The 56,302-nt window shown below is 64.6% G+C and carries 59 protein-coding genes (1 of these 59 cut by a window edge); 32 read left to right on the forward strand and 27 right to left on the reverse strand.

The genetic code is table 11. The annotated features are described in order from the left end of the window. The 6 genes from AC51GR_RS08100 to AC51GR_RS08125 all read right to left on the reverse strand — a co-directional run. On the reverse strand, positions 1–1,416 hold a 1,416-nt coding region (locus AC51GR_RS08100), incomplete at its 3' end, for an NAD(P)(+) transhydrogenase (Re/Si-specific) subunit beta (protein ID WP_496324120.1). Then, on the reverse strand, positions 1,413–1,736 hold the full coding sequence (locus AC51GR_RS08105; RefSeq protein ID WP_496324121.1) for an NAD(P) transhydrogenase subunit alpha part 2: 324 nt from the start codon (positions 1,734–1,736) through the stop codon (positions 1,413–1,415). The genes AC51GR_RS08100 and AC51GR_RS08105, both read right to left, overlap by 4 nt. Position 1,737: 1 nt before the next feature. Further along, positions 1,738–2,850: a Re/Si-specific NAD(P)(+) transhydrogenase subunit alpha gene (locus AC51GR_RS08110; protein ID WP_496324122.1), complete on the reverse strand. Its 1,113-nt coding sequence runs from the start codon at positions 2,848–2,850 to the stop codon at positions 1,738–1,740. A gap of 255 nt (positions 2,851–3,105) precedes the next feature. After that, on the reverse strand, positions 3,106–3,888 hold the full coding sequence (locus tag AC51GR_RS08115; protein WP_496324123.1) for an anti-sigma factor: 783 nt from the start codon (positions 3,886–3,888) through the stop codon (positions 3,106–3,108). Next, complete coding sequence (gene sigK / locus AC51GR_RS08120) at positions 3,881–4,462, reverse strand: ECF RNA polymerase sigma factor SigK (protein ID WP_496324612.1); 582 nt, start codon at positions 4,460–4,462, stop codon at positions 3,881–3,883. The genes AC51GR_RS08115 and sigK overlap by 8 nt, the downstream gene beginning before the upstream one ends. Positions 4,463–4,488: 26 nt before the next feature. After that, positions 4,489–6,021 (reverse strand): molybdopterin-dependent oxidoreductase, encoded by a 1,533-nt coding sequence (locus tag AC51GR_RS08125; protein WP_496324124.1) that lies wholly within the window; start codon positions 6,019–6,021, stop codon positions 4,489–4,491. 228 nt (positions 6,022–6,249) lie between these two features. Here AC51GR_RS08125 and AC51GR_RS08130 point away from each other — a divergent pair, with 228 nt between their 5' ends. Next, the gene (locus AC51GR_RS08130) at positions 6,250–6,933 is read left to right on the forward strand and encodes a fasciclin domain-containing protein (protein ID WP_496324125.1); all 684 of its coding nucleotides are present in this window, start codon (positions 6,250–6,252) and stop codon (positions 6,931–6,933) included. 282 nt (positions 6,934–7,215) lie between these two features. Continuing rightward, positions 7,216–7,620, forward strand: a complete 405-nt coding sequence (locus AC51GR_RS08135; RefSeq protein ID WP_496324126.1) for a GtrA family protein — start codon at positions 7,216–7,218, stop codon at positions 7,618–7,620. A gap of 9 nt (positions 7,621–7,629) precedes the next feature. Here AC51GR_RS08135 and AC51GR_RS08140 read toward each other — a convergent pair whose 3' ends face one another. Further along, positions 7,630–9,081 (reverse strand): FAD-binding protein, encoded by a 1,452-nt coding sequence (locus AC51GR_RS08140; protein ID WP_496324127.1) that lies wholly within the window; start codon positions 9,079–9,081, stop codon positions 7,630–7,632. A gap of 143 nt (positions 9,082–9,224) precedes the next feature. Then, positions 9,225–9,776: a helix-turn-helix domain-containing protein gene (locus tag AC51GR_RS08145; protein ID WP_496324128.1), complete on the reverse strand. Its 552-nt coding sequence runs from the start codon at positions 9,774–9,776 to the stop codon at positions 9,225–9,227. A 118-nt stretch (positions 9,777–9,894) separates the two neighbouring features. On the opposite strand from AC51GR_RS08145, the gene AC51GR_RS08150 reads away from it, so the two are divergent. After that, positions 9,895–10,587, forward strand: coding sequence for an AzlC family ABC transporter permease (locus AC51GR_RS08150; protein ID WP_496324129.1), 693 nt, complete (start codon positions 9,895–9,897; stop codon positions 10,585–10,587). Next, complete coding sequence (locus AC51GR_RS08155) at positions 10,584–10,910, forward strand: AzlD domain-containing protein (RefSeq protein ID WP_496324130.1); 327 nt, start codon at positions 10,584–10,586, stop codon at positions 10,908–10,910. The genes AC51GR_RS08150 and AC51GR_RS08155 overlap by 4 nt, the downstream gene beginning before the upstream one ends. A gap of 7 nt (positions 10,911–10,917) precedes the next feature. Here the strand turns inward: AC51GR_RS08155 and AC51GR_RS08160 are convergent, their stop codons facing one another. Together AC51GR_RS08160 and AC51GR_RS08165 are read right to left on the reverse strand one after the other, a co-directional pair. Then, the gene (locus AC51GR_RS08160) at positions 10,918–11,286 is read right to left on the reverse strand and encodes a GNAT family N-acetyltransferase (RefSeq protein WP_496324131.1); all 369 of its coding nucleotides are present in this window, start codon (positions 11,284–11,286) and stop codon (positions 10,918–10,920) included. Positions 11,287–11,323: 37 nt separating this feature from the next. Further along, positions 11,324–12,298 (reverse strand): pirin family protein, encoded by a 975-nt coding sequence (locus tag AC51GR_RS08165; protein WP_496324132.1) that lies wholly within the window; start codon positions 12,296–12,298, stop codon positions 11,324–11,326. A gap of 221 nt (positions 12,299–12,519) precedes the next feature. On the opposite strand from AC51GR_RS08165, the gene aqpZ reads away from it, so the two are divergent. Further along, positions 12,520–13,302: an aquaporin Z gene (gene aqpZ, locus AC51GR_RS08170; protein WP_496324133.1), complete on the forward strand. Its 783-nt coding sequence runs from the start codon at positions 12,520–12,522 to the stop codon at positions 13,300–13,302. 35 nt (positions 13,303–13,337) lie between these two features. On the opposite strand, the gene AC51GR_RS08175 is transcribed toward aqpZ, so the two are convergent. The 4 genes from AC51GR_RS08175 to AC51GR_RS08190 form a co-directional block, all read right to left on the reverse strand. Continuing rightward, entirely contained in the window at positions 13,338–15,563 is a 2,226-nt protein-coding gene (locus AC51GR_RS08175; RefSeq protein ID WP_496324134.1) for a heavy metal translocating P-type ATPase, read from the reverse strand. A 4-nt stretch (positions 15,564–15,567) separates the two neighbouring features. After that, positions 15,568–15,771, reverse strand: a complete 204-nt coding sequence (locus AC51GR_RS08180) for a heavy-metal-associated domain-containing protein (protein WP_496324135.1) — start codon at positions 15,769–15,771, stop codon at positions 15,568–15,570. 14 nt (positions 15,772–15,785) lie between these two features. Continuing rightward, positions 15,786–15,908, reverse strand: a complete 123-nt coding sequence (locus AC51GR_RS08185) for a hypothetical protein (protein WP_496324136.1) — start codon at positions 15,906–15,908, stop codon at positions 15,786–15,788. Positions 15,909–16,004: 96 nt separating this feature from the next. Then, positions 16,005–16,709, reverse strand: coding sequence for a hypothetical protein (locus AC51GR_RS08190; protein ID WP_496324137.1), 705 nt, complete (start codon positions 16,707–16,709; stop codon positions 16,005–16,007). A gap of 46 nt (positions 16,710–16,755) precedes the next feature. Here AC51GR_RS08190 and AC51GR_RS08195 point away from each other — a divergent pair, with 46 nt between their 5' ends. The 3 genes from AC51GR_RS08195 to nadB all read left to right on the forward strand — a co-directional run bounded on the left by AC51GR_RS08195 (position 16,756) and on the right by nadB (position 19,257). After that, positions 16,756–17,148 (forward strand): VOC family protein, encoded by a 393-nt coding sequence (locus AC51GR_RS08195; RefSeq protein WP_496324138.1) that lies wholly within the window; start codon positions 16,756–16,758, stop codon positions 17,146–17,148. 64 nt (positions 17,149–17,212) lie between these two features. Then, entirely contained in the window at positions 17,213–17,689 is a 477-nt protein-coding gene (locus tag AC51GR_RS08200; RefSeq protein WP_496324139.1) for a winged helix-turn-helix transcriptional regulator, read from the forward strand. Positions 17,690–17,727: 38 nt separating this feature from the next. Beyond that, entirely contained in the window at positions 17,728–19,257 is a 1,530-nt protein-coding gene (gene nadB / locus AC51GR_RS08205) for an L-aspartate oxidase (RefSeq protein WP_496324140.1), read from the forward strand. On the opposite strand, the gene AC51GR_RS08210 is transcribed toward nadB, so the two are convergent. Then, positions 19,166–20,293: a TDT family transporter gene (locus AC51GR_RS08210; RefSeq protein WP_496324141.1), complete on the reverse strand. Its 1,128-nt coding sequence runs from the start codon at positions 20,291–20,293 to the stop codon at positions 19,166–19,168. The genes nadB and AC51GR_RS08210 overlap by 92 nt on opposite strands. Positions 20,294–20,376: 83 nt before the next feature. On the opposite strand from AC51GR_RS08210, the gene AC51GR_RS08215 reads away from it, so the two are divergent. The 9 genes from AC51GR_RS08215 (at position 20,377) to AC51GR_RS08255 (ending at position 30,278) form a co-directional block, all read left to right on the forward strand. Then, positions 20,377–21,306, forward strand: a complete 930-nt coding sequence (locus AC51GR_RS08215) for a LysR family transcriptional regulator (RefSeq protein ID WP_496324142.1) — start codon at positions 20,377–20,379, stop codon at positions 21,304–21,306. Further along, the gene (locus tag AC51GR_RS08220; protein WP_496324143.1) at positions 21,303–22,100 is read left to right on the forward strand and encodes an alpha/beta fold hydrolase; all 798 of its coding nucleotides are present in this window, start codon (positions 21,303–21,305) and stop codon (positions 22,098–22,100) included. The genes AC51GR_RS08215 and AC51GR_RS08220 overlap by 4 nt, the downstream gene beginning before the upstream one ends. A gap of 92 nt (positions 22,101–22,192) precedes the next feature. After that, a complete protein-coding gene (locus AC51GR_RS08225; protein ID WP_496324144.1) occupies positions 22,193–23,122 on the forward strand; it encodes a metal ABC transporter substrate-binding protein in 930 nt (309 codons plus the stop codon). Then, positions 23,119–23,919, forward strand: coding sequence for a metal ABC transporter ATP-binding protein (locus AC51GR_RS08230; RefSeq protein ID WP_496324145.1), 801 nt, complete (start codon positions 23,119–23,121; stop codon positions 23,917–23,919). The genes AC51GR_RS08225 and AC51GR_RS08230 overlap by 4 nt, the downstream gene beginning before the upstream one ends. Next, positions 23,916–24,794: a metal ABC transporter permease gene (locus AC51GR_RS08235; RefSeq protein ID WP_496324146.1), complete on the forward strand. Its 879-nt coding sequence runs from the start codon at positions 23,916–23,918 to the stop codon at positions 24,792–24,794. The genes AC51GR_RS08230 and AC51GR_RS08235 overlap by 4 nt, the downstream gene beginning before the upstream one ends. 21 nt (positions 24,795–24,815) lie before the next feature. Next, positions 24,816–26,693, forward strand: coding sequence for a propionyl-CoA synthetase (locus AC51GR_RS08240; protein ID WP_496324147.1), 1,878 nt, complete (start codon positions 24,816–24,818; stop codon positions 26,691–26,693). A gap of 152 nt (positions 26,694–26,845) precedes the next feature. Further along, on the forward strand, positions 26,846–27,484 hold the full coding sequence (locus AC51GR_RS08245; RefSeq protein WP_496324148.1) for a TetR/AcrR family transcriptional regulator: 639 nt from the start codon (positions 26,846–26,848) through the stop codon (positions 27,482–27,484). Then, the gene (locus AC51GR_RS08250; RefSeq protein WP_496324149.1) at positions 27,485–29,083 is read left to right on the forward strand and encodes an MDR family MFS transporter; all 1,599 of its coding nucleotides are present in this window, start codon (positions 27,485–27,487) and stop codon (positions 29,081–29,083) included. Between the two features lie 235 nt (positions 29,084–29,318). Continuing rightward, positions 29,319–30,278 carry an alpha/beta hydrolase gene (locus AC51GR_RS08255; protein WP_496324150.1) on the forward strand — a complete coding sequence of 320 codons (960 nt, stop codon included), beginning with the start codon at positions 29,319–29,321 and terminating at the stop codon, positions 30,276–30,278. Positions 30,279–30,374: 96 nt separating this feature from the next. Here AC51GR_RS08255 and AC51GR_RS08260 read toward each other — a convergent pair whose 3' ends face one another. Further along, complete coding sequence (locus AC51GR_RS08260; RefSeq protein WP_496324151.1) at positions 30,375–30,743, reverse strand: DUF427 domain-containing protein; 369 nt, start codon at positions 30,741–30,743, stop codon at positions 30,375–30,377. Between the two features lie 78 nt (positions 30,744–30,821). Next, the gene (locus AC51GR_RS08265) at positions 30,822–31,604 is read right to left on the reverse strand and encodes a helix-turn-helix domain-containing protein (protein ID WP_496324152.1); all 783 of its coding nucleotides are present in this window, start codon (positions 31,602–31,604) and stop codon (positions 30,822–30,824) included. A gap of 105 nt (positions 31,605–31,709) precedes the next feature. Between AC51GR_RS08265 and AC51GR_RS08270 the strand changes: the two genes are divergently transcribed. Beyond that, entirely contained in the window at positions 31,710–32,471 is a 762-nt protein-coding gene (locus AC51GR_RS08270; RefSeq protein WP_496324153.1) for an SDR family NAD(P)-dependent oxidoreductase, read from the forward strand. On the opposite strand, the gene AC51GR_RS08275 is transcribed toward AC51GR_RS08270, so the two are convergent. Further along, entirely contained in the window at positions 32,468–32,866 is a 399-nt protein-coding gene (locus tag AC51GR_RS08275; protein WP_496324154.1) for a nuclear transport factor 2 family protein, read from the reverse strand. The genes AC51GR_RS08270 and AC51GR_RS08275 overlap by 4 nt on opposite strands. A gap of 137 nt (positions 32,867–33,003) precedes the next feature. Between AC51GR_RS08275 and AC51GR_RS08280 the strand changes: the two genes are divergently transcribed. From AC51GR_RS08280 to AC51GR_RS08305, 6 genes are all read left to right on the forward strand, one after another. Further along, positions 33,004–33,153 carry a hypothetical protein gene (locus tag AC51GR_RS08280; protein ID WP_496324155.1) on the forward strand — a complete coding sequence of 50 codons (150 nt, stop codon included), beginning with the start codon at positions 33,004–33,006 and terminating at the stop codon, positions 33,151–33,153. A 105-nt stretch (positions 33,154–33,258) separates the two neighbouring features. After that, positions 33,259–33,939 (forward strand): GntR family transcriptional regulator, encoded by a 681-nt coding sequence (locus tag AC51GR_RS08285; RefSeq protein ID WP_496324156.1) that lies wholly within the window; start codon positions 33,259–33,261, stop codon positions 33,937–33,939. 56 nt (positions 33,940–33,995) lie between these two features. After that, positions 33,996–35,429 (forward strand): allophanate hydrolase, encoded by a 1,434-nt coding sequence (locus AC51GR_RS08290; protein WP_496324157.1) that lies wholly within the window; start codon positions 33,996–33,998, stop codon positions 35,427–35,429. Next, complete coding sequence (locus tag AC51GR_RS08295) at positions 35,426–36,139, forward strand: cysteine hydrolase family protein (RefSeq protein ID WP_496324158.1); 714 nt, start codon at positions 35,426–35,428, stop codon at positions 36,137–36,139. The genes AC51GR_RS08290 and AC51GR_RS08295 overlap by 4 nt, the downstream gene beginning before the upstream one ends. A 14-nt stretch (positions 36,140–36,153) precedes the next feature. Further along, positions 36,154–37,746, forward strand: coding sequence for a SulP family inorganic anion transporter (locus AC51GR_RS08300; RefSeq protein ID WP_496324159.1), 1,593 nt, complete (start codon positions 36,154–36,156; stop codon positions 37,744–37,746). Between the two features lie 205 nt (positions 37,747–37,951). Beyond that, positions 37,952–39,232, forward strand: coding sequence for an HNH endonuclease signature motif containing protein (locus tag AC51GR_RS08305; protein WP_496324160.1), 1,281 nt, complete (start codon positions 37,952–37,954; stop codon positions 39,230–39,232). A 153-nt stretch (positions 39,233–39,385) separates the two neighbouring features. On the opposite strand, the gene AC51GR_RS08310 is transcribed toward AC51GR_RS08305, so the two are convergent. Together AC51GR_RS08310 and AC51GR_RS08315 are read right to left on the reverse strand one after the other, a co-directional pair. Next, complete coding sequence (locus tag AC51GR_RS08310) at positions 39,386–40,108, reverse strand: SDR family oxidoreductase (RefSeq protein ID WP_496324161.1); 723 nt, start codon at positions 40,106–40,108, stop codon at positions 39,386–39,388. Between the two features lie 127 nt (positions 40,109–40,235). Further along, positions 40,236–41,090 carry a helix-turn-helix transcriptional regulator gene (locus AC51GR_RS08315; RefSeq protein WP_496324162.1) on the reverse strand — a complete coding sequence of 285 codons (855 nt, stop codon included), beginning with the start codon at positions 41,088–41,090 and terminating at the stop codon, positions 40,236–40,238. A gap of 169 nt (positions 41,091–41,259) precedes the next feature. Between AC51GR_RS08315 and AC51GR_RS08320 the strand changes: the two genes are divergently transcribed. After that, positions 41,260–42,156, forward strand: a complete 897-nt coding sequence (locus tag AC51GR_RS08320; RefSeq protein WP_496324163.1) for a universal stress protein — start codon at positions 41,260–41,262, stop codon at positions 42,154–42,156. A 32-nt stretch (positions 42,157–42,188) separates the two neighbouring features. On the opposite strand, the gene AC51GR_RS08325 is transcribed toward AC51GR_RS08320, so the two are convergent. Then, positions 42,189–43,070, reverse strand: a complete 882-nt coding sequence (locus AC51GR_RS08325) for a sulfurtransferase (protein WP_496324164.1) — start codon at positions 43,068–43,070, stop codon at positions 42,189–42,191. 192 nt (positions 43,071–43,262) lie between these two features. On the opposite strand from AC51GR_RS08325, the gene AC51GR_RS08330 reads away from it, so the two are divergent. Then, on the forward strand, positions 43,263–44,411 hold the full coding sequence (locus AC51GR_RS08330) for an acyl-CoA dehydrogenase family protein (protein WP_496324165.1): 1,149 nt from the start codon (positions 43,263–43,265) through the stop codon (positions 44,409–44,411). 35 nt (positions 44,412–44,446) lie between these two features. On the opposite strand, the gene AC51GR_RS08335 is transcribed toward AC51GR_RS08330, so the two are convergent. Further along, complete coding sequence (locus AC51GR_RS08335; RefSeq protein WP_496324166.1) at positions 44,447–44,689, reverse strand: DUF3263 domain-containing protein; 243 nt, start codon at positions 44,687–44,689, stop codon at positions 44,447–44,449. Between the two features lie 265 nt (positions 44,690–44,954). On the opposite strand from AC51GR_RS08335, the gene AC51GR_RS08340 reads away from it, so the two are divergent. Beyond that, a complete protein-coding gene (locus AC51GR_RS08340) occupies positions 44,955–45,902 on the forward strand; it encodes a bile acid:sodium symporter (protein WP_496324613.1) in 948 nt (315 codons plus the stop codon). 66 nt (positions 45,903–45,968) lie between these two features. On the opposite strand, the gene AC51GR_RS08345 is transcribed toward AC51GR_RS08340, so the two are convergent. Then, positions 45,969–46,394, reverse strand: a complete 426-nt coding sequence (locus AC51GR_RS08345; protein ID WP_496324167.1) for a hypothetical protein — start codon at positions 46,392–46,394, stop codon at positions 45,969–45,971. Positions 46,395–46,671: 277 nt separating this feature from the next. Here AC51GR_RS08345 and AC51GR_RS08350 point away from each other — a divergent pair, with 277 nt between their 5' ends. Then, the gene (locus AC51GR_RS08350; RefSeq protein WP_496324168.1) at positions 46,672–47,439 is read left to right on the forward strand and encodes an STAS domain-containing protein; all 768 of its coding nucleotides are present in this window, start codon (positions 46,672–46,674) and stop codon (positions 47,437–47,439) included. Between the two features lie 8 nt (positions 47,440–47,447). Here the strand turns inward: AC51GR_RS08350 and AC51GR_RS08355 are convergent, their stop codons facing one another. Both AC51GR_RS08355 and AC51GR_RS08360 read right to left on the reverse strand, forming a co-directional pair. Then, positions 47,448–49,313, reverse strand: coding sequence for a CheR family methyltransferase (locus tag AC51GR_RS08355; protein ID WP_496324169.1), 1,866 nt, complete (start codon positions 49,311–49,313; stop codon positions 47,448–47,450). Positions 49,314–49,473: 160 nt separating this feature from the next. Beyond that, positions 49,474–50,448 (reverse strand): chemotaxis protein CheB, encoded by a 975-nt coding sequence (locus AC51GR_RS08360; protein ID WP_496324170.1) that lies wholly within the window; start codon positions 50,446–50,448, stop codon positions 49,474–49,476. 129 nt (positions 50,449–50,577) lie between these two features. Between AC51GR_RS08360 and AC51GR_RS08365 the strand changes: the two genes are divergently transcribed. The 4 genes from AC51GR_RS08365 to AC51GR_RS08380 all read left to right on the forward strand — a co-directional run bounded on the left by AC51GR_RS08365 (position 50,578) and on the right by AC51GR_RS08380 (position 55,186). Beyond that, complete coding sequence (locus AC51GR_RS08365; protein WP_496324171.1) at positions 50,578–52,122, forward strand: ANTAR domain-containing protein; 1,545 nt, start codon at positions 50,578–50,580, stop codon at positions 52,120–52,122. Between the two features lie 598 nt (positions 52,123–52,720). After that, complete coding sequence (locus tag AC51GR_RS08370) at positions 52,721–53,170, forward strand: DUF4383 domain-containing protein (protein ID WP_496324172.1); 450 nt, start codon at positions 52,721–52,723, stop codon at positions 53,168–53,170. Between the two features lie 619 nt (positions 53,171–53,789). After that, positions 53,790–54,689 (forward strand): manganese catalase, encoded by a 900-nt coding sequence (locus tag AC51GR_RS08375; RefSeq protein ID WP_496324173.1) that lies wholly within the window; start codon positions 53,790–53,792, stop codon positions 54,687–54,689. Positions 54,690–54,820: 131 nt separating this feature from the next. After that, positions 54,821–55,186, forward strand: coding sequence for a hypothetical protein (locus AC51GR_RS08380; RefSeq protein WP_496324174.1), 366 nt, complete (start codon positions 54,821–54,823; stop codon positions 55,184–55,186). A gap of 66 nt (positions 55,187–55,252) precedes the next feature. Here AC51GR_RS08380 and AC51GR_RS08385 read toward each other — a convergent pair whose 3' ends face one another. After that, positions 55,253–56,011, reverse strand: coding sequence for an HAD family hydrolase (locus tag AC51GR_RS08385; protein ID WP_496324175.1), 759 nt, complete (start codon positions 56,009–56,011; stop codon positions 55,253–55,255). Continuing rightward, positions 56,008–56,302, reverse strand: the final stretch of a protein-coding gene (locus tag AC51GR_RS08390) for a mannitol dehydrogenase family protein (protein WP_496324176.1). The gene runs 1,223 nt beyond the window's last position; only the last 295 of its 1,518 coding nucleotides appear in the window; the start codon falls outside the window, past its right edge; its stop codon occupies positions 56,008–56,010. Before AC51GR_RS08390 ends, AC51GR_RS08385 begins: the two co-directional genes overlap by 4 nt.

Genomic DNA, 56,302 nt, shown 5'->3' on the forward strand with positions numbered 1-56,302 from the left:
CAGGCCGACCGACTTCTTGGCATCGCCGAAGAGCATCGAGGTACCCGGTGCGGTGAACAACGGGTTGTCGATACCGGCATACCCGGAGGCCATACCGCGTTTGAGGACGATCACCGAACGGGACTGATCGACGTTGAGGATCGGCATCCCGTGGATCGGGGACGACGGATCGTTACGCGCGGCGGGGTTGGTGACGTCGTTGGCGCCGATGACCAGGGTGACATCGGTACGGGCGAACTCGCCGTTGATGTCGTCCATTTCCTTCATCGCGTCGTACTCGACATCAGCCTCGGCCAGCAGCACATTCATGTGTCCGGGCATCCGGCCGGCGACCGGGTGAATGGCGTACTTCACCTCGACGCCCTTCTCCTCCAAGATGCTCGCCATGTCCTTGACCGCATGCTGCGCCTGCGCGACCGCCAACCCGTAACCGGGGACCACGATCACCTGCGAGGCATAGGCCATCTGAATCGCGGCATCAGCGGCACTGGTGGCCTTGACGGTGCCCTGCTCACCGGCCGGGCCGGCAGCCCCGGCCGCACCGCCACCACCGAACGATCCGAACACGATCGCCGGGATCGACCGGTTCATCGCGGTGGCCATCAGGTTGGTCAGGATCGAACCCGAGGCGCCGACGATCATGCCGGCCACGATCATCGCGGTGTTGTTGAGCGCCAAACCTGCTGCCGCAGCGGACAGGCCGGTCAACGCGTTGAGCAGTGAGATGACCACCGGCATATCCGCGCCACCGATCGGCAACACCACAAACAAGCCCATAATCCCGGCGGCGACGAGCACCAGCACGATCCACCACTGCGAGGAACCCTCACCCGGGCTGGCGTTGACACCGATGAACACACACGCCGCGATCGCCACCGCCAGCAGCACGATGTTCGCGATCTGGAACACCTTGGCGTTGCGGACGAATGCCTTCTCGACGTTCTTGTTCATCAGCTCTTGCAGCTTGAGGAACGCGATCAGCGAACCCCAGAACGAGACCGAACCGATGATCGCCGCGAACAGCGACCCGATCACGATGTGGATGGTCGGGGATTCACCGTGCTTGAACTCGGAAAACCCTGCGGTCTCGATGAACTCGGCCCACGCGATCAACGCGACCGTGCCGCCACCGACACCGTTGAACAACGCGACCAGCTGCGGCATCGCGGTCATCTTGGTGCGCTTGGCCGGCGGCACACCCAAGATCACACCGATCGCCAGACCGGCCACGATCAAAATCCAGTTGATCGCATAGGTGTCGCGGATCTCGATCAGCGTGGCGATCACCGCCAAACCCATACCGGCAGCAGCAATCCAGTTGCCGCGCACCGCGGTCTTGGGTCCGGTCAGACCCGACAAACCCAGAATGAACAGCGAGAACGCGACGATATAAAGAATGTTGACCAGGTTGTTCACTTGTCAGCTCCCTGCGATGCGGCCGGCGCCTTTTTGCCCTTGAACATTCCCAGCATCCGGTCGGTGACCAAGAACCCACCAACGACGTTGAGGGTGCCGAAGATCAACGCGACGAACGCGATGATCCGCACACCCCACGGGGCATCATCGGGCAAACGGCCCAACACGACCAACGCACCGAGCACCACCACACCGTGAATGGCGTTGGTACCCGACATCAACGGTGTGTGCAGGGTGTTGGGCACCTTGGAGATGACGGCGAAGCCAACAAATCCGGCCAGTACAAGAATCGCGATATTCGCGAGAAGACCCGAATACATATCAGGCACCTGCCTTCCCGGCTCCAGCCGAATTGGTTGTCACTGGTTCGCGGGTGACACAGGCCGCGGCGAGGATTTCATCATCGAAATCCGGGACGATCTTGCCGCCCTCATCGAGCATCAACTCGATCAACGCAAGAATGTTCTTCGAATACAGCTCCGAGGCATGCTCGGGCATACCCGCCGGAAGATTCAACGGCGAGCAGATCATCACGTCATGACGGATGACTTCCTGGCCCGGCTCGGTCAACTCACAGTTACCACCGGTCTCACCGGCCAGATCGACCACCACACTGCCGGGCTTCATGCCCTGCACCGCCGCCGCGGTCACCAGACGCGGCGCCGGGCGACCCGGCACCAACGCGGTCGTGATGACCACGTCAAAACCCTTGATCGCGTTTTCCAGAGCCTGCTGTTGTTGTGCGCGTTCGTCTTCGGTCAACTCGCGGGCGTATCCACCCTCACCGGCGGCGTCGATCCCCAGATCGAGCCACTGCCCGCCGACGGACTTGACCTGCTCGGCCACCTCCGGACGCACGTCGTAACCGGTGGTCCGCGCACCCAGACGCTTGGCCGTGGCCAGCGCCTGCAGCCCGGCCACACCCACACCGAGCACCAAGACCGTGGCCGGCTTCACCGTCCCGGCAGCAGTGGTCAACATCGGGAAAAACCGGGTCGAGCGTTCAGCCGCCAAGATCACCGCCTTATAGCCGGCGACGTTGGCCTGCGAGGACAACGCATCCATCGACTGAGCCCGCGAGATACGTGGAATCGCCTCGACAGCGAAGGCCTGCACACCCGCCGACTTCAAAGCGCCGATCTGATTCTGCGCATCACGCGGATTCAGAAAACCGATCAACGACGAACCCGACGACAACTTCCCGATCTCGGCATCGGTGGGCGGGGCAACCTTCACAACCACCTCAGCCGACCACGGATCGCCGATCGACGCACCGGCCTCGACATACAACTCATCAGGAATCAACGCACCCAAACCCGCGCCCGACTCCACGATCACCGGCACACCCTTGTTCACCAAAGCGGCCGCGACCTTCGGAACCAGCGCGACTCGGCGTTCCCCCGCCGCCGTTTCGCGCACAACACCCACACTCATTTCAAGCTCCCTTGTCATGGGGTTGGGCGGTTCGTCGGTGAACCTCGGTCCGACGCCTGCCCACAAATGGCCGATGTGGCGCACGACTCACGTGCGCCACATCACTGCGTTGGAACATAGCATGCTCAAAAGGACAGGGGTGGTATGCAACTGAACACAGTTCAAGAACTGGACTCGTACCCGCCAAAAGCTTTTGAACAGCGAGTTATCCGCAATTAACCGATCTGCGGTGTGGCATGCCGTCGCGCGGCGTGATCAGAATGTGACAGCGACGACCGGAGCGCCCGTCGGCTGCGCAGACCCGCCCTCGGGTTCGACCGTGACACCGAATTCGTCCGAACCGGCGACACCGTCGACGGCGACGGCCTGACGACCCGGCGAACCCTGCATCAGCCCGACCGACAACGGCTCGTGGTCCTCACCCATCAGCCACATCTGATACGTCTGGCCTGCTGGAACCGGGGGCAACCCGTCGGCCAGGACGACCGCCTTGTTCTCGTCGCGTGAAGCCACGACGGTGACACTGGCACCGTCGCCGACGGCGGCCTGCTGCAGCTTCAGATCCGGCGCCGAGAGCACCTGACTGATCTGCCTGTCCAGGTCATCCTGCGCGACCGGACCGGTGTTGTCCGGCGCGGTGACCCGACCCACCAGTACGCCACCGACGATCAGGATCAGCGCGGCCGCAACCGCTCCGACGGCGATGCTCGCCCGACGACGACGCGATGTGAAATCAACCACATTCGACGCCGACGGAGTGGCAACCTCGGACTGTGGCCGCTCCGGTTCGGATGTGGCAGGCGGCGCGGGTAACTCGGCCAGCAACAGTCCACGGATCTGTGGCGGCGGCGCGGTGGCGTACTCGGCCGACAGCGAGGCGAGGGCTTCGCGGGTACGGCTGATCTCGCTGCGGTACCGCTGTCGCTCGGCGAGCGGCGCCTGTCCGATCTCACGCTCGACCCGGTCAACCTCTTCGGCCTCCAGCGCTCCCACGGCAAACAGTTCGATGTGCTCGTCGAGCCAACTGTGCTCAGCCATGCGGACTCGCCTCCAGACACTGCTTCAGTCGACGGAGGCCGTCGCGGATACGGGACTTGACAGTCGGGAGAGCTGCGTCGAGGCGCTCTGCCACCTGCCGATATGTCAGGCCCCCATAGTAGGAGAGCTCAATGCTCTGGCGTTGCGTCGAGGTCAGGCTGCCCAGGCAGAACACGACGTCGTCACGTTCCTCCCGGGACACGACGGAGTCGGCCACGCTGTCACTGGGCAGTTCCAGGTTCGACACCGAGTAGTCGGTGGATCGCCTGCTGGCTGCTTCCTCGCTGCGAACCCGGTCGACTGCCCGCCGGTGCGCGATGGTCATCATCCAGCTCAGCGCAGATCCGGCACCGGGATCGAAGCCCTCGGCCTTCTGCCACACCTGCAGGTACACCTCCTGCAGGGTTTCTTCGGCATAACCACGATCTCGTAGAACTCGAAGGATCAACCCGAACACCCGGGCGCTCGTCGCGTCGTACAGGTCGGCAAAAGCCGCTCGATCGTGGCCGGCCGTCCGGATCAACAGATCGGCGAGGTCCACCCGCGCTTCGGGAATTCGGTCGGTCACATCCATGACACTAGCGATAGTCATCAAAACACCTACTCAATCCGCAGCACTCGGTTGTGCCAACCGGTGGCACCGTCAGGAATCGGCGCGACCCGTTCCTCGGGTTGGACCTGTCCGTCCTTGTCTGTCGCGCGGCAGTAGACGGTGTGTTGTCCCGCGGTGGCCGGCCAGGTCCAATACCACTGCCGCCAGGTGTCGTCGGAATACTCCGTCGCCAGCGATGCGGTGTTCCACGGACCGTCATCGACCCGGACCTCGACCTTGGCGACCCCGCGATGCTGTGCCCACGCGGTGCCGGCGATCACCACGTCACCCACCGGATGCCGTGACAATGCGGCGGGCCGGTCGATGCGTGAGGCGGTCTTGATCGGGCCCTCCGGCGCCCAGTCACGCTTGGTCCAGTACGCCTGCGCCTTGTCGAAGCGGGTGACCTCCCAATCGACGACCCACTTGCACGCCGAGACATAGCCATACAGTCCGGGCACCACCTGACGGACCGGAAATCCGTGTTCGAGCGGCAACGGCTCGCCGTTCATCCCGATCGCCAACATCGCGTCGCGGCCGTCCATCACCGCATCGAGGGGTGTGCCCGACGTCCATCCGTCGACACTCGTCGAGAACAGCATGTCTGCGTCGTCGCGCACACCCGCCCGCTCCAGAATCGCCTTCATCGGATACCCCACCCAGGAGGCCGTACCGGCCAGCTCGCCACCGACCTCGTTGGAGACGCATGTCAGTGTCACGATCCGTTCGGTCGACTGCATGTCCATCAGGTCGTCCCAGGTGAGGACGAACTCACGCTCGACCATCCCGTGCACCCGTAGCCGCCAATCCCCGGTGGTCAGCGCCGGCACCTGCAAGGCGGTGTCGATGCGGTAGAAGTCATCGTTGGCGGTGACGAACGGGGTCACACCCTCGACCGCGACGTCCGCACCTTCCGGAATCGGGGTGGCCACACTGGTCGGCCGCGGCAGCCGCACGCGTTTGCGATCGGCGACGACGTCACCCATCGTCGAGATCTGCCTGCCGACGAATGCACCGGCGCCGGAGATCACCACGATCAGACCCGCAGAGATCGCAAAACTTCTCCGCGACATACCATTCCGCGTCGCAGCGGGCTCGGCAGATGACCCGCCGACCAGAAAACCACGAAGGTATCGCAGCACCAATACACCGACCACGATCGCAACCAGGGAAGGTACAGCGTACCAACCGTCCGACGTGGGCCGATGCAGCGCCGCCACCACCCCGAAGATGCCGAACGCCGCGATCATCGCCGAACCGACAGGGACAGCGCGCCTTTCGGCGATCCCGGCCACCACGGACAGAAGCGCCACCGCAATCGCGATGCCCCACAACAACACCGGCTTGTCATTGGTCCCGAACGTCTCGATGGCGAACTCACGCATCGAGGCGGGGGCGCGATCGACGAGAAACGAACCCACCGCATAGAAAGGCGAGGCGTAGGACGAGACAAAGGCAGCTGTCAGCTCCCCGGCAGCAAGTCCGGCACCTGCCGCCACCAGGCCCGCGAGCCCGTGACGCGCCGTTGCTGCTATACGCAATTCCGCACCCTCTCAGGAGATTTCAAGGTTCTCATGTCGGGAGGTGATTCGTATCCACCGAGGTTTCGGATGGCCCAGGGCCCGATCACAAGATTCCTTCATCCGCACCCATCCGCCCCCGCAGCAGCTCCGAACCTGCCGTGACCGACAAATGATCGGCGCCACAGATGCTCCCCTGCGTCGCCGGCGTCGCATACATGACCGATGTAATGGATAAGGACAGCGAAGATGGCTCTCAAACGAATTCAGCGACTGGCAGTGACCGTGGCGAGCGTTGGCTTGGCAATCGGCCTCGTGGCAGGTTGTTCGGACGACAGTTCCGACTCCTCGTCGGACAGCACCACCGCCTCGGCGATGACCTCCGCACCGATGACCACGTCCGCAATGCCCAGCGAATCAGGCACCATGGCAGAAGCCGCCACACTGGTCGGCCCGGGCTGCGCAGCCTACGCCGAAGCCAACCCGACCGGCGCAGCCTCGGTTGACGGCATGGCCGCAGAACCGGTCGCCACCGCGGCCGCCAACAACCCGTTGCTCACCACCCTGACCGCCGCGGTCTCCGGCCAGCTCAACCCCGATGTCAACCTGGTGGACACCCTCAACGGGGGCGAGTTCACCGTCTTCGCACCCACCGACGACGCCTTCGCCAAGATCGATCCGGCGACCATCGAATCCCTGAAGACCGACAGCGAAACGCTGACCAAGATCCTGACCTACCACGTCGTGCCCGGACAGTTGTCGCCCGATGAGATCGTCGGCGAACACGAGACCGTCGAGGGCCAGGTGGTCACCGTGACCGGCCCGGTCGACACCCTCACAGTCCAGGACGCCTCCGTGATCTGTGGCGGTGTGGAAACCGCCAACGCAACCGTCTACCTCGTCGACACGGTGCTGATGCCGCCGGCCGCCTGACCTGCGACCAGCATCACCACGTGAGGTAGATCAAGACCTCGGGCCGGGGCGGCTATACCCCCGACCGGCCGCTCCGGCCCGGGCCTGACAACTCCATACAACAAATTTCCATGGTTCGCCCGACAACTTCGCCCGCCGATACCACGAATTCCGATGTCCTCCCATATCGTGTTCGTTGTGACGATAGGCCCGGTCCCTGGAGATCAGATCGAAACCGCTGCGGCGGAAACAGATCCTCCCCGGCGAGAAACTCTTGTCGAGTTCGTACGCAGGCCCCTGCCAATGCAGGTCCTGCGTTTTTCTGCGGTCGGGATCATGTGCACGACCGCGTACGCGCTGATGTACCTCACGCTGCACGGACTCGTCGGTGCACAGGCCGCGAACTTCATCGCCATGCTTGTCGCGGCCGTGCTCAACACCGCCGCCAATCGTGCTTTCACCTTCCGCCTACGGGGCTCATCGCACCTTCTCAGCCACCACATCCAGGGGGTGGCCGTCTTCGCCTTCGGCTGGGCGCTGACCGCGTTCTCACTGTTCGTCCTGCACGAGATCTCCGAGCACCCATCGAGCCGGCTCGAGCTGGTCATCCTGATGACCGTGAACCTGATCGCGACCGGTGTCCGGTTCGTCACTTTCCGGCAGATGTTCGCCCGGGCGCTGCGCAAACAGCTCGCCACCGCCTCCTGACGCCACCCGCTAGCGGGCTGCCGCGTGTCGGCCGGCCCGACGGCCGAAGAACGATCCCTCGCCGAGCTGCGTCCCGCTGGCGTAGCCCTTGCCGTCCTGAGCGAGGTTGGCGGCCCCGGCACCGGCCGCGTAGAGCCCCGGGATCACCGCACCCGACTCGTGGAGAACCTCCCCGTCGACCGAGGTGGCCAGCCCACCCATGGTGAATCCGGCGTACATCGCCTTGCCCAGTGACATGTCGAACGCCGCCCACGGACCTTGGTCCTGCGGCGCCAGCCACTCCGGACGCTTGCCGTAATCGGGATCCTCCCCGCGGGCGGCATGGTCGTTGTATCGGGCCATGGACGCCTGCAGGTTCCCTTCGGGTATCCCGAGCGCCGATTCCATCTCCGCGATGCTCTCCCACCCGTCGATGAACGGCACCAGCGGGAACTCGGGCCGTTCCATGTGTGCCTCGTCAACGATGAGATATGCCACCGCGTCCGGCTGCTCCATCACAAATGCCGAGGTCCGCGAGTGATAGGAGTCCTCGCACACGAACCGGTGACCGTCTTTGTTGACCGCGAGCCCGGTCAGCAGAATCGACGGCGGGTAGACCGGGGCGGTCACAAACGGCTGATCCATGTGCTTGAGTCCGCCGCCGACCGACGCCCCGAGCCGGATGCCCAACCCGTCGTCGTAGGTACTGCCCAGCGTGTAGGGCTTCTCGGACATCTGGGGGACGAACTCCGAGACCATCGACTCGTTCATCACAAACCCGCCCGCGGCGATGATCACGGCCTTGGCCTTGATGAACCCGGTGTCCTGCAGACGCTTCCATCGCACCCCGACGACCTGGCCGCTCTCGTCGACCACGAGGTTGCGTGCACCGGTCTCGTACCGGATTTCCGCACCGATCTCGGCCAACCGCTTCACCAGCAGGTCTGTGACCATGCCGGCCCCACCCAGGTCACCTTTGACCGGGACCTTGTGACCGCGCGGCGCCGGCACGGCCTGTTCACAGAAGGGCCAGACCTTCTCGTTGCCGGTGTACATCAGGCCCTGGGTGCCGGGCTGGATCACGGCCTTCTCCGGGTAGTAGCTGCGCTCGAACTCGAAGCCGAGTGACTCGAGCCAGTCGAAGTGCTCGACGCTCCCCTGGCAGTAGGCGCGGATCTTGTCCGGCTCGGGTTCACGTGAAACAGCGAGCAGGTACTTCTCCATCTCCTCGGCCGAATCCTCGTGCCCGGTCGCCTGCTGCACCGCGGTGCCGCCACCGAGATAGAAGTGCCCACCGGCCATCGCCGAGGTGCCGCCGGCGACTGCAGCCCGCTCCAGGACCAGCACCCGAGCCCCCGCGGTTGCCGCCTCGACCGCAGCACTGCCGCCGGAGATCCCGCATCCGACGACGAGCACGTCGACCTCATCGGACCACTCGTTGACCGTCGATACGGCAACCACCTCGGGCAATTCGGCCTTCATCAGCGCATCCTCACTCTTCCCGCGGGCGACGCCGAGCTGGGCACCCCGCGATTCGACCCTTCAGTCCCAACCAGAACTCACCGTGTTCAGCCAAATTAGAACTTGTTCTACTTTAGGTCAATCGCGCGGCCGGGGACACACCTTCAGGCGTGTTCGGAAATCAGCGCCGCGACCGTGTTCGGCTCCAGTGCCGAAAAGGTGTGCCGGACATCGCCCGGGTAGTTGATGTAGTCCCCCGGACCGAGTTCGACCGGCTCATCGATCAGGCCGGCCAGCGCGCGCCCGGAGACGAGCACCACGTGTTCGACGACGCCGGACATGTGGGGGTCGGAATCCCGGGGTTCTCCCGGCTGCGCGGTGACCAGGTAGAGATCCCGGCGGGCGTAGTTGGGACAGGCAGAGAGCAGCGTGGCCACATAATCCGAGCGCTCGGACGACAGGGCCGGGCCCTCACCGGAGCGGATCACCTGCACGCGCGGTGACGGTGGCTGCACCAACAGCGCGAACGGCACCTCGAGGGCAGTGCTCAATGCCCACAGCGTTTCCACACTGGGATTACCGTTACCCGCCTCGAGCTGCGACAACGTCGACTTCGCCACCCCGGCCCGGCGGGCGACCTCGGCCAGCGAGAGTCCCGTCCTTTTCCGTTCCCGCTGTAGCGCGGCCGCAATGGCCGCCAGGGGTGCACCGGTCATCTTCGGTCTCCTCGAACTGTTCTGCCGTGATCCGACTCCGTGCCGGCGGCTTCGTTCGCCTGACACTACCGGTCGTTCGGGTTGACGAACACCTTGAACAAAGTCCACCATAAAAGCCATGCGTTCGATATGGCGAACACTCGACCCGGCGGTGGCCCGCGACGTGACACTCGTCTGTGCCGCCATCGCACTGGTGGGGTTGTCCTGCGGCGCGATCACCGTCGGCAGTGGCTTCGAGATCTGGGTACCGCTGCTGATGTCGGTCGTGGTGTTCGCCGGTGCCGCACAGTTCGCCTTCGTGGCGATCATCGCGGCAGGCGGAAGCATTTTCGCCGGGGTGGCGGCCGGTCTGTTGACCAACGCGCGCCACATCCTGTTCGGGTTTTCCCTCGGAGACGTACTCGGCACGTCAATGGCCTCACGGCTGGTCGGCTCGCACCTCATGATCGACGAATCCGTGGCCTTCACCATCGCGCAACGTGATCCGGAGCGACGACGGGCGGTCTACTGGGCCTGCGGCACCGGCCTGTTCGTCTCCTGGAACATCGGCGCAGTCATCGGCGCGATCGGTGGCAGCATGATCAGCGATACCAACGCCTTCGGGCTCGATGCCGCGTTTCCCGCGGTGTTGCTGGCATTGATCTTGCCCAGCCTCCGGGACCGCGCCACCGGCAAGGCTGCCTGTGTGGGCGCCGTCATCGCGGTCGCCGCATCACCGTTCACCCCGGCCGGGATACCGATCCTGTTGGCGCTGAGCGCAGTTGTCCTGGCCGTCCCGGTCCGGCGGCCACAGCGGGCGGTGGCGAAATGAGCGTGAGCACACCGGCACTGCTGTTCGGGATCGCCGCACTGGCCGTGGGCACCTTCGCATTCCGGTTCGCCGGGCCCGTCCTGGCCGGGCGGTGGACGATACCCGAACGATTCGAACAGCTCACCACCGTCGGCACCGTGGTCCTGTTGGCCGCATTGGTCGCCACGGCCACCTTCATCGACGGCGGCGAGATCTCCAGTCCGGCAAGGATCATCGGGGTGGCCGTCGGTGGCGTGCTGGCCTGGCGGCGGGTTCCCTTTGTGGCCGTGGTGGTGGCCGCCGCCGGATCGACCGCGCTGCTGAGGTTGGCCGGATTGTCCTGAGCCCGGCTCAGGCACCCAGCCAATCCAAGATCTCCTTGGTGACCCTGTTCGTCGCATCCGAGTATTCGGGATGCTTCTTCAGGAATGCCGCCACCAGCGGGCACACACCGACGATCTTCTTGCCCTGCGCGCGGGCATCATCGAGGGCTTCCTTCACCAGGATGGTGGCCAGCCCGCGGCCACCAAAAGCCTCGGACACCTCCGTGTGATAGAAAACCCGTTGCGCCACACCGTCTTTGTCGGTCCGGTCCGCGTAGGCCGCCAGACCGGCGCGCTCACCGTCGACGGTGACGATGTACCGGCGTTCGACCGGGTCGTCGGTCACCGTCACCGGTGCGCCGGTCTTGTCCTGCAGGGTCCCGCTGTTGTTGGTCATGTCCGCTCAACACCCCTGTGCCACCCGGATATTCCGCTCATCGCGAGGGCTCCCGGCGTGGCCTGATCCTCGCGTTGGGCAGGGCAGGTGCCGGCAGGCGGGTGACCGGCCCCTCATATCCGGAAACCTCGCCGAAGCGGTCGGACTGCTGCTCCCACTGCTCGCGGTAGGTCACGATGTCCTCATGGCTGCGGCCGACGAAGTTCCACCACATCACGAGTTCTTCGGCAAACGGTGTGCCGCCGAGGAGTATCACCCGCGACGGCTGATCATCGGAACTCTGCAGTGTCAGATGGGTTCGGCCGGTTCCGACGTAGGCCATCTCCGTGCGCGCCACCTCCGCGCCGTCGACGCTGATCGTGCCCTGATCGACGAGCACCCCGTGCTCGAAATCCGGATCGACCGGAATCGTCAGCGTGGCTCCGGTATCCAGCTCGATCTGAGCGCCCAGCAGTGGACTGAAGGTCTTGACCGGTGAGGTGCTGCCCATCAACGTCCCGATGAACACGTTGATGCGACCGGCGTCGACATACATCGGCTCGGGCACGAAATGGTCGAATCGCCGCTCGGTGTCCCGCGCGTCGGCAGGCAGTGCCACCCACAGCTGGACACCATGCAGCTCGGTCGTCTCCGGCGTGGCCACCTCCGAATGACAGATCCCGTGACCTGCCGTCATCAGATTGACCTCACCGGGCCGGACCATCGCATGGACACCGAAACTGTCGCGGTGCTCGACCTCCCCGGTGAACAACCAGCTGACGGTCTGAAGGCCGGTGTGCGGATGCGGCGGCATGTTCATCCCGCCCGTCTCCCGCACGTCCGCCGGACCGTAGTGGTCGGCAAAACACCATGCACCGATGAGGGATCGCGCCCGTTGCGGGAGCGTCCGATGGACCGTCATCGCCCGAGGTCCACCGAGTGGCACCTCGCGTGAGGTCAGGATCTGCACAGCGCGATCGGATGACGGTTCTGGGTGACAGTTGATTTCAGGACCGTCGACGAGGTTGCTCATTGTCCGCTTCTTCCCATTTGCATCATGATCCCCGAGATCGGCCTTCTCCGGGTCGAAAAACGCATCGAATATTCAACACAGCAGATGTTTCATGCCACTGGGGTAATAATTGCCGATAGTAACGGCGATGTTCGCCCGTAAAGCCGATTGTGGACGCCGAGCCGTTGCACCCGGTGCGAGTCACCCCGAAGATCACCAACCATTTCTGGAGGTTTGATCCAATGGCCACTCCGACCACAGTTCAAAAACTTGCCGCCGAGGCGCTCGGCACTTTCTGGCTCGTGCTCGGCGGTTGTGGAACCGCGGTCTTCGCAGCCAAATCCATCGCCGAGGATGAGGACACCGGAACCATGTTCCAGGTCGGTGTCGGTTTTCTCGGTGTCTCGATCGCATTCGGTCTGACCGTCCTGACCGGCATCTACGCTCTCGGACACATCTCGGGTGGCCACTTCAATCCGGCGGTGACCATTGGTGCGGCCCTGGCCAAACGCTTCGAATGGAAAGACGTCCCGGGATACATCATCGTCCAGGTGATCGGAGGTATCGCCGCAGGTGCGATCATCCTGGCGATAGCCAGCGGACGAGATGGTTTTGAAGCCGAAGGGAATATGGCCGCCAACGGATTCGGGGATCATTCCCCGGCCGGTTACGCGCTATGGGCCGCATTGATCGCCGAGGTCGTGCTGACCGCGTTCTTTGTCATCGTCGTCCTGGGCGCCACCGACAAGCGGGCACCGGCGGGTTTGGCCGGCGTCGCGATCGGCCTGACCCTGACCCTGATCCACCTGATCAGCATCCCGATCACGAACACCTCGGTGAATCCGGCCCGATCCACCGGTGTGGCGTTCTTCAACGGGAACGGTGCGCCGGGTCAGTTGTGGCTGTTCTGGGTGGCACCGATCGTGGGCGCGATCATCGCGGGCGTTCTTTATCCGTTGGTCTTCGACAAGGGTGCAGAAGAACCGGAGCTGGACCAGATCCCAAATCCGGCTCAAGGACGCTGACATTCGCCAAGAGCCCCACCTGAAACCGACCGCGGCTACCGGAATCGGCGCAACCGCAGGCTGTTGCCCACCACGAACACCGACGACAGGGCCATCGCCGCACCCGCGATCATCGGACTCAGCAGCCCGAGCGCGGCGAGTGGAATCGCTGCGACGTTGTAGCCGAAGGCCCAGAAGAGGTTCCCCTTGATCGTGCGCAGTGTCGCCCGCGACAACCGGATCGCATCCGCGGCAGCCCTCAGGTCGCCGCGCACCAAAGTGATGTCACTGGCCTCTATCGCAGCATCGGTCCCGGTCCCCATTGCGAGCCCGAGATCCGACTGCGCAAGAGCCGCAGCATCATTGACGCCGTCGCCGACCATCGCAACGACCTTCCCCTGCGCCTGCAGGTCTTTGATTGCGTCGACCTTCGCCGCCGGCAGCACACCTGCGATGACGGCGTCGATGCCCACCTGCGCAGCAACGGTTTTCGCCACGGCCTCGTGATCGCCGGTGAGCAGGACCGGAGTCAGGCCGAGATCGACGAGTTCGGCAACCGCCTGTGCGGACGTCGGTTTGAGAACGTCGGAGACCACCAGCACACCGCGAACCCGGCCTTCCCATCCCACCGCGATCGCGGTGTGGCCGGAGCGGGCCGCCGCGTCGACGGCCGCCGTCAGCTCATCGGGGAGGTCGAGGCCTCGCTCGACCAGCCACTGCGGGCGCCCCACCGATACCGACACCTCGTCGACGACGCCGGTGACGCCGAGTCCCGCGCTGTTGGCGAAGTCCGACACCACGGCCAGGTCACCGACCCGTTCCTCGGCGCCGACGGCCACCGCTCTGGCGATCGGGTGCTCTGAGGCGTTCTCGACCGAGCCTGCCCGACGTGTCACCTGCCGGACGTCTTCGCCGTCGGCGGCCAGCACCTCGGTCAGCGTCATCTGGCCGGTGGTGACGGTGCCCGTCTTGTCGAGCACGATCGTGTCGACCCGCCTGGTCGATTCCAGGATCTGCGGGCCCTTGATCAGGATGCCCATCGAGGCACCACGTCCGGTGCCGACCATCAGTGCCGTCGGGGTCGCCAGTCCGAGCGCGCACGGGCAGGCGATGATGAGTACCGCGACCGCAGCGGTGAACGCATCGGTCGTGTCATAACCCAGACCGAGCCAGACGGCCAGGGTACCCAGGGCCAGGACGATGACGATCGGGACGAACACACCCGAGATCCGATCGGCCAGCCGCTGAACCTGCGCCTTTCCGGTTTGCGCCTGCTCCACCAGCCGTGCCATCTGCGCAAGTTGGGTGTCACTTCCAATTCGCTTGGCACGCACGATGATCCGGCCACCGGCGTTGACCGTTGCACCGACAACCGGGTCGCCGGGCTCGACTTCGACCGGCACCGATTCACCGGTGAGCATGGAGGCATCGACTGCGGACGAACCACTTTCGACCTCGCCGTCGGTGGCGATGCGTTCGCCCGGGCGCACCACGAACAGGTCCCCGACCCCGAGTTGCTCGATGGGGACCAGCTTCTCACGTCCCCCGACGAGGACGGTGACGCTTTTGGCGCCGAGTTCGAGCAGGCTCCGCAGCGCGCTGCCGGCCCGCCGCTTCGCGCGCATCTCGAAGTACCGCCCCGCCAGGATGAAGGTGGTCACACCGGCGGCGGCTTCCAGGTAGATGTTGGCCGTGCCGTCGGAGGAGGCCATGTCCATGCCCCCATGCGTGAGCGCGGGATCACCGGCGGCGCCGAAGAACAGCGCATACAGCGACCAGCCCAGGGCCGCCAGTGTCCCGACGGAGACGAGTGTGTCCATCGTGGCGGTGCCGTGGCGGGCGTTGATCGCGGCCGCTCGGTGGAATTGCCAGCCGCCCCAGACGACAACGGGCGCGGCCAATGTCAGCGACAGCCACATCCAGTTGTCGAATTGGAGTTGCGGAATCATCGCCATGGCGATGACCGGTATGGACAGGGCCGCACTGACCAGGGTCTTGTGCCGGAGCGTGTGCAGTTCCGGGTCTGATCTGTCGTCGTCGCCGCGGTCCACGCCGGCCGGTTCGGGCACCTTTGCGTGATAGCCGGCCGCTTCGACAGCGGCAATCAGTTCGGCGGTGTCCACCGACTCGGGGTAACTGACGCTTGCCTTCTCGGTGGCGTAGTTGACCGTGGCGGCCACACCCTCGAGTTTGTTGAGTTTGCGCTCGATCCGATTGGCGCACGACGCGCACGTCATGCCACCGATCTCGAGATCGATATGCGCGGGTGATGTGGTGGTCATGCGGTCAGCCCAGCCGGTATCCGGCTTCGACAACCGCCTCTTCGATCGCTTCGCGAGCTACCGGCGCTGCGGCATGCACATTCAATGCCCCCGTATCCAGATCGACCTCGACGCGGTCCACGCCGGGGATCTCGCCCACTTCTTCGGTGACCGATGCCACGCAGTGCTCGCAGGTCATCCCGATCACCTGGTAGGTCTCGACACTCATCTGGAGATTCCCTTCTACGAACGGACCAGCCGGGCGATTGCCTCGGTGGCCTCTTTGACTTTCGCCTGCCCCTGCTCGTCACTCTCACGGGCGGGATCGATGACGCAATGGGACATGTGGCCGGGCTCGTCGGTCATGGTTGCCCCCTGTCGCCTGACAACAGGAACCACTGTACCCCCCTAGGGTATTCCAGTCGACAAGCTCCACCCGGCCGAACAGGGGATCGCGGCCGGTCAGGTCTCGCGCTGCTGCTTGATGGACGTCGCCAACTCCGAGAGCAGATCGACCAGGTCGAGCAGCACCTCGTCAACCGAACGAACGCGGCCGACGGCGGGTCCGGCCATCCATTGCGCAGCCTCATCAGCAGGTTCACCGGAGTGACGTGAGCGGCGACCGGTACCGACGGGGACCTCGTCCGCCTCCGGAGCCGGGTCGGACGATTCGTGCCGGGGACTTTGCGCCTCGGTCTCGGGAAGTGGAAGTGCTGCCGGGGCGGCGGGCTCGGGTTCCGGCGCACTCGGGGACTCCGGAACGTCGGGCGTGGTCGCTGCCGCATCGTCAGCGGTCGCCACCGACCCGGATCGGTTCACCCCGTTCACACTCACGGTGGCGTCGGGCCGATAGTGCGAACCGAACCGCGGCGTCGATGTCGTCGGGATATACCGGTGGGGTCCGCCGTGGCCGGCGAAGAACACACATGCCAGATCCGTGCTGTCGAGGACCGGACAGGGTTCGAGTTCGGTCAATCGATGGGTGTCGTCGTCATCGGACCACTGCAGCCACAGCCGAAAGCCGTCGCGGGGTCCGGCGCCCGCATCCGAGGCGTGGATTCCGGGATGACCCGAACCCAGACGGCACCGCTGGACCCATCCGTTGTCCGGGGCGTCCCCGAAGGCGCCGTGCGTGTCGGCGGCAGCAATTACCGTTGACCAACACACGTCAAATTCCTCCGCCACATGTCCATCTTGTCCTCAAGTGGTAGTGGTGGCGAGTTCGACACACGAGTTGGGAGTACTGATGATCGGTTTCGTGAAAGCAATTGCACTTGACGGTCCGAATCCGGTGGAACTGGCCGGTTTCTACCAGCAAGTGCTCGGCGGAGACCTCGACACCAGCGATCCGGAATGGGTCGAATTGGACTGTGGTCTCGGCAAGGCGAAGCTCACATTTCAACAGTCGACGAGCTACGTGCCGCCGAGGTTTCCCGATCCGAACGGGAGTCAGCAGATCCACCTGGACGTCCAGGTCTCCGACTTCGACACCGCCGAACCCAAGGTCCTCGAGGCCGGGGCCACCAAGGTCGAGGGGCAGGAACACGACGACTTCCGGGTCTATCTGGACCCCGTCGGCCACCCGTTCTGCCTGGTACTGAGCTGACCGGGGTCCGGGCGACATCGCCTGACTGTGATAACCCCTAGTCAGGCGGCGTATATTCGGGGCCATGGCAGCCGTTCTGGATGACACGTTGGCCGACCTCGATCGCTGGGTTCCCGGTGATCGATGTTCGATCACGCGCGCCCTCGATGTGGTCGGCACCAGGACGGCGATGCTGATCCTGCGCGAGGCGATGTACGGCACCACCAGGTTCGACGGGTTCGCGCGTCGGGTCGGGGTCAGTGATGCGGTGGCCTCTGCCCGTCTCAAGGGGCTCGTCGATGCCGGACTCCTGGAGAAGGCCCCGTACCGGGAGCCGGGACAGCGCACCCGGTACGAGTACCACCTCACCGAGATGGGCGCCGATCTGATGCCCGTCGTCTTCGGGTTGATGCAGTGGGGCGACAAATACCTGCAGCCCGAGGGCCACCCCCTCGACCTGATCTCCGACGTCACCGGCGAACCAGTGAAAGCCGCATTGACCACGCCGGACGGCACCAAGGTGCCGTTGGACGAGCTGCGGATATCGCTGGTCAAGCCCTGATCGGTTGGCGATGACCTCGACGGATAGACTTTTCCCTCATGGTTTCCGACGCGGCGCTGCGCACTGATCTGGTCGTGGTCGGGGCCGGTGTCGCGGGCCTGACCGCAGCGGTGACCGCGGCCGAAACCGGCCTGGATGTCCTGGTTGTCAACAAGGGCCTCCGCTGGCATCCCGGTGACAGCGAACCCGGTACCGCCACCTATTTCGCCCAGGGTGGCATCGCCGTCGTCGAGCCCCACAACACCGAGGATTCGATCGCACTCCACACCCGCGACACCATCGTGGCCGGGGCCGGTCTCGCCGATCCCGCCGCCACCGAATTGATCGTCAGCGACGGTTTCGCGGCGGTTTCCGCGCTGGTCGACTGGGGTGCCGAGTTCGACACCGGTTCCGATGGCCGCTTTCTGCGGACCCGCGAAGGTGGGCACAGCGTTCGCCGCATCATCCATGCGGGCGGGGATGCCACCGGCGCCCAGGTGCAGCGGGCCCTGACACAGAAGGCGCTCACACACCCCAACATCCGGGTCCTCGATGACACGCATGCCCAGCAGATCCTGCTCAGCACCCACGGAACGGCCGTCGGCCTGGCCATCGGTTCGGGCGATGGCGTCCGCACCGAGGTGTACTCACCGACCGTCGTGTTGGCCACCGGCGGCGTCGGGCACATGTACCGGGCCACCACCAATCCCCTCGGTGCGACCGGTGACGGCGTCGCGCTGGCCCATCTGGCCGGCGCGGCGGTCGCCGACATGGAGTTCATCCAATTCCATCCGACGATGCTGTACCGGCCCGGAGTCCGGGGCCGCCGAACCCTGATCAGCGAGGCGTTGCGCGGTGAGGGTGCGATACTCGTTGATGTCCAAGGCAATTCGGTGACCGCGGGTGTTCATCCACTCGGCGACCTCGCGCCGCGGGACGTGGTGGCGGACGCGGTGAGCGCCGCGATGATCCGCACCGGCGCCGACCACGTCTACCTCGATGCCCGGCATCTCGCCGACGTCGCACGGCGGTTCCCGACCGTCACCGCCGGGATTGCCGAGATCGGCATCAACCCCGCGACCGATCTGATCCCGGTGGTGCCCGGCGCCCACTACCTGTGTGGTGGCGTGGTCACCGACACCGAGGGGACCACCACGGTGCCCGGCCTGTACGCCGCCGGAGAAGTCGCACGCACCGGCCTGCATGGCGCAAATCGACTGGCTTCCAACAGCTTACTGGAGGGCCTGGTGATGGGCAGGCGTGTCGCCCGGGCCGCCGCCGGGCGCACCGGCACCACGATCCCGGCCCCGGATCCGGGTCCGGGTCCGGGTCCGGCCGGTGCGGTTCGAATCGCAAACCGCACCGAACTCCAGGACCAGATGTCCGCACACGCCGCCCTGAGCAGGGATCAGACGGGCCTGACCGCGCTCGCCGATCGACTCGATTCGGCACCGGTGCGGCGCCCCCGCGGCGTCACCGACCACGAAGACGCCGCCCTCACCCTGACCGCGCAACTCGTGGTCGCCTCGGCATTGGCACGCAAAGAGTCTCGCGGATGCCATCATCGGACGGACGATCCGGCCATCTGACCGGCGCCGACCCCACCGCCCGCGCACCGGCGACCATCGCAACGCTCCGACAGGCGACGGTGCCCCAGGCAGCCAGCAGGAGAACGTACAGGAATATCGAAACCCCCTGGAGCAGAAGAGAACCGGTGGCGAACCCGAGGGCCGACGACCCGGTCACACAGGTTCCGACCGGGAAGGTGAAGCTCCACCAGGCCGGGGTGAAGCCCATCCCCCGTCGGACATTGTGGACCGTGAGGGAGACCGCCAGGATGAAGACGAAGACCGCGAAGCCACCCATCACCAATCCATAGCCGATCCCGAGGAGCCGGAGCCCGGCTGCCGTCGATGACTGGTCACCGACGAACACCAGCGATGCACGCTCTCCCAGAAGCACTGCGGCAGTCACGGACTGGCCGATCAGCCCGAGCATGATCCACACCGTCGGGGCCACGAGGGTCGAGGGGAGTCCCCGGTGGATCAATCGTGAATACACCATCCCCATGGTCAGCAGTCCGACAAGCAGACTCAGCCCGAACAGCCCGTAGCAGACGACGATCAGACCCATCCGCAACTGACCGGCCGGAACATGCTCGATGAGAAGCGATCCGCCGGCCGCCGAGACCATCGGCGGCACCACCGGCAGCAACCAGCTGGGCATCGCCCCCGACTGTGCGCTCTGGGTTCCGGTGATCATCCGGAAGGGAATCCAGACGGCTGTGAAGACACCGGCGACGGTGCCCGCCGTCCACAGCAGGCCGCCGATCCAGAGCGCTGCATCCGCACCGATGAACTGCGGTCCGAGCTCGATGGTGCCGGTGCCCACGGTCAGCAGGGCCATCGCAGGGGCACCGTAGAAGTGGGCCATCGCCGGGTCGGCGGCGTGCCGCGAGGGACCACCCCGTAGGAACAGGACCGAGGCGACCGCCAGGCCGACTGCCGCCAGCATCCAGAAGACCGTGGTCAGCGCACCGAGTCCGGGCAGACTCGAGTCCAACGCGACGCCGGCGGTCGCGACGATGCCCGTGCCCATGATTGCGGCAAACCAGTTCGGTGTCATGGATCAAGCCTGCGTTGATTGCCACCCGCCCGGTAGATGGCTTGCCCTTGTCCCGGTACAACCGGCAGTTGTACCCTCGACCGATGGTGTTGCCCGCGCGCGTCCCGGATCTATCCGCGTTGGATGTGGTCGTCTCGGTGGCCCGTGGGGGCAGCATGAGCGCGGCGGCGCGGGAGCAGAATCTGAGCCAGCAGGCGATCAGCGCCCGGGTGCACTCGGTGGAACGCGAACTGGGCGTCGTCCTGTTCCGTCGGTCCCCGGCCGGGACCGAGCTCACGGCCGAGGGTGTTGCCGTCCTGGAGTGGGCGTCAGGGTTGCTGGATGCGGCCGAACGATTCTCGGCCGGCGTCGATTCACTGCTCGGGAGCAAACGTGCGTCACTGTCCGTTGCCGCGTCGATGACCGTCGCCGAATACCTCATCCCACGGTGGGCGCTGACCCTGCGCCGGACACATCCGAACACCCGAATTCGAGTGCGGCCCATGAATTCGGCCGATGTCACGCGCGAGGTCCTGGCCGGCTCGGTGGACGTGGGATTCATCGAGGGTCCCGAGACCGACAGCCGACTCGAGGCGTTGACCGTCATGCGCGACGAACTGGTGGTCATCACGCGACCCGACCACCCGTGGGCTGCGAGCGGCCGGCCCATCTCGGCGGCGGAGTTGCGCACCACCCCACTGGTGCAACGTGAGCCGGGTTCGGGGACGCGCGTGACCTTCGAGTCGGCACTGGGCGAGGTCGTCGATCCGCTGCTGGAGCTCAACTCCGTCGCCGCCGTCAAGGCCGCGGTCCTCGGCTCGGACGCCCCCGCGGTGTTGTCGAGTTTGTCTGTCGCACAAGAACTCCTCGACGGCCGGCTGGCCCGGATCGAGGTCGAGGACGTGGTGATGCCGCGGGACCTACGCGCGATCTGGCCACGGGGATCCCGACTCGGTGGGCCGGCCCGCGAACTGGTGTCCTTGGCGACACACGATCAGCAGGCCACAGCATTCGAGACATCGGGGCAGCCATGACATTTGAATCGGGTACCGACCACCGCGCAGAGGTCCGCGGAGTCGAGATCGCCTGGACCGAGTCGGGGGATGGTCCCGTCGCGATCTGGGCACACGGCCTCACCTCGAGCGGTCTGGGCCAGGAACAGACCGGGATGTTCGACTGGTCGCCCGTGAGCGCCGAACATCGGCTGATCCGATACGACGCCCGCGCCCACGGCAGTTCGACCGGCGACCCCGAGCCCGAGCACTACACCTGGCCGAACTTGGGCCTGGACCTGCTGGGGTTGCTGGACCAGGTTGCCGAAGGCGAGACGGTCGACGGGCTCGGTTCGTCGATGGGCACCGCCACACTGCTCTACGCCGCGACCACGGATCCGGGCCGATTCCGGCGCCTGGTGCTGACCACCCCGCCCACCATGGGTGCGGTACGGGCCGCTCATGTGCGCGGGTACCTCGACGACGCCGCGTGGATCGAGCGGTCCGGTCTGGCCGCCTATGCGCAGGCCTTCGCATCCGAGCCGATGCCGCACATCTACTCCGGACTGGTCCGGACACCACCCGCGCCCCAGGTGCCGGAGTCCCTGCTCCCATCGGTTCTGCGCGGCGCCGCCCGCTCCGATCTACCCGATGACGACGCCCTGGCCGCGTTGCACCTACCGGTGCTGATCCTGGCCTGGTCGGGCGACGCCGGCCATCCCCTGTCGACGGCGCGGCACCTCGCCGAGAGGATCCCCGACGCCGAGGTGGTCATCGCCGATACGCCCATGCAGTTGCGGCAATGGCCGCAGACGGCAGCCGCGTTCTTGCGGTGATCCCTCCGAGCCGGCCTGATCGACCCCGGTCAGCCCGCTCTTTCGCATCCCTGAACTTGAAAGTTCGGAGAGCCGAACTCTACGATGGGAAGATGCGAATTCACGCCGGGTTCGCCCGCGCGACCGGCCTCCTGCTGGCAGCGGCAGCCGTGGTGACGCTGAGCGCGTGCGTGGGCAAGGTCGAACGTCACGATGATCGATTGACGGTGTTGACCACATTCACGGTCCTACAGGACATCGTGGCCAACGTCGCCGGCGACAATGTCCGGGTCGAGTCGGTCACCAAAGCCGGTACCGAGATCCACGGTTACGAACCCACACCCGGCGACATGCGCCGCGCCACCCGGGCCGACCTCATCATCGACAACGGACTGCACCTCGAGGCCTGGTTCGAGCGGTTCGTCGATCGGCTCGACGCCCCCCACGTGGTCGCCAGCGAGGGTGTCGCCGCCATTCCGATCACCGCGGACGCCGGCGCGGGCAAACCGAACCCGCACGCGTGGATGTCGCCGCTGAACGTACAGATCTACGCCGACAACATCGCCGACGCCCTTGTCGATCTCGACCCCGACAACGCCGCGGAGTACCGGGCCAACGCCGAGCGGTACAAGGTGCAGTTGCAGCAGATCCACGACGAGATGGTCGATCGCCTCGACGACGTCCCCCCGATGCGCCGCGCGCTGGTCACCTGCGAGGGCGCCTTCTCCTACCTGGCCCGCGACACCGGGTTGCGCGAGAGATTCGTCTGGCCGGTCAACGCCGAGCAGCAGGGCACGTCCAAACAACTGCAGTCGACGATCGAGTTCGTCCGCGACAACGACATCGAGGCCGTCTTCTGCGAGTCGACCGTGAGCGACGCCGTGATGCGCCAGGTCGAACGAGCCACCAACGCGCGTTTCGGCGGCACGCTTTATGTCGACTCTCTGTCCGAAGCCGATGGACCGGTGCCGACGTACCTCGACCTGATCCGCCACGATGCCGACACGATCCTCGGCGCCCTGACCGAAAGTGGAAGCCAATGACGGCCATCCCCCCGACAGCCGAAGGGTTGCTGGCGCCCCGACGCGACGAACCCCAGGTCACGCCGGCGCTGTCGATCACCGGGGTCAGCGTCTACTACGGCGAGGTCCACGCCCTCGAGGACGTCAACATCACCATCGCACCGGGTCGGATCTGCGGACTGATCGGGATGAACGGGTCTGGCAAGTCGACCCTGTTCAAAACGATCATGGGCCTGGTCAAGCCGGACTCCGGCAGCGTGTCGATCTCCGGTGGGACGCCGGCGCAGGCCCGAAGAAAGGGCCTGGTCTCGTACGTCCCGCAGTCCGAGGACGTCGACTGGTCGTTCCCGGTGTCCGTCCGTGACGTCGCGATGACCGGCCGCTACGGCCATCAGAACTTCATCCGACGCGCGAGCCGGGCCGACAAGGAAGCGGTGGCGCACGCGCTCGAACAGGTGGAGTTGACCGAGCTGGCCGATCGACAGATCGGACGGCTCTCCGGCGGGCAGCGCAAGCGCGCATTCGTGGCCCGCGGCATCGCCCAGGAAGCCGATGTCCTGCTCCTCGATGAGCCGTTCGCCGGTGTCGACAAGAAGTCCGAGGCCACGATCATCACCCTGCTCACCAAACTGGCCGCCGAGGGCAAGACGATCCTCGTCTCGACCCACGACCTCGGCTCACTCGGGACGTTCTGCGACGAAGCCGTCCTGCTCAACAAAACGGTCCTCGTCCAGGATTCACCCGACATCGTCCTGCGGCCCCGGATCCTCGCCCGGGCATTCGGGATGGACATCATCGACGGAAAGGTCGCGCCATGATGATCGTCGACTGGTGGCTCGACCCGCTCGCCGAAGACTTCATGGTCAACATGCTCTTGGCGACCACGGTCGCGGCGGCCGTCTGCGCGATGATCAGCTGCTGGATCGTGCTGATCGGCTGGTCCCTGATGGGGGATGCGGTCTCACATGCGGTGTTGCCCGGCGTGGTGCTCGCATACATCGTCGGAGCCCCGTTCGCGGTGGGCGCTTTGATCTTCGGCCTGGGGGCGGTGATGCTGATCGGGGTCGTTCGGGACACCAGCCGGGTCAAGGAGGACGCGGCGATCGGCATCGTCTTCACCACACTCTTCGCGTTCGGCCTGGTACTGATCTCCGTCACGCCCAGTCAGACCGACCTCAATCACATCCTGTTCGGCAACGTGCTCGGCGTTTCGCAGTCCGATCTGTGGCAGATCGTCGGACTGGCCATCGTCACCGTCATCATCCTGACCCTCAAACGACGCGACCTGACACTGTTCGCCTTCGATCCCACCCACGCCCACGCCATCGGACTCTCCCCTCGCCGCCTGGGCGCCCTGCTGCTCGGCCTACTGGCCCTGACTTGTGTTGTCGCACTGCAGATTGTCGGCGTGGTGCTGGTGGTCGCAATGCTGATCATCCCGGGCGCCTCGGCATACCTGCTCACCGACCGCTTCAACCGGATGCTCGTCATCGCCCCGGTCCTCGCGTGCGTGTGCGCAGTGCTCGGGATCTACTATGCGTACTACCTGGACGTGGCACCGGGTGCGATGGTGGTATTGGCCCAGGGCCTGGCGTTTGCGGCTATCTACCTGTTCGCGCCACGCCAGGGTGTGTTGGTCAAGGTGATCAACCGGGCACAGCGACGACGCTCCTCGGCTCTCGCTACGCCCTGACGCGGGAGAGGTGAGGCGGCGATGGTTTCGTATGCGGAGACGTTTGCGCGCAGTGCGGATGACCCCGAAGGGTTCTGGCTGGAAGCTGCCGAAGCAGTCGATTGGTACCAGGCCCCCACCGCCGCCCTCGAAACCCGGCCGGACGGCGGCTACCGCTGGTTCCCCGGCGCCACCCTCAACACCAGCTTCAATGCCCTCGACCGGCACGTGCTGGCGGGCAACGGTGATCGAACGGCCCTGATCTGGGATTCGGCCATGGTCGGCGAGACCCGCTCGTACACCTATTCCGAACTGCGCGACGAGGTCGCCACCTTCGCGGGCGTGCTCACCGAACGCGGCGTGAAGTCCGGTGACCGGGTCATCGTGTACATGCCCATGATCCCGGAGGCGGCCATCGCGATGCTGGCCTGCGCTCGCATCGGTGCCGTGCATTCGGTGGTGTTCGGCGGATTCGCCGGCCCCGAGCTCGCCACCCGGATCGACGACGCGCGGCCCGTTGCGCTGATCACCAGCTCGGGCGGTCTGGAACCCGGCCGCACCATCGAGTATCTGCCGATGGTCCACAAGGCCCTGAGCCTGTCCGCGGAGCCCCCGGCCACCATCATCGTCAAGAACCGCGACCAGATCGACGGCAGCGCGGCCGACCACGACGGCTGGTACGACTGGGACGAACTCACCGCGAAAGCGACTCCGGCAGAACCGGTTCCCGTCGCGGCCATCGATCCGCTGTACATCCTCTACACCTCGGGCACCACCGGAAAGCCCAAGGGCGTGGTCCGCGACAACGGTGGCCACGCCGTCGCGTTGACGTGGTCGATGGCCAACATCTACGACATCGGGCCCGGCGATGTGTGGTGGACCGCCTCCGACGTCGGCTGGGTCGTCGGGCATTCCTATATCGTCTACGCGCCCTTGCTGATCGGCGCGACCACCGTGATGTACGAGGGCAAGCCCGTCGGCACACCCGACGCCGGTGCGTTCTGGCGCGTGATCGACGACTACAAGGTCAAGGCGCTGTTCACCGCGCCCACCGCCATCCGGGCGATCCGCAAGCAGGATCCGGATGCCAAATTGCTTGCCGATCACGACATCTCGACACTGCAGACACTGTTTGCCGCCGGCGAACGCCTCGACCCGGACACCTACGAGTGGGCCACCAAGGTCCTCGGCGTCCCGGTCGTCGACCACTGGTGGCAGACCGAAACCGGCTGGGCCATCGCCGCCAATCTCCGTGGGCTCGAACCGATGCCGATCAAGGCCGGCTCACCGACGGTGCCGGTTCCCGGTTTCCGCGTCGAGATCGTCGACGCCGAGGGCAAAGCGGTGGAGGCCGGCGGCGAAGGCAACATCGTCATCGCCCTGCCGCTGCCGCCCGGCACGTTGGCGGGTTTGTGGAATGACGAAGAGCGCTACCACAATTCGTACCTGAAGACCTTCCCCGGTCACTACCTCACCGGCGACTCCGGCTTCATCGATGCCGACGGATACGTCTTCGTGCTCGGCCGCTCCGACGACGTCATCAACGTGGCCGGACACCGGCTGTCCACCGGCAGCATCGAGGCCGTGGTGGCCTCACATCCCGCAGTGGCCGAGTGCGCGGTGATCGGGATCCACGACGACCTCAAGGGCCAGCGGCCCAGCGGATACGTCGTCCTCAAAGAGGGCGCCGACATCGACCACGACGTCCTGCGGTCGGAACTGGTCAAGATGGTGCGCGACGAGATCGGCGCGGTGGCCACCTTCCGTGATGTCACCGTCGTCAACGGTCTGCCCAAGACCCGCTCGGGCAAGATCCTGCGTAAGACGATGCGTCAGATCGCCGACCATGAGGACTATGTCGTGCCGTCCACCATCGAAGACACGGCTGTCCTCGACGCCCTGAAGAAGCAACTCGGCTGACCCTCCCACCCCGATGATGTGCCCTTTTGGCGAGCAAAAGCCCAGGTGAGCGCCGCCAAAAGGGCACATCATCGGGGGGCGGGAGCGGGGTCGGGGCAAAGTTTGCACGTCTGCAACTTTGCAGTCGTGCAACTTTTGGCTAAGTTATTTAGATGGTTACAGCACACAAGGAGTCGCTCCGGGATCGGAAGCGTGCTGCCACCTGGGCATCGATCCACCAGGCGGCCGCCGCGGCCGCCCTGGAGCAGACCGATCTGTCGAAGGTGACCATCGAAGAGATCGCCGCCGAGGCCAACATCTCGCCGCGCACCTTCTTCAACTACTTCCCCACCAAAGAGGACGCGATCCTCGGCCTGCGCACCCCCTTCATCGACGACGCTGCCGCCGCCGCTTTTGTCATCGGCGACGACGACAACCTGCTCGAGAAGGTCGCCCTGCTCCTGTTCGATGTCTTCGAGAAGACAGCAGGCGGTGCCGGTGGACGCAAGGTGCGCGTCGAACTGATGCACCGCCACCCCGACCTCGCCCGGATGCGACTCGCGCACACCGATCAGATCCGCCACCTCGCCCGGGCCCTCGTCGAGATCCGGCTCGCGGAATCCGGTCGCTGGCAACGCCGCAGTCATTCGGTCGACATCGAGTCGACCGCGCACATCCTGGTGACCGCCGGACAATCCGTCGTCCGCATCGCCATTGACTGGCTGCTGAAAGAGCCCGAGGCGGACATCCCCCTCGACGAACTCGTCCACCGAGCCGCCAAATCGTTCACCACCATTCTCGAGGAGGCATAGATGGCAGTCGATGCCCCGGGCCGGACACCGAAAACCGATCAGTCACAGGCCACGCACCGCAATGTGCTGTTGATGTTCGCCGGTCTGCTGGTGGCGATGCTGCTCGCGTCGCTGAACACAACCGTGATGAGCGCGGCGCTGCCGACCATCGTCGGCGAATTGCACGGCACCAACCAGATGTCGTGGGTCATCACCTCGTACATCCTGGCGTCGACGGTGGGGATGCCGATCTACGGCAAGCTAGGTGATCAGTTCGGACGAAAGCCGTTGCTGATCATCGCGATCAGCATCTTCACCGGGGCGTCGATCATCGGCGCACTGGCCCCGAACATGTTGACGCTCATCATCGCCCGCACCATCCAGGGCCTGGGGGCCGGCGGCCTGATGGTGCTCGCCCAGGCGACGATCGCCGATGTGGTCCCGGCCCGCGACCGTGGTCGCTATGCGGGGATCATGGGCGGCGTCTTCGCGCTCTCCTCCGTCGCCGGACCCCTTCTCGGCGGATGGCTCACCGAGGGTCCGGGCTGGCGCTGGACCCTGTGGATGAATCTGCCGCTCGGCGCGCTCGCGATCATCGCGGCGATCGCATTCCTGCACCCGCCGAAGGTCACGCGCGTCAAACGCAAGATCGACATCCTCGGCATGTCTGTCCTGGCCGTCGCGACGACCGGCGTCGTGCTGATCGCGAGTTGGGGTGGCTCGCAGTACGCGTGGACGTCACCGACCATCATCGGCCTGCTGATCGGCACCGTCCTGGCGTGGATCGCCGTCATCGTGATCGAAAGCCGGGTCGCGGAACCGGTATTGCCACTGGCGCTGTTCCGGCAGCGGAACTTCAACCTGACCACCATCGGCGGTTTGTTCGGCGGAATCGGGATGTTCGGAGTGATCTCATATCTCCCGACCTACCTGCAGATGGCACTGGGCGTCAGCTCCACCCATGCCGGACTCCTGATGGTTCCGATGATGGCAACGATGACGGTCTGTTCCATTGTCTGCGGGCGATTCGTATCCCGCACCGGCCGGTACAAGGCCATGCCGATCGCCGGTTCACTGCTGATCGCGCTGAGCCTGTTCCTGATGTCGCAGGTGGCCTTGTCGACCCCGACCTGGATGATTTGCGTCTGCCTCGGCATCCTCGGCGGCGGACTGGGTATCAGCTTCCAGATCATCATCCTGATCGTGCAGAACACCTTCCCGTACAGCCTCGTCGGGACCGCAACGGCCGCCAACAACTACTTTCGCCAGATCGGCGCCTCCCTCGGAGCTGCCCTGGTCGGCAGTGTCTTCGCGTCCCGTCTGGCCGACCTGCTGGTCGGCCGGATCCCCGCCGATGCCACCGGGACCGGTGACGGTGCGAAATCACTGACGCCGGCGATCGTCCACGGCCTTCCGGACTCGGTGCGGGAGCCGATTGTCCACGCGTACAACGATGCCCTGATGCCGGTCTTCCTCTTCATCAGCCCACTGTGCGTGGTGGGCGCCATCCTGCTGTGCTTTGTGATCGAGAAGCCCTTGGCCACGACCGTCGCCCACGATGAACCGGTGACGTCGACCGCCGAACAGCCACCGGCCACCCAGACCGCCGCCGACCGATAGACCAGCGGCCCGACGACACCCGTTTCGACCTTCTCCGTTGATCTCGATGATCGAATACCCCCCACTCGACCGGCACATCGGTGGTTAGATTCATCGAGGTCGGGTCCGTTTTGAGTGATGTGCATACCACGGGCGGTCCTGTTATCTTGCTGTTATCTTGCCTGGCCGCCCCTGAGGCGGTCGCGATCGGTGTGCTGTTCGGACCACCTCGACAACGACGTACAAAAGGAACCTGATGCGAGCAAAGACTGCCTGGCGGAAGATTGTTGCCGGCTCCCTTGCCCTAGTTGCCGGAGTGGCGGTGTCCGTGGCCGCCAATCCCGGCACTGCCGCTGCTGCTTCACAGACCGTTCGGGTCTACTCCGCCTCGATGAACAAGACGATCCCGGTGAAGGTCATCTCGGCCGACGGCGGCGGCAGCCACGCCACGCTGTACCTGCTCGACGGCCTGCGGGCGCCGGACAACAACAACGGCTGGCTCATCGAGACCGATGTCGAACGTTTCTTCTCCGGAAAGAACGTCAACGTCGCGATCCCCTTCGGCGGCGGTGGCAGCTTCTACACCGACTGGCAGCAGGACGACCCGAACCTGGGTCGCCAGAAGTGGGAGACCTTCCTGACCCGGGAACTGCCGGCGTACATGGCGTCGAACTTCGGCAGCGACAATCGCCGCAACGCGATCGCCGGCCTGTCGATGAGCGGTACCTCGGCGCTCAACCTGGCCAGCAAGCACCCGAACTTCTACCAGGGAGTTGCCTCGTACAGCGGTTACCCGACCGTCAGTATCCCCGGCTTCGCCCAGGGGATCGCCGCCTCGGTGATCGAGATGGGCGGCAACCCCGTCAACATGTGGGGCACGTGGCCCGGTGCGGGATGGATCCAGAATGATCCCTCCCTGAACCCCGCCAGTCTGCGCGGCAAGCGCGTCTACGTCTCGTCGGGATCGGGGGCGCTGAGCACCGATCCGGTCTTCAATCCGACCAGCACCTCGTTCGACCCGGTCAAGTTCTCGCAGATGGTGCCGCTGGAGACCGCTGCGTCGATCAGCAGCTCGCTCTACGTCACCAGCCTGCGGGCGGCGGGCGTCAATCCGCAGACCCACATCACCCCCGAGGGTGTGCACTGGTGGACCTTCTGGGAGGACCGCCTCAAGGAATCCTGGTACGGCACGTTGGCTCCGGCACTCGGGGTCTGACACTTCCGCCAGATCAGTACCTCCAGCAATCGGCCGCGATTCGGAACCTTCCGAATCGCGGCCGATTTGTTTTGTCGCCAGGTCCCTGTCGACAGTTCAGGAGACGGTGATGACCACCTTGTCGGGGTAGAAGGCCAGGTGACCGGCGATCTCGGAGACCGCGTTATAGGGCTCTTCGTAAGACCAGGCGGCATCCTCGATCACGCCGTCCGGCGTGACCAGGTCGTAGTAGGACGCATCGCCTTTGTAGGGGCAGTGCGACTTCGTGCGGCTACGCCGCAGCAGTGACTGGTCCACTGCCTCCAGCGGAACGTAAGCCACCGGCGGATAGCCCGCTTCCTGGAGTATCAGCGCCCTGGCGGTGTCGGCGACGATCGTGTCACCTGCCCGGACCCGGACCTGTCCCGCGCTGGGCTCCACGGTGATCGGATGGGTGTCGTCGGGTATCAGTCGAGTTTTGGTCATGTGATCCACCTCTCATCTTTGTCCCTCAACGCCACCGTACGCGGATGCATTCCGGCCCAAACCCCAAGCGGACCAGATTTACAGGCGCCGGAGATATTGCGCCGTCTTGTCGTCGGCCGGATAGAAACTCTCGACACTCAGTTCGTCGACGGTCACGTCGAGCGGGGTTCCGAAGGTGGTCACCGTGCTGAAGAACAGGAGCTCCTTGCCGTCGATGCGCAGCCGCAGATACACCGCGACATCGCCGGACAACGCCGGATCCTCGTCGCTGTCATCGGTGAACGGATAGCTCTGCAACTCGGCGAGCAACTCGATCAGAACGGGGTCGCCGGTGACCTTGATCTGGCGATCCAAGCGGTCGAGCAGGTGGCTCCGCCACTGGCCGATGTTGACGATCCGGCTGCCGAGCCCCCGAGGGTCGAGGCTGTATCTGAGAACGTTGAACGGCGCCTCGAGGAGGTCGTCGGGCGCGTCCTGCGTGAAGAGCGCGACCGCCGCATTGGCATCGACCATGTTCCAGTGCCGGTCGATCGCGAGCGCCGGATAGGGTTCGGTTGCGGTCAGGACCTGACGTAAAGCGCCGCGTACCATCATCATTCGTTCGCCATCGAGCGACGACTCCCCGTAAGAAGGTGCAAAACCGGCTGCCAGCAACAATTGGTTCCGCTCACGCAAGGGCACATCGAGATGCTCGGCGAGGCGCAACACCATCGTCCGGCTCGGTGCCGAACGTCCGGTTTCCAGGAAGCTCAGATGTCGCGCCGACACCTCGGCCACCGACGCGAGTTCCAACTGCGGCACCTTTCGGCTGATTCGCCACTGCCGCAACAATTCCCCGAACAGATAGCGCTGCTCACCCATGATTCTCACATCCCTCACGTGGCCGTCTGTGGAGCATTATCAACCCTGGGTCAGGCGTTGACACCTATGATCAGCCCGGACCACCGATGTCACAGGAGTGAAACCATGAGCGTGCTCGACCGTTTCCGGATCGACGACAAAGTCGTGATCGTCACCGGCGCCTCGTCCGGATTGGGTGTCGCGTTCGCCAAGGCGTTCGCCGAAGCCGGCGCCCGAGTGGTGCTTGCGGCACGTCGAGCCGACAAACTCCAGAACACCGCTGCGCTGGTCGAATCGGTCGGTGGCACCGCGTTGACCGTGAGCACCGACATCGCCGATCCCGACCAGGCCGGCGCGCTTGTCGACGCGGCGATGAACAAATTCGGGCAGGTCGACGTTCTGATCAACAACGCCGGGGTCGGCACGGCCTTCCCCGCCACCCGCGAGACACCCGAGCAGTTCCGCTCGGTCATCGACATCAATCTGAACGGTTCGTACTGGGCTGCGCAGGCCTGCGGCCGGGTGATGACGCCGGGAAGCTCGATCATCAACATCTCGAGCGTCCTCGGCATCACCACCGCCGGACTCCCCCAGGCTGCATACTCGGCCAGCAAGGCCGCCATCTCGGGATTGACCCGTGACCTCGCCCAGCAATGGGGTAGCCGAAAAGGCATCCGGGTCAACGCCATCGCACCCGGCTTCTTCGAATCGGAGATGACCGACTCGTACGCGGAGGGCTATCTCGAATCCATGGCCCCGCGGATGATCCTGGGCCGCACCGGCGATCCCGAAGAACTCGCCGCCACCGCGATCTGGCTGGCCTCTCCGGCCGGCGGCTATGTCACCGGCCAGACCATCGTCGTCGATGGTGGTGTCAGCATCACTTAGCTCGCACCGGGCATCTTGTCGATGAATCCGTAGACACTGGTGATCTTGTTGTTACTGTCGACGGCGGCGACGTCGAACCCGACCACCAGCGGTTCGGCGCCCACCTCGGGAACCAGTTCCCAGGTGAAGCGGGCGATGTTGTGGTGGGTGTCGAGGACGTCGCCGCGGACGAACCGCAGTCCGGCGAATTGCTCCTGGGCTCCGGCGATCACCGCATCCATCGCATCGGAACCACTGACCGACGCGAGTGGATCCGTGTAGACACCATCATCGGCCCAGAGTGCGTCGAGCAGGTTTCGCCGCGCGGCGGCGTCGGTCTCGTTCCAGGCATCGAGGTAGCGGTCGATCAGCGTTGCCGCAGCGGTCTCGTGTGCGTTGTGGACGGTCTCGGTCATGGCTTTCTCCTTCACGTCAGGGTGTTGCTGGTTGGGTGAAATCCATGCTGCCGCCGGCGGGTGGCTCCCGGCGATGACGTGTGAGGTAAGTATTTTCGGCAGGTTTGTGAGTCCGCTGCAGCGGGCATGCTCCGGACATGACCTTCCCCCACGAGAACGAAGAGCCCGTCGGAGAGACCGAGCGGACAGCCGCAGAGAAGGCGGCATACGAGGCCGCGCAACACGAGGCCGACGACGAACGCGATCACGCCGTCGGCGGTACCGACGGCACCACCGACGGTCAGTGATCCACCGTCTTTACATCCGCTAACCATGCGCGGTCGGGGTTGCCGCGTTTAGGATTGTCGACAAAATCCCGATAGATCCCCGGGGCGGAAGGGTGAGGCTCACTTGTGGCTGTGCCAAGCAGGTCATTCGATGAACACGGACTCCCGGTCAGCCTTGTCGATGTCGCGGGCCGCCGTATCCGGGAATCGATCCTTTCCGGGGCGCTGAAGCCCGGCGACAAGATCGTCGAAGAACAACTGTGTGCCAGTCTCGGCATCAGCCGGGCGCCCTTGCGCGAGGCGCTGCGCCTGCTGGGACAACAGGGGCTGGTCGAACACCTGCCGCGGCGCGGATCCCGGGTCGCCGCGTGGTCACCGCAGGACATCCTGCAACTGTTCGAGTTGCGGCACGTCCTGGAGCGGCACGCCATCGAATCCGCACTACCGCTGGCCGACGTCAGGGAAGACCTGGACCCGGTCCGTGAAGCGTTGGAGGACATGCGCATGGCCGCCGAGCGCGATGATGACCTCGAGAAGGACGACGCACATCGCCGCTTCCACGCCTCCGTGGTCGGGCTGGCAGGCAATCGCCAACTCGACATCGCGATGGAGCCCATCCTGCTCAAGCTCCAGCTCCCGATGGCCATCAACCTGCGAAGCGAAGCCCGTGCGCATGATTCCGCCGACGGGATCCGGCGGCATCAGCACGTGCTCGAGGCGCTCGAAACGAATGATCCGCAGATAGCGGTCGCCGCGGCGAAGAACCACGGTCAACTCGACTATCTGGACCTGGAGAGCAACAGCTAACACGATCGAAACGCAGCCGTTCCACGGTTGGCACCATTCTGTCGACAATCGACATTATGACTTTCGATTTCACGGCAACCGGACCCTCCATCGGACCCTCGGTGGCGGAGATCCTGCAATCACACGCCGGCGGCACCGGTTCACCCACCAAAACCGCTGCGAGAGTCGCCGACGCGATCGCGGCCCGCGGCGACGACGGCACCTGGTTGTCGACGGTGCCGCGCGACCAACTCCTCGCCGCCGCCGAAGAAATCGAACAGCGACCCGGCGCCCGCACGCTTCCGCTCTACGGCGTGCCCTTCGGCGTCAAGGACAGCATCGACGTCGCCGGTGTCCCCACAACGCTCGCCTGCCCTGACTACGCGTACATCGCCGACGCCACCGCACCCGCGGTGCAGCGACTCCTCGATGCCGGTGCCCTGTATGTCGGCAAGACCAATCTCGATCAGTTCGCCACCGGACTCAACGGCACCCGTACTCCACACACGGTGCCGCGCAGCGTCTACGGCCGCAACATGATCTCCGGAGGTTCGAGTTCGGGTTCGGCGCTCGCCGTGGCGCTCGGACAGGTCCCGTTTGCGGTGGCCACCGACACCGCCGGTTCGGGACGAGTGCCGGCCGCCCTCAACGGCGTGGTCGGGTTCAAGCCGTCGCGTGGACTGATCAGTACGGTCGGCCTGGTCCCGGCCTGTAAATCGTTGGACTGCATCACCGTCATGGCCGGATCGATCGACGACACCGATCGGGTCCTCGATGTGATGATCGGCCGCGACGACAACGACTCCTGGTCCCGCGATCGCGGCCCGCGATACGACGGCGCCACGATCCGGGTGGGTCTGCCCGGCCCCGAGGAACTCGAGTTCTTCGGCGACACCGACATGCGGGACGCCCATCTGGCATTCCGCGAACGAATCACCCTGAGCGAGCGTGTGGTTGCGCCGCCATTGGCGCCCTTCCTGGCCGCAGGCGCCCTACTCTATGCCGGGCCCTGGGTCGCCGAGCGACTGGTCGAGTTCGCTGACTTCCTCACCGCGCAACCGGACTCGATCCACCCGGTGGTCCGTGACATCCTGCGCAGCGGCGAAAAGTACACCGCCGTGGACGCATTCGCCGCGCAACAGCAGTTGCAGGAACTCAAGGCCCAGGTCGCCCGCCTGTGGGAACACATGGATGTGATGATCGTGCCGACGATCGGGACAACGTTCACCGTCGACGAAGTCCTGGCGCGGCCCATCGAATGCAACACCACCCTCGGGCATTACACCCACTTCGGCAACCTGCTCGACCTCACCGGGGTGGCAGTACCGGTCGGAACCGTCGCCGATGGACGGCCGCTCAGCGTGATGATCCTGGGTCCGGCGTTGTCCGACGACACCGTGTTGGCCCTGGCCGCCCGCCTGCTCGACGAACCCCGTGACACCGGTGAACTGCCCACGGATGCGCAGCGAACCCCCTCCGCAACAACCACATCCACCAGGGAGAATCCATGACCGCATCCACTGTCGAGACCGCCTCACCCGGACCGTTCACCCTGATACCCGAGAAGACCGCACTGATCGTCATCGACATGCAGCGCGACTTCATCCTGCCCGGCGGTTTCGGCGAGAGCCTCGGCAACAACGTGGACATGCTCCTGAAAGTGGTTCCACCGTTGGCCGAACTCCTCACCGCCGCGCGCGCCGCCGGCTTGATGGTGGTCCACACCCGGGAGGGGCATGAACCCGACCTATCCGACTGCCCGCCTGCGAAACTCAACCGTGGGGCGCCGTCCAAGCGAATCGGCGACCCCGGCAAGTACGGACGGATCCTCATCCGCGGCGAGTACGGCCACGACATCATCGACGAACTCGCCCCGATCAGCGGTGAGGTCGTCATCGACAAACCCGGCAAAGGTGCTTTCTACGCCACCGAACTCCAGCAGATCCTCACCGACGCGGGCATCACCCAACTGCTGGTCACCGGGGTCACCACCGAGGTGTGCGTACACACCACGACCCGGGAGGCGAATGACCGAGGGTACGAGTGTCTGGTCGTATCCGACTGTGTTGGTTCATATTTCCCGGACTTCCAGCGCATCGGGCTGGAAATGATCTGCGCGCAAGGTGGAATCTTCGGCTGGGTTGCCGATTCCGCGGCGGTCATCCCCGCCATTGCCGATCTACCCGTCACGCCGGAACCCGCACCTGCCTCCCGAGGCTGAAGGAACCAGAAGTCATGACCACAGAAATCAACGAAAAGACCCCTGTCCCCGCCGCACCGGACGGACCGGTGACCATCCCCTGGTGGACCCGAGGTGACACCAACGCCTTCTTCGGCCTCGCATTCAACATCCTAGTCAATGTCCTGACCTTGACCGGGCTCCTGATCTACGTCGTCGGCTTCAACGAAGGTGACGTCTTCGGGACCGTGCTGCCCGCCCTCGGTGTGGCTCTGATCCTGGGCAACCTCTACTACACCTGGCTCGCACGGCGTCTGGGCCGCAAGGAGAATCGCACCGACGTCACCGCTCTGCCCTACGGTCCCAGCGTTCCTCACATGTTCATCGTCGTGTTCGTGGTGATGTTGCCGGTTTATCTGAACACCGACGATGCCGTCGCCGCCTGGCAAGCGGGCCTGGCATGGGCATTCATGATCGGTGTGATCGTGATGATCGGCGCGTTCGTGGGCCCGTACATCCGCAAGATCACGCCGCGCGCGGCAATGCTCGGCACCCTGGCGGGTATCTCGATCACCTTCATCTCGATGCGGCCGGCCGCCCAGATGTGGGAGGCCGCCTGGATCGGCCTGCCGGTGCTGGCGATCATCCTGATCGGATTCTTCACCAATGTTCGTCTGCCCGGCAATGTTCCGGTCGGTTTGGCGGCACTCCTCGTCGGTACGGCGATCGGCTGGGCCGGCGGGTTCATGGACGCCCCGGCCGTCGGTGATGCAGTCGAGAACATCGCACTGGGCATTCCCGATCAACGTTTCGACATGCTGTTCGACGGTCTGACCGACCTCGCACCACTGCTCGGCACCGCCATCCCTCTGGGCATCTACAACTTCACCGAAGCGATGAGCAACGTGGAGAGCGCCGCTGCGGCAGGTGACAACTACAACCTGCGCAGCGTTCTGCTCGCCGACGGTGCCGGAGCGTGCATCGGCGCCGGCTTCGGTTCACCGTTCCCACCGGCGGTCTACATCGGCCATCCGGGTTGGAAGGACGCCGGTGGACGGGCCAGTTACTCACTGGCGAGCGGCCTGGCGATCGGCCTGCTCTGCTTCCTCGGCTTGTTCGGGATTCTCGAAGCGCTGCTACCGGTTCCGGCGATCGTACCGATCCTGCTGTACATCGGCTTGTTGATCGGAGCGCAAGCCTTCCAGGCGGTTCCACGTATCCATGCGATCGCGGTGGTCGCGGCGATCCTGCCCAACCTCGCGCAGTGGGCTCACGGCCTGATCGACAACTCCCTGGCCGCCGCCGGCACCACCGCCGGTGAGGTCGGCATGGGCGCCATGAACGAGGCCGGCGTTGTCTACGAAGGGCTCAAGGTCCTCGGCGAAGGCGCAGTCCTGGTCGGCCTGGTGCTCGGCACCATGGTCACCTTCATCATCGACAAGAAGTTCCTCTTCGCCGCCATCGCTTCCGCAGTCGGTGCCGTGCTGTCGTTCATCGGCCTCATCCACGCACCGGAGATCGCGTGGAATGCTGCCCCTGAAGTCGCGTTGGGCTATCTGTTCTTCGGAATCGTCTGCCTCGCATACTCGTTCCTTCCCGGAGCGAAGGAGGAGGTGGTCCACGACGAGTCCGACGTGATGGCCGCGTAGTGTTCACTTTTCGCCGTCCCGCAGCGCTCCGGCCTGATGGTCGGGGTGCTGCGCTTGGAGTCACCCCTGGAGAATCCGGGGCCTGTCAGACCCATTCGGTAGACTGCCCCGGAGAATTTTCGCACTTCGGTGAATGTTATTGCCGCACCATAGGATTAGTTGTCGAACGCTTGTGCGAATGCAATTTCGGGAGTAGACTCGGACCATGGACTTCGGGGGAATGTTCGCCAGAATCTCAGATCTGGCAGGGGATGCGGCTTTGGTCGCGGGTGATGACACCGAGTTGTCGTCGCGGGTTGTGACGGTGATACGTCTCAATCATGTTGTGGAGCAGGTCCTTTTTCGTTTGGTCGGCGAGGTCGATCGGCGCCGGATCGCGCAGAAGAAGGGCGTGGGGTCCACAGCCAAGCTATTACGGGACGCCGGTATGGCGCCGGCGGTTGCGCACCGGTACGTGCGAGTAGGCAGGGCACTCGGTGACATTCCGTCGGTATCAGCCTACGGCGTGGACGGGAGCCTGTCGGGTGAGCATGTGGACTCGATCATCAAGGGCCTCAATCATATTGAGCGTCGCAATCCAGACCTCCCCGATGCTGACCGGTCCGATTGCGTGCGCGGACTACTGACCGAAGCGTTGATGGGCACACCGGCGGCGGTGTCGGTGCGGGCACGGCATATGGCGTTGGTGTTATCGCCACCCGACAAAGAAGTGCCGGACGCGGAAAATCATGATCTGAACGAGTTGTCATTCGGGACCGGTGATGACGGCCGCACCCACGGCACCCTGGACTTGGACAGTCTGCTCGGCGAGAAGTTGGCGGTGGCACTCGATCCGCTGTGCACACCAGTACCTGAACCCGATGGCTCGCCGGATCCGCGGAGTGCAGGCCAGATCCGGGCTGATGCGCTGGAACGGTTGCTGGATTCGTATTTCGATCAGGAAGACCGACCCACCCGGGGTGGGGCGAAACCACATGTGACGGTGACCGTCTCACCCGAACATCTGCAACACTTACAGCTGCGCGGCATCCCGGGTGCCACACCGCCGGCCATGGCGCCGAAGTTCGAATGGACCGGACCGGCGTCGGCGCCCACCGCGCAGATGGTGGCGTGTGATTCGGTGATCACAAGAATCCTGCTCGACAACAACTCGGTGCCACTCGATGTCGGACGCGACCAACGCACCGTCACCCCCGCGATCCGCAAAGCGCTGATCGCCCGCGACCAGGGCTGCGCATTCCCGGGATGCGGCTGCCCGTCGGTGTACACCGATGCCCATCACATCGACTTCTGGCGCAACGGCGGCACCACCAGCCTGAGCAACATGGTCCTACTCTGCCGCCGACACCACCGCTACATCCACCACCGCGGGTGGAAGGTGTTCATCGGCCACGACGGGCATCCCTGGTTCCTCACACCCGGCAGCACCACCGAACTACGATCTCATGCCCGCCGCACCCTGACCACCGAACTCGCCGCCGCATAACGCGACGAGACACCCAACTGACGGACCGAGCAACACAGGTGAACCCTGTGTACTGCAAGACCTTTGAGAACTGAATAGTGAACCCCATGAGGCCGACCGGTCGGTCGGAGTGCTCGTCCCCTCCGACCGGTCCCCTCATGGCGCCGATGCACACTAGCGTTGAGCCGCAGGCCGCACCACGATTTCGTTGACGTCGACATCACTCGGCTGGTCAAGGACAAATCCGATCGCGCGGGCGATGGCCGAAGGCGCAATGGTGTTGGCCCGGTATATCGCCATCGCCTCTTGTGCGCCCTTGTCGGTGATTGTCGAGGCCAGCTCTGATTCGACCACGCCCGGTGTGATCGTGGAGACACGGAGCCACGGCTCACTCTCCTGCCGCAAACCTTCGGTGATCGCCCAGGCGGCGTACTTGGTCCCGCAGTAGACCGCCGCCGCGGGCGAGACCTGGTGAGCGCCAACCGAAGCGATGGTCACCACATGCCCGCTGCGCTGGTCGCCGAAAACCGGTAGCACGGCGTTGATCCCGTACAGCAGCCCGCGGACATTCACATCGATCATGCGTTCCCACTCGTCGACCTTTCCGGAGCTCAAGGGAGACAGTGGCATCACTCCCGCATTGTTGACCAGCACGTCCACCCGACCGTATTCGGCGCGGGCCGCTTCCACGAAAGCCTGGACATCACCCCTGTCCGTCACATCCAGGGTATGGGCCGTGGCCCGGCCACCGGACGCCTTGATCCGCTCGACGAGTGCTTGTAGGCGGTCGATCCGTCGGGCGCCCAGCACTACGGTGCAGCCCTGTTCGGCCAGGTGCAGCGCGGTTGCTTCGCCGATTCCACTGGAAGCACCGGTGATGAGAACAATCTTGGCCATCAGTTATGTCCTTGTCTGGTAAGGGTTTTGATTCCGATAACCATGATGGTCGCGGAATCAGGTGCATACCAGGACTTATCGACCCGAGGAGTGACACACCCAGCCTTGGACAGCAGTCGGACTCAGATCAGCCGCGGCGGGATTCGGGTTCGGCCGCCTGCGAACGGGTCGCCGCCAGCGCCCCCAGAAGACGAAGAGCGTCACGGGCCGGCGTACCGGGTTCCGCGGAGTACACGATCAGCTGCTGCCCAGGCGCTTCCCGAACATCGAACACCTGGACGTCCAAGACGAACTCACCGGCGTCCGGGTGCACGAAGTGTTTGGACTCCGACATCTTTCCCCGGACCTCATGGCGCTTCCAGTACCGGCGGAACTCGGTGCTGGTAAGGAGTTTCTCCAGCAGATCCCGCAGTTCGCCGTCAGACCCGTCGCGGCCGATGACCGTTCGCAAGTTGGCCGCACAGGTCTCGGCCGAATGATGCCATCGGGCAAAGAACGTCGGCGCCGCCGGGTCCAGGAACACCATCAGCGCCACATTGTCGAAACTCTCGAACGGCGAATACAGCTCACCGGCAAGGGCATTCGAGGCCAGAACATCGAGCCTGTCATTGATGATCATCGCCGGGGTGTCGGTCCAGGCATCGAGCATGATCTGTAATTTCGGCGACGGACGCGCGCGTCTGGGCACCGGGCTGGGATGGAAAGCGACGTCGGCAAGCCGGAAAAGGTGTTCTCTCCCACCGCTGTCGAGCCGGAGAGCCCGCGCCAGCGCATTCAGCACCGCAGCGGACGGATGTCGCTCACGCCCCTGCTCCAGGCGCGCGTAGTAGTCCACACTCACCCCGGCAAGGGTGGCGATCTCTTCACGACGGAGCCCGGCCACCCGCCGGTGACCGGTCGAGCCCGGCATCCCGACGTCTGCGGGCGTCACCGCTGCGCGTCGGGCCTGCAAGTACGCCCCGAGTTCTCCCTGTTTGTTCACCGCATTCACCTTAGGTGCGGCGACGATGGTGAGCCAGGGTGTCGCACTCCCTGGATGAGCTGTTCGGCCCACCGTTCGTTGATACCTCGCGCACGCGCGCATAGAGTTCGAACCGAACCGGGCACTCGAACGCCAGGTCCGGCAGTGATGGATGAGACGAGGATGTGGGATGAACGCCGAGGCAAGCAGCGCACCGGTAGTTGTCGGTATCGACGGTTCTGAGGGCTCTTTGGGCGCCGCCCGATGGGCAGCGGACTTTGCCGCCCGTAGCGGGTCTCTCCTGCAGTTGCTGCACGCCATCCCCCGGCTCGAATGGTATTTCGCAAACGCGATGGTGTTCAGCCCGGAGTCGCTAGCCGAAGAACTCGCCGCCGACGGCAACAAGAAACTCGACGACGCCGAGCACGCCGTGCGTGAACACCATCCGGACCTGACCATCGACCGCCGGATCGTCAACGACTCGGTGCCCACCGTCTTCGCCGAGAGCTCGGAGACCGCGCGCCTGATCGTCGTCGGGGCGCACTGGCACAGCGCCGCGAGCGACCTCGTGCTCGGTGGCCACGTCATCCGGATCGTCAATCACGCGAAGTGTCCGGTCGTGGTCTGGCGCGAGATCAAGGCGACCCGAACCGGTGAGCCGTTACCGGTCGTGGTCGGTGTCGACGAGTCCGAGAATTCCATCCGGGCCATGCGTGCAGCGTTCTACGTCGCGGACACCCTGGGCGCGCCGGTGACCGTGGCCCACATGTGGGAAACCGGTCCCGCGCTCGGACTCGGGTACGGCGAGGGTCCCGTCGACTGGAACCTGATGAACCTGCTGAAGTCGAATCAGGAAGAGAAGATGGACGAACTCCTCACGCCTCTGCGCAAGGAGTTCCCCGGCGCGCACATCCACAAGGTCTACACCGACCAGGGGCCGGCCAAGGGCCTCAAGAAGCTCTCACAAGAGGCACAGTTGGTGGTTGTCGGTAGCCGGGGTCACGGCAAGATGACCGGTGCCGTCCTCGGTTCGGTGAGCCAGAGCCTCATCCACCACTCCGAGTGCCCAGTCCTGGTCGTTCGCTGATCGACTTCGCCTGCTGAGACCCGACGGCTCGATCAGCGCGGTGACGAGCCCTGGACCAGCGGCAGGTCCGGATCTGCCGCCCATGCGGTCATCGATCCGTCATAAATCGCGACGTCGGAGCGACCGGCCTGCGCCAACGCATGCGCGACCCCGGTGGCCGCGATCCCGCCACCGCAGTAGGTGATCACCTTCTTGTCGGTGTCGAGCACACCCGCCTCGTCGAGGAGGGCGTTCAATTCCGCCACCGGTTTGAAGCCACCATTCTCGAGGTCCAGCACCTTGTAGACGGGCAGGTTGATGCTGCCCGGGATGTGGCCGTTACGGGCGTAGGTCGTGGTCTCACCGCGGTAGGTGGCCTCGTCGAGGACGTTGACGATGATGGTCGACTCGTCGTCGATCGCGGCGAACACATCTTCGGTCGAACGAAGCAGTTCCGGGCGCCGATTGGGGACAAAGGTGCGCGGGGTCGGGATCGACAGGGCGTCGGAGGTGTCGTATCCGGCCGCCTTCCATGCCGCCAGGCCTCCGTCGAGCACGGTCACGTCGTCGAACCCCTCGAGTCTCAGGTGCCACCACAACCGGGTGGCCCAGAATCCCTGCGACTGGTCGTAGACGACCACCGTCGCGCCGGTACCGATGCCGAGCGCTCCGGCGGCCTGCGCGAACTGTTCCGAGCTCGGCACGGTCCATGCCTGGTTGCTGTCGGTGTCGGCAAAAGTGGTCAGCAGATCTGCGAAGAGCGCGCCGGGGATGTGCTCGGCGTTATAAGTCTGCTGACCCGACTCCGGCAGGTAAGGACCGTCTTTCGGGATCGGCAAATGCGTTGTGGAATCGACTACGACGAGATCTGGTTCACCGAGATGGGCGCGCAGCCAGGCAACGTCGACGGTGGCTGGAACTGACTTGATACTCATGAGGCCTCTCATCGATTGGTACGGATTCGAACCCGATCCCCTGACCGCCAGGCTAATACTCACCGCCGCGTGGACGCCCGATCGGCGCCCTCATCGATCGCAATCGGGGGTCGTCGCGCTCGGCGGGTAGTGTCGTCGCTGCCGACCGTGGGGCCGCAATACCCTGCACGTTTTCCCTGCAGAAAGAACAAGATGATCAACCACACACCGTCCTGGTACGACGACGAGGTCCAGGCCGTCTCCGATCTCGCTCGCGGATTCTTCGAGCGCGAGGTCATGGCCCATGCGGCGCGTTGGGACGACCAGCGCCGCGTCGACCGGGATGTGTGGCGCAAGGCCGGCGAACTCGGCCTGCTGCTGTGCTCGATCCCGGAGGAGTACGGCGGTGGTGGTGGCACGTTCGCTCACGACTTCGCGGTACTCGAGGCCCAGGGATATGCCGGCGACTTCGCGATGGGGTTGAGCATCCACAGTGGGATCGTCGCCCACTACATCAACGAATACGGCAGCGAGGACCAGAAACGTCAATGGCTGCCCGAGATGGCGCGCGGAGAGCTACTCGGCGCCCTCGGCATGACCGAGCCGGGTACCGGTTCCGACCTCAAGGCGATCACCACCACCGCCATCCGTGATGGCGACAGCTACGTGATCAACGGCTCGAAGACGTTCATCACCAACGGTTCCACCGCCGACGTGATCGTCCTGGCGGTCAAGACGGATCCCAAGGCCGGCGCCAAGGGCGTGTCGTTGGTTCTCGTCGACACGCGCGACTGCGACGGATTCGTCGTCGGACGCGTCCTGGACAAGGTGGGCCAGCACGGTGCCGACACCTCCGAGTTGTCGTTCACCGATGTGCGGGTGCCGGTGGCAAACCTCTTGGGCGACAAGGAAGGTCAGGGCTTCGCACAGCTGATGACCCAGCTCGGACAGGAACGGCTCATCATCGCCGCACAGTCGGCGGGCGCGATGAAGCGTGCCCTCGAAGAGACCGTTCGCTACACCAAGGAGCGACAGGCCTTCGGTCACAGCATCTTCGAGTTCCAGAACACTGCCTTCGAGCTGGCCGAATGCCAGACGATCGCCCTGACCAGCCAGGTCTTCTTCGACCATTGCGTCGAACAGCACCTGCGCGGAGAACTCGATCCGACCACCGCCGCGATGGCCAAGTACTGGCTCACCGATCGGCACTGCGAGGTTGTCGACCGCTGTGTGCAACTCCACGGTGGCTACGGCTACATGCGCGAGTACCTGATCGGCCGGATGTACGAGGACGCACGCGTGCAACGGATCTACGGCGGTACCAACGAGATCATGAAGACGATCATCGCCCGGTCGCTCTGACCCAGGAGCCGCCCACCGCGCTGCGGTGTGCGGCGCTAGTGGTCGTCGGTGGTCTGCCGGGCCGCGACGACCTCCCGGATAGCTTCGATCTCGTCGTCACCGGGATCGAACGACTGGGTCTCGAGTACCGCACCGAGCCGTCGGAAATACTCGTGCTCGGTGATGCCGAACTCCACGAGGATGTCCTCGGCTGATCCGCCGCCGAACAGGTACCACCGCCGCGCGAAGCCCAGGATGTCCGCGGGCTGGTCATCGAGGTTGTCGTGTGCATTGGCCATGTGTCCAATTATCGCTCGGCCACAGCCCATTTCGCATATCGGCGAGGTCATTCGGCCGAACTACAGCGGCTGACGTTAACACCGGGTGAACCACACCGCGCGCCGCACTGTGTGAGGGGTGTGCGCCGGAGTGCACAGTCGTCGCCGAACGCGCCTGAAGTGGTCTGCAAAGATGGCACGAGATACCGGGGCACCCAGGTATCGCCATCTACGAGCAGCGGGAGTCGACGGGTTGTCCCAGTCATCATCGAGCGTTCTCGATCAGCTGGATCGGCGTCAGGTCGCGATCTACCTCGGTGCCATCGCGGCCGGCGCGGTGGCAGCCTGGGCGGCACCGGGATCCGATTCAGCGCTGGGCGCCGTGATCAACCCGGCCCTGGGGGCCCTGCTCTATGTGACGTTCCTTCAGGTCCCGGCCGCCGACCTCGGGCGGGCTCTGGGCGATCACCGGTTCGTCGCGGCGCTGCTGCTGGTGAATTTTGTGGTGGCTCCCGTCGTGGTCGGTGCCCTGTTCAGCTTCTTGCCCTCGGAACAGGCTGTCCGCGTGGGTGTTCTGCTGGTTCTGCTGTGTCCGTGTGTCGACTACGTCATCGTGTTCGCGGGCCTGGCCGGTGGCAGCCGCCGGCGGTTGATCGCCGCCACGCCCCTTCTGCTGTTGCTTCAGATGATGCTGCTCCCGCTGTACCTATGGCTTTTCATGGGTCCGGATCTCACCGACGTGGTGGAGTTCCGGCCGTTTGTCGAAGCGTTCGTCTTCCTGATCGTCATCCCGTTGGCATTGGCGTGGGTCACGCAGTGGTCGGCGCGACGCACACCGATCATTCGGCAGGTCGAGTCCGCGGCCACCGCCACCATGGTCCCGCTGATGGCGGTGGTGTTGTTCGCGGTGGTCGGCTCACAGCTCCCCGAACTCGACGGCAACCACCGCGATGTTGTTGCGGTGGTTCCGGTTTACGTGGTCTTCCTGATCGTCATGGCCGGCGCCGGGGCGCTGGTGGCCGCGCTGTTCTCACTCGACATGGCCAGTCGGCGTTCGGTGGTGTTCAGCGGGGCCACCCGCAACTCCCTCGTGGTGATGCCCCTGGCACTCGCGTTGCCCGCCGGATTCGAGGTGGCCGCCGTTGTTGTTGTCACCCAGACCCTCGTCGAAGTGGTCGGGATGGTCATCTTCGTTCGGTTGATCCCGAAACTGGTACCGGCCCACAACTCCTGAGTACTGACGCGCACAAGCCGCAGGCGACAATGCGTGCCGCGCACGGTCAACGACGCGTACTGGCCGCTATTCGCCCGCGCGTGGCGACTGAGGGCTGCCACTGTTGTGTTTGGCTTTGATGTCGGCGTCGGCGTCATGTTGATCGATGCTCGCAGCGACGTCGTCGGCGGTGGCGGCGCTCCGGTGGGCCGCTGCTGCTGCGCGGTGGATCTGCGCGTCGCCCAGACCTTGCGCGATTGCCCGTTCATGCAATTCGGCAGCCCGACGGTGGGCGTCGGCGGCGTCATGATGCCGGTCCGCGGCGGCCTGGTGCGCGCGGGCGGCCCGGTCGTGGGCGTCGTCGGCACGTCGCTCGGCGTGCTGCACGGTGCTGGGTGTCGAGGGTGCGCCGGCGGCGAGTTCGGCGCGCCGTTTTCCTAGTTCACGGGCGCGTGCGACGGCGGTGTCGGCGCGCTCGGCGGGGGTCGGAATCGGGTGATCGGGATCTGCCACTGCTTCCCCTATCGTGCACGGCGCCACCGGTCGTGCTGGATGAGTGCTCAGCGATATCGTGCGCCGCTGTGTATCGGCTGCGACCAGCGTACTGCTCGTGGGCGGTGGCTGTGCGACGTTCCTGACCCGGCCGACCACGCTGCCCGAAACGCCGAATGTGTCGACCCGGGCTCAAGGGCCGTACACTCGGTGGGACAGTTGAATCGGCACGCTGTGACCCCACCTCGGCTGCGCGTCAGCCCGTGGCTTCGACGACTCGGCTGTGAGGCTGATGTACATGACCATTTCTTCGTTAGACACCACCCTGCTGTGGCGGGACGAGGTCCCCGTGGTGTCGGTGAGCGGAACCCTCGACGCATCGACGTATCTGGACCTTCGCAACGCCATCGTCAAGTGCGCAACCGATGACCCGCCCGCGGTGATCGTCGACATCGATCAACTGGCCGCTCCGGCGCCGTCAGCATGGGCAGTGCTGACCAGCGCCGCGTGGCACCTCCGGCAATGGCCGAACATTCCGCTCGCCGTGGTGTGCAGCTCATCGGTTACCCGGAAAATTCTGCGTACCAACGGCATAGCCAGGTATCTTCCGATTGCTGCCACCACCGCCGAGGCACTCGACGCCGTCAGCGGGACGCTGTCCTATGCCGGCCGTTTGCGTGCGCGCGTGCGGCGCCCACGCGAGACGTCACCCAAACACATGCGGCAATGGGTGGCAGAGACCCTCAGAAACTGGGGCCGCCCGGAATGCGTGTCGGCAGCGAGCATCGTTGCGACCGTCTTGGTCGAGAACACCGCCGCCCATACTGACGGCGATCTCGATTTGCGCCTGGAAATGCGGGGTGAGGTACTCACGGTCGCCGCGTTCGACGGCGATCCGGCGCCGGCCGTACTGCGAGAAGCCTCTGACGGTTCGGGTCTGCAACTATCGGGGTTGGCCTTGCTGGCCGCACTGTCGAAATCGTGGGGCACCACCCCCACCGGTGACGGCAAAACCGTATGGGCCGTATTGGGACCGGACGAGTGGCTGTCCCTGGACCGCGCGTGATCTTGCGATCAACGGGCTATCTGGCCTTGGCCGTTGTCGGATTCGTCGTACACCAGGAGCATGGCGCCCCGAATGTCGCTGTCGCGAACACGAAAAGGACTGCAGCGCACACGAATCGACACGGTTCGGCCGCGCCGGTTGACGGCCTCCAGATGTACTGATTGTGAATAGGTTTCGTCGACGAGGGCGTTGCCGATCAATGGACGCAATGGGTCGGTGGGCAGGCCGATGTCCAGGTCGAGGAGGTGCTGACCGCGCACCTCGGCAAATGCGATTCCCCATTGTTGGGCACTGGCCCGATTCCACACCGCGACCCGCATGTCGCGGTCGACCACGATGATGCCCATGTCGGCGGAGTCGAGGATCGAATCGAAGAATTCGCGGGTCTCGATCAGTTCGACGGTCTTGTCGCCCAAAGCGCCGTTGATTTCCTGGAGTTCGTCGTTGGTGGACTGCAATTCTTCATTCATCGTCTCCAACTCTTCGTTGGTCGATTGCAGTTCCTCGTTGGTGGTTTCCAGTTCTTCGACGGTCGACTGGAGTTCTTCGTTCGTGGTCTCCAACTCTTCGTTGGTCGATTGCAGTTCCTCGTAGGCGTTTTCGAGCTGGAGGTTGGTGTTCTCGACTTTGTCCAGCAGTGCCCGGGTGGCGCTGACATCGAAGAAGGCGATGGACACGCCGACCAGTCCGTTGTCCACATCGACCAGAGGATTGATGTGGATCTCGAGCCAGATCGGCTGGCTACCGTGCTGGAGCCATTCGACGTCGCGGATTCTCGAGGACCGGCGCTCGACCTTCGCCTGCTCGATGTAACCGCGCAATTCCACCGGCCGGTACGACAACTCCAGATCGCGCAACAACCGTCCGACGTCGCGGGTGGAGACCCCGAACATCGACTCGGCCTGCTGATTGACCAACGCGACCGTTTCATCGCCGGTGACGACCACCTGGGCGACTGGGGTGTACCGGAAAGCCAGTTCACGCAAACCTGACATCCCCGGGGTCTCGAAACCGGAGATGGCAATGGCGTCGGCCGCTGAGCGTGGCAGGTCACCGCGGTGATCAGGTACTTTGCGGAACAACCGGTTCTTCAGATCAAACGGGGTGAACCGGTCGGTATGACTGAGGAGCATCTCGGCATGGCCGAGGAACAGGATGCCGTGCGGCGCCAATGCGAAATGCAGACGCCCGAGAACGCGACGTTGGGTTTCGGCATTGAGATACATCAGGATGTTGCGGCACACCAGCAGATCAATCCGCGAGATCGGCGCGTCTTGCACCAGATCGTTGCGCCCGAAGATGACCGCTCGACGCAATTCCTTGCTGAACACGAACCGCGAACCGTCCTGATCAAAGAACCGCGCGAGATACTCGGCAGGAATGCCTTCGACCGCTTTGGCGTCATAGGACGCCTGCCGCGCCTGGGTCAAGGCATCCTCATCGACGTCGGTCGCATAAATTTTGACGCGCTGGCGAAAACTCTCGGGCCCGACCGCATCGGCGAGCAACATCGCCAACGAATAGGCCTCCTGACCCGAGGCGCAACCGGCGCTCCATACTCGGATGGAATCTTCGGGACCGCGTTGGGCCAGCAATTGCGGTATCACCACCGTGCGCAAGACATCCCAGGCGTCGGGGTCACGAAAAAACGCGGTCACGTTGATCAAGATCGTGTTGAACAACGCCACGAACTCATCGGCGCCGGCCTGCAGATGGTCCAAATAGTCCGAGTATTCGTTGATGCCGACCTGTTCCATCCGATGACGCACCCGCCGCATCAACGACGTGCGTTTGTAGCCGGTGAAGTCGAAACCGCGTGCGTCACGCAGGTACCGCAACAACGCCTCGAAGTTGTCGTCCCTATCGTCGGTCAACGCAGTTTCCTCCTACTCCGGCACTGAACCCATTGACATCCGAGACGGGGTGTTCCGCGACGTTGACTGTATCGTCCCGGCCGAGGGACGTGAGCAGGCTCGAGGTGACCGCGATTTGCGACCCCTTGATCGACGGTTGCCGAACTGCGTGCCAGAGAGGTCAGTCTTCCGGTGGCGGCGGCACTTCAACGAGCCGAGCGCCCAGTTCGTCCGCCGCGGTGCGCGCCTGGTGCGCAGTGTGCTGGTATCGCTCGCGCAGCGGCTTCGATGTGGCTGATGCGGCCAGGGCTTCGGCGAGACTGATGCGTTCGTGCAGGGTGCGCAGCGCCATCGACAAAGCGGTGTCGAGCTCGCCGTCTTGCGCATCGAGTAGGGCTTGCCCGGTCCAGGCATGCCCGATGCGGCATCGATAATTGTGAGTGTGGCTCATCTCGATCAGCGAGCCCCCGCAGTCCGGGCAGACATACCCCGAATGTGAGCCGAGTTCGGTGGTCGAGGGACGGTGGTCGTAGCGACTTCCCATAGCGATCCGGTTCTCCAGTTCGAGGCGTGTGTCGTCATAGAGGGCATCCGGATCAACCTGCCGGGGACGGCTTCGTTCTGCGGCCAAGACGTCGCCGACAGCAGCCGCGGGAACCACATGGTCGAGGCGAAGGGCAGCAATGGCATGCGACGGCAGGGTCGGGTAGACGGCGTCGTCGGGGTGTTGCGCGGCCGTGACACCCCCACGGGCGGCGATCGCGAGGAGGCCGTCGACGCCATCATCACCCACCCCCGACAAAAGCACGCCGGTTGCCCGGGTTCCGGCGTGCAATGCCACCGACCGGAACAGGGCGTTGATCGAAGGCCTGTGCCTGTTCTCTGTGGGCCCATCGGTGAGGAGCACGCGTCCCTCGTCGAGGAGTAGATGGTGGTCGGGGCGGGCGGTGAAAATGGTGCCCGGGATAAGGGCCTGTCCGTGCTCGGCGGATACCGCCGGTAACGGACCCGAGCGGTTCAAGATCCGGGCGAGTTCACTGCGTCCGCCCGGTGGCATGTGCAAACTGACCAGAATTGCGTGCGGGAGGTCGGCGGGGAGATGCGCGACGACATTGATCAACGCTTCGACGCCGCCGGCGGATGCACCGATGGCCACGACAGGGGAACGCTCGGCAACTGACACACTGGTACTTACCCCAACCGTGCGGTGTTCAATCGAGGCACCGGCACCGGGGTGTGAAAAACTGGACAAGGTCAACTGTTCGGGGCTGACGATAGGGGTGCCGTGAGCGTGATCAAGAACGAAGCAGGCATAAACGGGCACATCGCGCAGCTGGCCCGCGCCGTCCATGGCCCACCCATCGTCGGAGCGCCGGACCCTGCGCAGGTACTCGAAGAGATGACCTCGGGCGTCGTGGACCTGGTCCCCGCGGTCGACTACGCCAGTGTCACCCTGGTACGCAAACGCAACAAGAAAATCCATCTACAGTCCACCGCGGCCACCGACCCTGCCGCCGAGCACTTCGACGCGCTGCAACACACACTGGGCGACGGCCCGTGTTTCGAAGCGATCTGGACCGCCAACACCATCCGCATAGACGACATGACCTCCGAAAGCCGTTGGCGCACACTGACAGCGGCGGTGACAGCTGAGACGCCGATCAGGTCGTCGCTGGCGATTCAGCTCTACATCGACGGCCTGGAACTCGGCGCGCTAAACCTCTACGCCAACACACCAGACGCTTTCGATGCCACAACCGAAAACCTCGCGATCAACCTCGCCACCCACGCCGCGATCGCCCTGTCCGGGTCCCGCCGTAGCGAGCAATTCCGCAGTGCACTGGCCTCTCGCGATATCATCGGACAGGCCAAAGGCCGCATCATGGAACGCTATGACGTCGACGCGGTCCAGGCATTCACCATGCTGCGCAAGCTGTCTCAAGACACCAACATCGCATTGGCCGAGGTCGCGCAACGACTCATCGACGCCGATCCCCCCGCCCACCGGACCACTGATGCCCCCACCACACCATCGCCGGCGCCCCCCTCGAACAGCCACGAACCCGTGATGGCGCTGACCCCGCAGGAACAGATCATTGTCGATGAAGATGATGATCTGGCCGAGGCGGTGTCCGGACTTTCCCAGCTCAGTACCGGCGCGTTGACGTTGACCCAAGCCCTGACCGCGGTCGCCGAGTACGGCGTCAAGGCCATCCCAGGTGCCGATGGCGTCGGGGTGACCTTGCTGCAGCAAGACCGACCCGACACCGTGGTGGCCAGCGCCGACTTCGTGCGTGAGGTCGACAGCATTCAATACAGCCTCGGGGAGGGGCCCTGCATCACCGCGGCCACCTCCGGCGCCACGGTCCGGTCCGGGGCGCTGCACAAAGAATCACGCTGGCCCGCGCTCGCCACGCGGGTGGGCGACCTCGGTGTGCACAGTGTGCTGGCGCTGCCCCTGGTCACCCCGGCCGGAGTCATCGGCGCACTGAACGTGTACGCCTATCTCGAAGATGCATTCGACGAGCGTTCGGCGCAACTCGGTGAGCTGTTCGCGGTGCCGGCGGCGGTGGCGGCGGCGAACGCCAGGGCTCTTGACACCGCAGTACTGCTGACCCAGCGCCTCGAAACGGCACTGACCAACCGCGCGACCATTGATCACGCAATCGGGATCCTGATCGCCCGCAGCGGCTACACCTCCGCCGAAGCGTTCCACGCCCTGCGCACCATCAGTCAGCACGAGAACCGCAAACTCAACGACGTCGCCCACACCCTCGTCGAGGAGGCAGCCGGCCGAGCCCGGGCACGCCGCGGCCAACAGCCGGAGTAGTAGACGCCGATATGGCGTGATCACAACGTCGCCGACCATGCCCACGTCGCGATCTGGAAAGTGCACCGCCACATGGTCAAAAGTGTGCCGACACTCCCGAGGCCGCGGACCCACAGGGCACCCCGCGGGTGCCATCCCGCCCGAAAACAGGGCGATCGCGACCAGGGCGAGGTGTGTGCCGTCGCCGATCCAAGGACGGTGGCTACGGATGGCGACCGTCGCCGGCAAATGCACGTTTGAAGTGTTTGTCTGCGGGGGACTCACCCCTGCAGCACCGTAACCCGATGGAGTCCGCGGCTGGACTCTCCGGTGTGCGGTGTTGTGTGCGAGGGGGATGTCTCGTTTTTGATGCCACCACATCTCTCCCACCAGCCTCGGCGCCTCCAGATATGCGGGCGCTACCCCGGACCCGCCGCGATCGGCGCTCTCCCGGGAGTGCCTGTTCCGGTCGGATCATCCGACGACCAGATCGTTGGCACAGCAACAGTATTGATGTTTTTCAACGTTCAGAAGGCAACGTTGCGCGAGATGGGTCCCCCGGTATGCGATACCCGGGGGCCGTCCGCTGTCGGTGGTTCAGTCTCTGAAAGGCAAAATCATGACCGTTACTCGACGAACGTCCCGTACCGCAGTTGAGCTCGCCGCGCTCGTCGTGGCTGCAGTGTTCGTGGTGGTCGGGATCCTCGGTTTCATCCCGGGAATCACAACCGATTACGACACTCTCGACTTCGCGGGACATCACTCCACGGCCAAACTCCTGGGGATCTTCCACGTATCGATCCTGCACAACTTGGTACACCTGGTCTTCGGTGTCGTGGGGCTCATCTTGGCTCGAACAGCGTCGGGCGCCCGCCTGTACCTGCTGGTCGGCGGGGCGATCTACCTCGTGCTGTGGATATACGGATTGGTCATCGACAAGGACTCCGGCGCCAATTTCATCCCGGTGAACTCGGCCGATGATTGGCTGCACTTCGGCCTGGGAGTCGGCATGATCGCTCTGGGCCTGATCCTGGGACGCCGACCCGCGACCATCGACCGGACAGTGTGAATTGACAACGCACTACCCACCGGTTCGATGGGTATGACCAGCTGGTCCGGCCGCACAGACGCCGAACGGGTTGCCACAGAACATGGTTGGGATGTCCCAGGTCGGCGCACTTCTATGTCCGGCGTGTGCGTCCATCCCCGCGTCGCCCACTCTCCAGCCGAGTTCCCGTGGCACTCATCTGCCGAGGCGATCATCGTCGACATGGCAACCTAGCCTCTTATCCGCGGACATCGCCGGATACATGGTGGGACAGGTACTTTCATCTCTTTCGAACTGGTCCCGCCCGTGCACCGACTGCGTCACGCGATGTGATGCAGCCCGGCGATGTCTTGGCTCGGATGGCACCGGTGAGGACCTCAACCTGGCCACCACCGGGACTATCCATGGTCATGGAGACAGGCAGTGCATGTTTGAAGTGCGTATAGGTGGGGGAATCCCTTTGAAGCACCGTCCCCGATGGGGCGCCCTGGACTCCTTGTGGCGCGGTGCTGTGTGCGAGCGGAGATGTGCCGTCTGTGACGACGCCACGTCTCTGTTGCGTCCCATCGGTGCCTCCAGATGTGCGGGTATCCCAGACAGATCAATCACCTCCAAATAGATCAATTCGAATGGAGCCATCATGTTCAAGCACACCGATTACATGCAATTCGATGTAAAGCCGGAAAAGCCCGACCCGGTATATGCCCGTAAACTCCAGGAACTTGTCGGTGGCGCAGCCGGCGAGATGACGGTGACCATGCAGTACCTGTTCCAGGGATGGAATTGCCGGATCGAGGGCAAGTACAAAGACATGATCATGGACATCGCCACCGAGGAGATGGGTCATGTCGAAATGTTGACGGTCATGATTGCGCGTCTGCTCGAAGGCGCCCCGGCCACCGACACGGCCAAAGCAGCGGCCGGCGATCCGGTGGTTGCCGCAGTGCTCGGCGGGATGGATCCTCAGCAGGCGATCATCGCCGGCGGTGCAGCGCTTCCCGCAGACAGCAATGGGGTCCCGTGGAATGGCCGCTACGTGCAGGCCAGCGGTAACCTGTTGGCCGACTTCCGCTCCAACGTGGCCGCTGAAGCCCAGAGTCGCGTTCAGACCGCCCGCCTGTACAACATGACCGATGACCCGGGCGTCAAGGCAATGCTGAAGTTCAACCTCGCCCGCGATACCCATCATCAGAATCTGTGGCTCGCGGCGATCGAGGAACTGCAGGCCGACGGCCTGGAAAACGTCATCGTCGCAGACTCGTTGCTCGATGAAGAGTATTCGGAACACGCCACTGATCTGTGGCATCTGTCCGATGGCGAGTTCGCCGCCACCGGCGGCTGGGCCAATCGTCTGGCTCCGGACGGAATACATCAGATGGGCTTCAACGCCGACCCTGTCCCATTGGGAGACAAGGCATCAGCGCCGGCGCCCGACCCCAAGCTGTTCGCGACCTATGACGGCTCCAAAGGCGCCCCGGCCAGCCCGGCGCTCGGTACCGAAAAGGGCGTGATGGGCAAGATCAAAGACGCCATCGACTGAGTGCAGCTTTCGGTGGCGGCGGTTGACACCGCCGCCACCGGCCCACCTCCTGAACCGAGACCCAACGACCTCACCAAGTGCGCGATGATCGCGATGGTTGACGTAGCCACTCCAGTCGCCGAGGTAATCACGTGGACGACCACTGCTGGTTCGCCGTCCTCACAGACCCAGCATCAATCGAGCCAAATGCCGCGTGTGCCCGGGAGGCATTCATGTATGAATATGATCTGATCGTTGTGCGCTTGCATACTCTCACTCACCCGGTCGACGTCGAGATCACTCGCGAGCAGATATTCGATGAACTCGTCGCCCGTGGATATTGTGTGCGCCGCAGCGATATCGACAAGGTCTTGACGGAGCTGGCGATGGAAGGTCTCGTGCGCCCGAACCACTGCACTGATCGGGGTGGTTACGCGGTGACGCCCGCGGGCAGGATGGCATGGACTCGAGAACGTCGCGCCCTGCGCGCTGCGGTTCAGATTGTGGGCACGGTCTGATCCGTTGCGATGGGAGCAGACGGGATAGCGCAGGCAGCGCCCATGGACGTACTCGATGGGTTTTCCCTACGTCAGATAGCGCAGCAATTGGTCCCACGAGTTGATGACGGCGCTGACTCCTGCCTCTCGCAGCTCACCGATCCGTTCTTCCCGCTCAGACTCAGGAACGAACATGATGTTGCCGACGGTGGCGAATCCCGCACCCACGGCTGACAGTGCGCCGGGGATCGAATCTTCGATCGCGAGCCCTTGTGGCCCTTCGATTCCGAGAACTGCGGCTGCATGTCTGTAGATCGCCGGATCGGGTTTACTCACCGGCCGTGGGAGCGAGTCTTCGGCGCTGAAGCGAACTCCAGAGGGGAACAGCTGATCGAGTTCAGCGGCTTCAAAGCACGCATCCAGGCGTACCGAGGCACTTGAGCTCACCGCAGCCAATCCATAGTGCACACCGAGCTGCCGCAGCGGTTCGCGGACATCAGCATCCGGGCGCAGCGTCTTTGCGAGGTGCTCGGTGACCTTGGTGCGCTCGATACGGACCCAGTTCTCGAGATCGTCGGTTGCCGGTGCGTCCACTCCGCCGGCTTTCAACAGCTCCCGTGCCGTACTCCGAAAGTTCTTGCCCGTCGTGGCAAGACGGAGCTCGGTGGAGGTATACCGCCTGACCACACCATGCGAAGCCAACATATCGTTGGTGACCTCGGTCGATGCGTCGAATGCCGGCTCCTCCGACGGGAAAAGATTCCCGTCGGCGTCACACAGCAGTGTTTCGATCGCCGCGACGTCGAAATCGACGAAAAGAACCAATTCCTCTGCCACTGCACTCATGCTGACGCGCCTGTCTCGTATCGGTATGCCGAGCGTCGGAGCACGCTGCGGAGTCCGTGGTGGTCAATCGCTTCGATGGTGGCCTCGAGGTCTTCGACCAACGCCACATCGTTTCCGAGCGATCCGAAGACGTCCTTCATCCCCAGGAGCAACCTCGGATCGCTTCCGGCCGGTGCCAGCGAGCGCAGCTCGTCAGCGCGCGCGTCTTCGATCTCCAAGGTTCTCCCCTGTAGATCTGTGCCCCGCAGACTCCGCATCCAGGCGGCGACGGCAACAATGAGGAGCCCGCTT

It is taken from the genome of Williamsia sp. z71, assembly GCF_059553375.1.

What these genes read in the sequence shown, in the direction of transcription:
- AC51GR_RS08295 (WP_496324158.1), top strand. Translation starts at nt 35,426, where the DNA reads ATGACCGCATCCACTGTCGAGACCGCCTCACCCGGACCGTTCACCCTG.
- AC51GR_RS08275 (WP_496324154.1), bottom strand. Translation starts at nt 32,866, where the DNA reads ATGACCGAGACCGTCCACAACGCACACGAGACCGCTGCGGCAACGCTG.
- AC51GR_RS08335 (WP_496324166.1), bottom strand. Translation starts at nt 44,689, where the DNA reads ATGGCCAATGCACACGACAACCTCGATGACCAGCCCGCGGACATCCTG.
- AC51GR_RS08270 (WP_496324153.1), top strand. Translation starts at nt 31,710, where the DNA reads ATGAGCGTGCTCGACCGTTTCCGGATCGACGACAAAGTCGTGATCGTC.
- AC51GR_RS08160 (WP_496324131.1), bottom strand. Translation starts at nt 11,286, where the DNA reads ATGACCAACAACAGCGGGACCCTGCAGGACAAGACCGGCGCACCGGTG.
- AC51GR_RS08135 (WP_496324126.1), top strand. Translation starts at nt 7,216, where the DNA reads ATGCAGGTCCTGCGTTTTTCTGCGGTCGGGATCATGTGCACGACCGCG.
- AC51GR_RS08330 (WP_496324165.1), top strand. Translation starts at nt 43,263, where the DNA reads ATGATCAACCACACACCGTCCTGGTACGACGACGAGGTCCAGGCCGTC.
- AC51GR_RS08245 (WP_496324148.1), top strand. Translation starts at nt 26,846, where the DNA reads ATGGTTACAGCACACAAGGAGTCGCTCCGGGATCGGAAGCGTGCTGCC.
- AC51GR_RS08230 (WP_496324145.1), top strand. Translation starts at nt 23,119, where the DNA reads ATGACGGCCATCCCCCCGACAGCCGAAGGGTTGCTGGCGCCCCGACGC.
- AC51GR_RS08180 (WP_496324135.1), bottom strand. Translation starts at nt 15,771, where the DNA reads ATGAGTGTCGAGACCTACCAGGTGATCGGGATGACCTGCGAGCACTGC.
- AC51GR_RS08300 (WP_496324159.1), top strand. Translation starts at nt 36,154, where the DNA reads ATGACCACAGAAATCAACGAAAAGACCCCTGTCCCCGCCGCACCGGAC.
- AC51GR_RS08145 (WP_496324128.1), bottom strand. Translation starts at nt 9,776, where the DNA reads ATGACCGGTGCACCCCTGGCGGCCATTGCGGCCGCGCTACAGCGGGAA.
- aqpZ (WP_496324133.1), top strand. Translation starts at nt 12,520, where the DNA reads ATGGCCACTCCGACCACAGTTCAAAAACTTGCCGCCGAGGCGCTCGGC.
- AC51GR_RS08370 (WP_496324172.1), top strand. Translation starts at nt 52,721, where the DNA reads ATGACCGTTACTCGACGAACGTCCCGTACCGCAGTTGAGCTCGCCGCG.
- AC51GR_RS08150 (WP_496324129.1), top strand. Translation starts at nt 9,895, where the DNA reads ATGCGTTCGATATGGCGAACACTCGACCCGGCGGTGGCCCGCGACGTG.
- AC51GR_RS08165 (WP_496324132.1), bottom strand. Translation starts at nt 12,298, where the DNA reads ATGAGCAACCTCGTCGACGGTCCTGAAATCAACTGTCACCCAGAACCG.
- AC51GR_RS08325 (WP_496324164.1), bottom strand. Translation starts at nt 43,070, where the DNA reads ATGAGTATCAAGTCAGTTCCAGCCACCGTCGACGTTGCCTGGCTGCGC.
- AC51GR_RS08280 (WP_496324155.1), top strand. Translation starts at nt 33,004, where the DNA reads ATGACCTTCCCCCACGAGAACGAAGAGCCCGTCGGAGAGACCGAGCGG.
- AC51GR_RS08250 (WP_496324149.1), top strand. Translation starts at nt 27,485, where the DNA reads ATGGCAGTCGATGCCCCGGGCCGGACACCGAAAACCGATCAGTCACAG.
- AC51GR_RS08350 (WP_496324168.1), top strand. Translation starts at nt 46,672, where the DNA reads ATGACCATTTCTTCGTTAGACACCACCCTGCTGTGGCGGGACGAGGTC.
- AC51GR_RS08215 (WP_496324142.1), top strand. Translation starts at nt 20,377, where the DNA reads ATGGTGTTGCCCGCGCGCGTCCCGGATCTATCCGCGTTGGATGTGGTC.
- AC51GR_RS08320 (WP_496324163.1), top strand. Translation starts at nt 41,260, where the DNA reads ATGAACGCCGAGGCAAGCAGCGCACCGGTAGTTGTCGGTATCGACGGT.
- AC51GR_RS08155 (WP_496324130.1), top strand. Translation starts at nt 10,584, where the DNA reads ATGAGCGTGAGCACACCGGCACTGCTGTTCGGGATCGCCGCACTGGCC.
- AC51GR_RS08265 (WP_496324152.1), bottom strand. Translation starts at nt 31,604, where the DNA reads ATGGGTGAGCAGCGCTATCTGTTCGGGGAATTGTTGCGGCAGTGGCGA.
- sigK (WP_496324612.1), bottom strand. Translation starts at nt 4,462, where the DNA reads ATGGATGTGACCGACCGAATTCCCGAAGCGCGGGTGGACCTCGCCGAT.
- nadB (WP_496324140.1), top strand. Translation starts at nt 17,728, where the DNA reads ATGGTTTCCGACGCGGCGCTGCGCACTGATCTGGTCGTGGTCGGGGCC.
- AC51GR_RS08175 (WP_496324134.1), bottom strand. Translation starts at nt 15,563, where the DNA reads ATGACCACCACATCACCCGCGCATATCGATCTCGAGATCGGTGGCATG.
- AC51GR_RS08310 (WP_496324161.1), bottom strand. Translation starts at nt 40,108, where the DNA reads ATGGCCAAGATTGTTCTCATCACCGGTGCTTCCAGTGGAATCGGCGAA.
- AC51GR_RS08115 (WP_496324123.1), bottom strand. Translation starts at nt 3,888, where the DNA reads ATGGCTGAGCACAGTTGGCTCGACGAGCACATCGAACTGTTTGCCGTG.
- AC51GR_RS08240 (WP_496324147.1), top strand. Translation starts at nt 24,816, where the DNA reads ATGGTTTCGTATGCGGAGACGTTTGCGCGCAGTGCGGATGACCCCGAA.
- AC51GR_RS08225 (WP_496324144.1), top strand. Translation starts at nt 22,193, where the DNA reads ATGCGAATTCACGCCGGGTTCGCCCGCGCGACCGGCCTCCTGCTGGCA.
- AC51GR_RS08185 (WP_496324136.1), bottom strand. Translation starts at nt 15,908, where the DNA reads ATGACCGACGAGCCCGGCCACATGTCCCATTGCGTCATCGATCCCGCC.
- AC51GR_RS08210 (WP_496324141.1), bottom strand. Translation starts at nt 20,293, where the DNA reads ATGACACCGAACTGGTTTGCCGCAATCATGGGCACGGGCATCGTCGCG.
- AC51GR_RS08375 (WP_496324173.1), top strand. Translation starts at nt 53,790, where the DNA reads ATGTTCAAGCACACCGATTACATGCAATTCGATGTAAAGCCGGAAAAG.
- AC51GR_RS08235 (WP_496324146.1), top strand. Translation starts at nt 23,916, where the DNA reads ATGATGATCGTCGACTGGTGGCTCGACCCGCTCGCCGAAGACTTCATG.
- AC51GR_RS08305 (WP_496324160.1), top strand. Translation starts at nt 37,952, where the DNA reads ATGGACTTCGGGGGAATGTTCGCCAGAATCTCAGATCTGGCAGGGGAT.
- AC51GR_RS08385 (WP_496324175.1), bottom strand. Translation starts at nt 56,011, where the DNA reads ATGAGTGCAGTGGCAGAGGAATTGGTTCTTTTCGTCGATTTCGACGTC.
- AC51GR_RS08290 (WP_496324157.1), top strand. Translation starts at nt 33,996, where the DNA reads ATGACTTTCGATTTCACGGCAACCGGACCCTCCATCGGACCCTCGGTG.
- AC51GR_RS08130 (WP_496324125.1), top strand. Translation starts at nt 6,250, where the DNA reads ATGGCTCTCAAACGAATTCAGCGACTGGCAGTGACCGTGGCGAGCGTT.
- AC51GR_RS08110 (WP_496324122.1), bottom strand. Translation starts at nt 2,850, where the DNA reads ATGAGTGTGGGTGTTGTGCGCGAAACGGCGGCGGGGGAACGCCGAGTC.
- AC51GR_RS08255 (WP_496324150.1), top strand. Translation starts at nt 29,319, where the DNA reads ATGCGAGCAAAGACTGCCTGGCGGAAGATTGTTGCCGGCTCCCTTGCC.
- AC51GR_RS08220 (WP_496324143.1), top strand. Translation starts at nt 21,303, where the DNA reads ATGACATTTGAATCGGGTACCGACCACCGCGCAGAGGTCCGCGGAGTC.
- AC51GR_RS08140 (WP_496324127.1), bottom strand. Translation starts at nt 9,081, where the DNA reads ATGAAGGCCGAATTGCCCGAGGTGGTTGCCGTATCGACGGTCAACGAG.
- AC51GR_RS08260 (WP_496324151.1), bottom strand. Translation starts at nt 30,743, where the DNA reads ATGACCAAAACTCGACTGATACCCGACGACACCCATCCGATCACCGTG.
- AC51GR_RS08200 (WP_496324139.1), top strand. Translation starts at nt 17,213, where the DNA reads ATGGCAGCCGTTCTGGATGACACGTTGGCCGACCTCGATCGCTGGGTT.
- AC51GR_RS08105 (WP_496324121.1), bottom strand. Translation starts at nt 1,736, where the DNA reads ATGTATTCGGGTCTTCTCGCGAATATCGCGATTCTTGTACTGGCCGGA.